General features: G+C 56.1%; 48 protein-coding genes and 2 tRNA genes (1 of these 50 cut by a window edge). 16 read left to right on the forward strand and 34 right to left on the reverse strand.

What is annotated here, in order from left to right:
* Positions 1-75: 75 nt before the first annotated feature.
* The 8 genes from ACOTZC_RS09835 to syd all read right to left on the reverse strand — a co-directional run bounded on the left by ACOTZC_RS09835 (position 76) and on the right by syd (position 8,389).
* Positions 76-1,215, reverse strand: a complete 1,140-nt coding sequence (locus ACOTZC_RS09835; protein ID WP_248184866.1) for a glycerate kinase — start codon at positions 1,213-1,215, stop codon at positions 76-78.
* A 77-nt stretch (positions 1,216-1,292) separates the two neighbouring features.
* Positions 1,293-2,630: a glucarate dehydratase gene (gudD, locus tag ACOTZC_RS09840; RefSeq protein WP_248162745.1), complete on the reverse strand. Its 1,338-nt coding sequence runs from the start codon at positions 2,628-2,630 to the stop codon at positions 1,293-1,295.
* A 15-nt stretch (positions 2,631-2,645) separates the two neighbouring features.
* A complete protein-coding gene (locus ACOTZC_RS09845) occupies positions 2,646-3,986 on the reverse strand; it encodes a glucarate dehydratase family protein (protein WP_239633114.1) in 1,341 nt (446 codons plus the stop codon).
* Positions 3,986-5,341, reverse strand: a complete 1,356-nt coding sequence (gene gudP, locus ACOTZC_RS09850; RefSeq protein WP_045404164.1) for a galactarate/glucarate/glycerate transporter GudP — start codon at positions 5,339-5,341, stop codon at positions 3,986-3,988. Before gudP ends, ACOTZC_RS09845 begins: the two co-directional genes overlap by 1 nt.
* A 295-nt stretch (positions 5,342-5,636) precedes the next feature.
* The gene (locus ACOTZC_RS09855) at positions 5,637-6,086 is read right to left on the reverse strand and encodes a flavodoxin (protein ID WP_029741558.1); all 450 of its coding nucleotides are present in this window, start codon (positions 6,084-6,086) and stop codon (positions 5,637-5,639) included.
* A 24-nt stretch (positions 6,087-6,110) separates the two neighbouring features.
* The gene (gene truC / locus ACOTZC_RS09860) at positions 6,111-6,887 is read right to left on the reverse strand and encodes a tRNA pseudouridine(65) synthase TruC (RefSeq protein ID WP_045404163.1); all 777 of its coding nucleotides are present in this window, start codon (positions 6,885-6,887) and stop codon (positions 6,111-6,113) included.
* Positions 6,884-7,213 (reverse strand): YqcC family protein, encoded by a 330-nt coding sequence (locus tag ACOTZC_RS09865; RefSeq protein ID WP_033146428.1) that lies wholly within the window; start codon positions 7,211-7,213, stop codon positions 6,884-6,886. Before ACOTZC_RS09865 ends, truC begins: the two co-directional genes overlap by 4 nt.
* A gap of 630 nt (positions 7,214-7,843) precedes the next feature.
* On the reverse strand, positions 7,844-8,389 hold the full coding sequence (gene syd, locus ACOTZC_RS09870) for a SecY-interacting protein (RefSeq protein ID WP_023309025.1): 546 nt from the start codon (positions 8,387-8,389) through the stop codon (positions 7,844-7,846).
* Positions 8,390-8,458: 69 nt separating this feature from the next.
* Between syd and queF the strand changes: the two genes are divergently transcribed.
* From queF to xni, 5 genes are all read left to right on the forward strand, one after another.
* Positions 8,459-9,301 (forward strand): NADPH-dependent 7-cyano-7-deazaguanine reductase QueF, encoded by an 843-nt coding sequence (gene queF / locus ACOTZC_RS09875; protein ID WP_023309026.1) that lies wholly within the window; start codon positions 8,459-8,461, stop codon positions 9,299-9,301.
* A gap of 116 nt (positions 9,302-9,417) precedes the next feature.
* A complete protein-coding gene (ppnN, locus tag ACOTZC_RS09880) occupies positions 9,418-10,782 on the forward strand; it encodes a nucleotide 5'-monophosphate nucleosidase PpnN (protein ID WP_023309027.1) in 1,365 nt (454 codons plus the stop codon).
* Between the two features lie 516 nt (positions 10,783-11,298).
* Entirely contained in the window at positions 11,299-12,594 is a 1,296-nt protein-coding gene (locus ACOTZC_RS09885; RefSeq protein WP_023309028.1) for an HAAAP family serine/threonine permease, read from the forward strand.
* 65 nt (positions 12,595-12,659) lie between these two features.
* A complete protein-coding gene (locus tag ACOTZC_RS09890) occupies positions 12,660-14,027 on the forward strand; it encodes an L-serine ammonia-lyase (RefSeq protein ID WP_033146431.1) in 1,368 nt (455 codons plus the stop codon).
* A gap of 112 nt (positions 14,028-14,139) precedes the next feature.
* Positions 14,140-14,895 carry a flap endonuclease Xni gene (gene xni, locus ACOTZC_RS09895; protein WP_021241892.1) on the forward strand — a complete coding sequence of 252 codons (756 nt, stop codon included), beginning with the start codon at positions 14,140-14,142 and terminating at the stop codon, positions 14,893-14,895.
* 107 nt (positions 14,896-15,002) lie between these two features.
* Here xni and rlmM read toward each other — a convergent pair whose 3' ends face one another.
* From rlmM to ACOTZC_RS09915, 4 genes are all read right to left on the reverse strand, one after another.
* Entirely contained in the window at positions 15,003-16,103 is a 1,101-nt protein-coding gene (rlmM, locus tag ACOTZC_RS09900) for a 23S rRNA (cytidine(2498)-2'-O)-methyltransferase RlmM (RefSeq protein ID WP_023309030.1), read from the reverse strand.
* On the reverse strand, positions 16,096-16,491 hold the full coding sequence (locus ACOTZC_RS09905; RefSeq protein WP_023309031.1) for a DUF423 domain-containing protein: 396 nt from the start codon (positions 16,489-16,491) through the stop codon (positions 16,096-16,098). The genes rlmM and ACOTZC_RS09905 overlap by 8 nt, the downstream gene beginning before the upstream one ends.
* Before the next feature lie 39 nt (positions 16,492-16,530).
* Positions 16,531-17,448, reverse strand: a complete 918-nt coding sequence (gene gcvA / locus ACOTZC_RS09910; protein WP_023309032.1) for a glycine cleavage system transcriptional regulator GcvA — start codon at positions 17,446-17,448, stop codon at positions 16,531-16,533.
* Positions 17,449-17,797: 349 nt separating this feature from the next.
* A complete protein-coding gene (locus tag ACOTZC_RS09915; protein ID WP_008499648.1) occupies positions 17,798-18,025 on the reverse strand; it encodes a YgdI/YgdR family lipoprotein in 228 nt (75 codons plus the stop codon).
* 192 nt (positions 18,026-18,217) lie between these two features.
* On the opposite strand from ACOTZC_RS09915, the gene csdA reads away from it, so the two are divergent.
* Both csdA and csdE read left to right on the forward strand, forming a co-directional pair.
* Entirely contained in the window at positions 18,218-19,423 is a 1,206-nt protein-coding gene (gene csdA, locus ACOTZC_RS09920; protein ID WP_134867198.1) for a cysteine desulfurase CsdA, read from the forward strand.
* Complete coding sequence (gene csdE, locus ACOTZC_RS09925; RefSeq protein ID WP_023333259.1) at positions 19,423-19,869, forward strand: cysteine desulfurase sulfur acceptor subunit CsdE; 447 nt, start codon at positions 19,423-19,425, stop codon at positions 19,867-19,869. Before csdA ends, csdE begins: the two co-directional genes overlap by 1 nt.
* Here the strand turns inward: csdE and tcdA are convergent.
* Together tcdA and mltA are read right to left on the reverse strand one after the other, a co-directional pair.
* On the reverse strand, positions 19,860-20,666 hold the full coding sequence (gene tcdA / locus ACOTZC_RS09930; protein WP_008499651.1) for a tRNA cyclic N6-threonylcarbamoyladenosine(37) synthase TcdA: 807 nt from the start codon (positions 20,664-20,666) through the stop codon (positions 19,860-19,862). The two genes, csdE and tcdA, sit on opposite strands and share 10 nt — an antisense overlap.
* Before the next feature lie 75 nt (positions 20,667-20,741).
* Entirely contained in the window at positions 20,742-21,839 is a 1,098-nt protein-coding gene (mltA, locus tag ACOTZC_RS09935; RefSeq protein WP_023309035.1) for a murein transglycosylase A, read from the reverse strand.
* A 208-nt stretch (positions 21,840-22,047) separates the two neighbouring features.
* Between mltA and ACOTZC_RS09940 the strand changes: the two genes are divergently transcribed.
* Together ACOTZC_RS09940 and ACOTZC_RS09945 are read left to right on the forward strand one after the other, a co-directional pair.
* Positions 22,048-22,124, forward strand: a tRNA-Met gene (locus tag ACOTZC_RS09940).
* Between the two features lie 44 nt (positions 22,125-22,168).
* Positions 22,169-22,245: transfer RNA gene (locus tag ACOTZC_RS09945), tRNA-Met, on the forward strand.
* A gap of 88 nt (positions 22,246-22,333) precedes the next feature.
* Here ACOTZC_RS09945 and amiC read toward each other — a convergent pair.
* Positions 22,334-23,587: an N-acetylmuramoyl-L-alanine amidase AmiC gene (amiC, locus tag ACOTZC_RS09950; RefSeq protein WP_047173529.1), complete on the reverse strand. Its 1,254-nt coding sequence runs from the start codon at positions 23,585-23,587 to the stop codon at positions 22,334-22,336.
* 227 nt (positions 23,588-23,814) lie between these two features.
* On the opposite strand from amiC, the gene argA reads away from it, so the two are divergent.
* Positions 23,815-25,146, forward strand: coding sequence for an amino-acid N-acetyltransferase (gene argA / locus ACOTZC_RS09955; protein ID WP_023309037.1), 1,332 nt, complete (start codon positions 23,815-23,817; stop codon positions 25,144-25,146).
* 54 nt (positions 25,147-25,200) lie between these two features.
* Here the strand turns inward: argA and recD are convergent, their stop codons facing one another.
* From recD to rppH, 12 genes are all read right to left on the reverse strand, one after another.
* Positions 25,201-27,021 carry an exodeoxyribonuclease V subunit alpha gene (gene recD / locus ACOTZC_RS09960; RefSeq protein WP_045404592.1) on the reverse strand — a complete coding sequence of 607 codons (1,821 nt, stop codon included), beginning with the start codon at positions 27,019-27,021 and terminating at the stop codon, positions 25,201-25,203.
* A complete protein-coding gene (gene recB / locus ACOTZC_RS09965; protein WP_421635749.1) occupies positions 27,018-30,560 on the reverse strand; it encodes an exodeoxyribonuclease V subunit beta in 3,543 nt (1,180 codons plus the stop codon). Before recB ends, recD begins: the two co-directional genes overlap by 4 nt.
* Positions 30,557-33,424 (reverse strand): pitrilysin, encoded by a 2,868-nt coding sequence (ptrA, locus tag ACOTZC_RS09970; RefSeq protein ID WP_045404597.1) that lies wholly within the window; start codon positions 33,422-33,424, stop codon positions 30,557-30,559. The genes recB and ptrA overlap by 4 nt, the downstream gene beginning before the upstream one ends.
* A gap of 140 nt (positions 33,425-33,564) precedes the next feature.
* Positions 33,565-36,939, reverse strand: a complete 3,375-nt coding sequence (gene recC, locus ACOTZC_RS09975; RefSeq protein ID WP_126303064.1) for an exodeoxyribonuclease V subunit gamma — start codon at positions 36,937-36,939, stop codon at positions 33,565-33,567.
* A 12-nt stretch (positions 36,940-36,951) separates the two neighbouring features.
* Entirely contained in the window at positions 36,952-37,275 is a 324-nt protein-coding gene (locus tag ACOTZC_RS09980; protein WP_023309042.1) for a prepilin-type N-terminal cleavage/methylation domain-containing protein, read from the reverse strand.
* The gene (locus ACOTZC_RS09985; protein ID WP_045404600.1) at positions 37,260-37,661 is read right to left on the reverse strand and encodes a DUF2509 family protein; all 402 of its coding nucleotides are present in this window, start codon (positions 37,659-37,661) and stop codon (positions 37,260-37,262) included. The genes ACOTZC_RS09980 and ACOTZC_RS09985 overlap by 16 nt, the downstream gene beginning before the upstream one ends.
* On the reverse strand, positions 37,658-38,218 hold the full coding sequence (locus tag ACOTZC_RS09990) for a prepilin peptidase-dependent protein (RefSeq protein WP_126303065.1): 561 nt from the start codon (positions 38,216-38,218) through the stop codon (positions 37,658-37,660). Before ACOTZC_RS09990 ends, ACOTZC_RS09985 begins: the two co-directional genes overlap by 4 nt.
* Positions 38,209-38,673, reverse strand: a complete 465-nt coding sequence (locus ACOTZC_RS09995) for a prepilin peptidase-dependent protein (RefSeq protein ID WP_045355583.1) — start codon at positions 38,671-38,673, stop codon at positions 38,209-38,211. The genes ACOTZC_RS09990 and ACOTZC_RS09995 overlap by 10 nt, the downstream gene beginning before the upstream one ends.
* Positions 38,674-38,857: 184 nt before the next feature.
* Positions 38,858-39,652, reverse strand: coding sequence for a thymidylate synthase (gene thyA / locus ACOTZC_RS10000; RefSeq protein ID WP_014885081.1), 795 nt, complete (start codon positions 39,650-39,652; stop codon positions 38,858-38,860).
* Between the two features lie 6 nt (positions 39,653-39,658).
* Positions 39,659-40,534: a prolipoprotein diacylglyceryl transferase gene (gene lgt, locus ACOTZC_RS10005; RefSeq protein WP_023309046.1), complete on the reverse strand. Its 876-nt coding sequence runs from the start codon at positions 40,532-40,534 to the stop codon at positions 39,659-39,661.
* A gap of 193 nt (positions 40,535-40,727) precedes the next feature.
* The gene (ptsP, locus tag ACOTZC_RS10010) at positions 40,728-42,974 is read right to left on the reverse strand and encodes a phosphoenolpyruvate--protein phosphotransferase (RefSeq protein ID WP_023309047.1); all 2,247 of its coding nucleotides are present in this window, start codon (positions 42,972-42,974) and stop codon (positions 40,728-40,730) included.
* A 12-nt stretch (positions 42,975-42,986) separates the two neighbouring features.
* Positions 42,987-43,517: an RNA pyrophosphohydrolase gene (gene rppH / locus ACOTZC_RS10015; protein WP_013098553.1), complete on the reverse strand. Its 531-nt coding sequence runs from the start codon at positions 43,515-43,517 to the stop codon at positions 42,987-42,989.
* A gap of 683 nt (positions 43,518-44,200) precedes the next feature.
* On the opposite strand from rppH, the gene mutH reads away from it, so the two are divergent.
* The 3 genes from mutH (at position 44,201) to ACOTZC_RS10030 (ending at position 46,412) form a co-directional block, all read left to right on the forward strand.
* On the forward strand, positions 44,201-44,893 hold the full coding sequence (mutH, locus tag ACOTZC_RS10020; protein WP_047173537.1) for a DNA mismatch repair endonuclease MutH: 693 nt from the start codon (positions 44,201-44,203) through the stop codon (positions 44,891-44,893).
* A 128-nt stretch (positions 44,894-45,021) separates the two neighbouring features.
* The gene (locus ACOTZC_RS10025; RefSeq protein WP_008499668.1) at positions 45,022-45,240 is read left to right on the forward strand and encodes a YgdI/YgdR family lipoprotein; all 219 of its coding nucleotides are present in this window, start codon (positions 45,022-45,024) and stop codon (positions 45,238-45,240) included.
* A 131-nt stretch (positions 45,241-45,371) separates the two neighbouring features.
* Positions 45,372-46,412, forward strand: coding sequence for an NADP(H)-dependent aldo-keto reductase (locus tag ACOTZC_RS10030; RefSeq protein ID WP_023309049.1), 1,041 nt, complete (start codon positions 45,372-45,374; stop codon positions 46,410-46,412).
* 93 nt (positions 46,413-46,505) lie between these two features.
* Here the strand turns inward: ACOTZC_RS10030 and lplT are convergent, their stop codons facing one another.
* Positions 46,506-47,699 carry a lysophospholipid transporter LplT gene (gene lplT, locus ACOTZC_RS10035; RefSeq protein ID WP_047060028.1) on the reverse strand — a complete coding sequence of 398 codons (1,194 nt, stop codon included), beginning with the start codon at positions 47,697-47,699 and terminating at the stop codon, positions 46,506-46,508.
* Complete coding sequence (gene aas / locus ACOTZC_RS10040) at positions 47,692-49,851, reverse strand: bifunctional acyl-ACP--phospholipid O-acyltransferase/long-chain-fatty-acid--ACP ligase (RefSeq protein WP_421635750.1); 2,160 nt, start codon at positions 49,849-49,851, stop codon at positions 47,692-47,694. The genes lplT and aas overlap by 8 nt, the downstream gene beginning before the upstream one ends.
* 623 nt (positions 49,852-50,474) lie before the next feature.
* Here aas and galR point away from each other — a divergent pair.
* Complete coding sequence (gene galR, locus ACOTZC_RS10045) at positions 50,475-51,491, forward strand: HTH-type transcriptional regulator GalR (RefSeq protein ID WP_023309052.1); 1,017 nt, start codon at positions 50,475-50,477, stop codon at positions 51,489-51,491.
* Here galR and ACOTZC_RS10050 read toward each other — a convergent pair.
* Positions 51,452-51,928, reverse strand: coding sequence for a GNAT family N-acetyltransferase (locus ACOTZC_RS10050; RefSeq protein WP_032668263.1), 477 nt, complete (start codon positions 51,926-51,928; stop codon positions 51,452-51,454). The two genes, galR and ACOTZC_RS10050, sit on opposite strands and share 40 nt — an antisense overlap.
* A gap of 229 nt (positions 51,929-52,157) precedes the next feature.
* Here ACOTZC_RS10050 and ACOTZC_RS10055 point away from each other — a divergent pair, with 229 nt between their 5' ends.
* Positions 52,158-53,195 carry a LacI family DNA-binding transcriptional regulator gene (locus tag ACOTZC_RS10055; protein WP_045404611.1) on the forward strand — a complete coding sequence of 346 codons (1,038 nt, stop codon included), beginning with the start codon at positions 52,158-52,160 and terminating at the stop codon, positions 53,193-53,195.
* On the opposite strand, the gene lysA is transcribed toward ACOTZC_RS10055, so the two are convergent.
* On the reverse strand, positions 53,165-54,427 hold the full coding sequence (gene lysA / locus ACOTZC_RS10060) for a diaminopimelate decarboxylase (RefSeq protein ID WP_248169578.1): 1,263 nt from the start codon (positions 54,425-54,427) through the stop codon (positions 53,165-53,167). The two genes, ACOTZC_RS10055 and lysA, sit on opposite strands and share 31 nt — an antisense overlap.
* A 121-nt stretch (positions 54,428-54,548) precedes the next feature.
* Between lysA and ACOTZC_RS10065 the strand changes: the two genes are divergently transcribed.
* Entirely contained in the window at positions 54,549-55,475 is a 927-nt protein-coding gene (locus tag ACOTZC_RS10065) for a LysR family transcriptional regulator (RefSeq protein WP_163354190.1), read from the forward strand.
* Here ACOTZC_RS10065 and ACOTZC_RS10070 read toward each other — a convergent pair.
* The 3 genes from ACOTZC_RS10070 to ACOTZC_RS10080 form a co-directional block, all read right to left on the reverse strand.
* A complete protein-coding gene (locus ACOTZC_RS10070) occupies positions 55,470-56,162 on the reverse strand; it encodes an aspartate/glutamate racemase (protein WP_047173540.1) in 693 nt (230 codons plus the stop codon). The two genes, ACOTZC_RS10065 and ACOTZC_RS10070, sit on opposite strands and share 6 nt — an antisense overlap.
* A gap of 88 nt (positions 56,163-56,250) precedes the next feature.
* Positions 56,251-57,375, reverse strand: a complete 1,125-nt coding sequence (wzz(fepE), locus tag ACOTZC_RS10075; RefSeq protein WP_045404620.1) for an LPS O-antigen length regulator Wzz(fepE) — start codon at positions 57,373-57,375, stop codon at positions 56,251-56,253.
* A 203-nt stretch (positions 57,376-57,578) separates the two neighbouring features.
* A protein-coding gene (locus tag ACOTZC_RS10080; RefSeq protein WP_023309060.1) for a sugar porter family MFS transporter crosses the window boundary here: on the reverse strand, positions 57,579-57,671 show its 3' portion. Its footprint extends 1,329 nt past the window's final position; 93 of the gene's 1,422 nt are visible here — the last part of the coding sequence; its start codon lies beyond the right edge, outside the window — the gene reads right to left on this strand; the stop codon is at positions 57,579-57,581.

The following is a 57,671-nucleotide window of genomic DNA, read 5'->3' on the forward strand; positions in this document are numbered from 1 at the left end:
TCGCTTACCGGGCCTGCAATTGCGGGTGCGGCCTGATGCCCTCACTCCGATCCTCTCCCACAGGGAGAGGGAGAACTACATTCCCTGCCCCACTTTCAGCACCGCCGCGATATTCCTGGCGGCCATCCTGACGTTCTCGCTGGCATTTTCCAGCGCATCTTCCAGCGAGCAGATGGTGTAGATCACGCTAAACACCGCATCAATGCCGTGATCGTGTACTACGCCAACGTCCGCCGTCAGGCTGCCTGCAATGCCGATGACGGGTTTGTTAAAGCGTTTCGCCACTTTCGCTACGCCCACCGGAACTTTGCCGTGGATCGTCTGGCTGTCGATGCGGCCTTCTCCCGTGATCACCAGATCAGCATCGGCCACCTGGTCGGCCAGGTGTAGCGCATCGGTCACGATCTCAATACCCTGGCGAAGCTGCGCGCCGCAAAAAGCGTACAGCGCGGCCCCCATGCCACCCGCCGCGCCGCCGCCAGCAAGGTTTAGCACGTCGATATCCAGATCCCGGGCAATGACTCTCGCGTACTGCGCCAGCGCGTTGTCCAGGGTGACGATCATCTCGGGAGTGGCCCCCTTTTGCGGGCCAAATACGGCTGACGCGCCATCCTTACCGGTGAGCGGATTCGTCACATCACAGGCGACCTCTATCCGGCACTCCGCCAGACGTCTGTCCAGCCCGCTCAGGTCGATACGCGCGAGTTTTCCCAGCTCGCCCCCGCCCTGCCCAAGGGGCTGCCCGCTGTCGTCCAGCAGCTTTGCCCCCAACGCCTGCACCATCCCTGCTCCGCCGTCATTGGTGGCGCTGCCGCCAATGCCGATGATGATATGCTTAACGCCCGCATCCAGCGCGTGACGAATAAGTTCGCCCGTGCCCCAGGAGGTGGTTTTCAGGGGGTTGCGCTGCGAAGGGACGACCAGCTCCAGGCCGCTTGCCGCCGCCATTTCAATAAAGGCACTCTGCTCGTCACCGGATAAGCCATAAAACCCTTCAACGCGCTTACCCAGCGGGCCGGTCACCGGAACATGCACAATGCGTCCCCGCGTTGCCGCGATCATCGCCTCAACCGTCCCTTCGCCACCGTCCGCGACCGGCAGTTTGACGTAAACCGCCTCGGGAAAGATCTCGCGAAAACCACGCTCTATCGCTGTCGCAACCTCAAGCGCACTCAAACTTTCCTTATACGAGTCCGGTGCGATAACAATTTTCATAAGCCATCCTTACGCATAGTCATTACGTTAAGCATACACCACGTAAAAGACCGCTAATGGGAGCGGTCCCAATGCGTTTATCGTACCATGCACGGGCGTTTATTGTCGAATGTCCAGTCGGGGCTCAGATACTGCATCGCCATCGCATCGTCGCGCGCGCCCAGACCGTGTTTTTGATACAGCTCATGGGCTTTCATAACCTGGTCCATATCCAGCTCAACCCCTAGCCCCGGCGTGGAAGGCACCTGCACCATGCCACCTATGATCTCAAACGGCCGCTTAGTCAGACGCTGATTACCTTCCTGCCAGATCCAGTGCGTGTCGATAGCGGTAATCGTGCCCGGCGCGGCGGCGGCAACGTGCGTGAACATCGCCAGCGACACGTCGAAGTGGTTATTAGAGTGCGAGCCCCAGGTCAGGCCAAACTCGTGGCACATTTGCGCCACGCGCACCGACCCCTGCATCGTCCAGAAGTGCGGGTCAGCCAGCGGAATATCGACGGACTGCAATGACAGGGTGTGTCCCATCTGACGCCAGTCGGTGGCAATCATATTAGTCGCGGTCGGCAGCCCCGTGGCGCGACGGAATTCCGCCATGACTTCACGGCCAGAGAAGCCCTGTTCAGCCCCACACGGATCTTCCGCATACGCCAGCACGCCTTTCAGCTGCTTACCAATTTTGATCGCTTCATCAAGCGACCACGCGCCGTTCGGATCCAGCGTCACGCGCGCCTGCGGGAAACGTTTTGCCAGCGCGGTGACGGCTTCCGCCTCTTCCTCACCGGCCAGCACGCCGCCCTTCAGTTTGAAATCATTAAAGCCATATTTTTCGTACGCGGCTTCCGCCAGGCGCACCACCGCATCCGGGGTCATCGCCTCGTCGTGGCGAAGTCGATACCAGTCGCATTGTTCATCCGGCTGGCTCTGATAAGGCAATGGCGTCAGCCTGCGGTCGCCGACAAAGAAAAGATAGCCCAGCATTTCCACTTCGCTGCGCTGCTGCCCCTCGCCCAACAGCGAGGCAACGTTAACGCCCAGATGCTGACCCAGCAGATCCAGCATCGCGGATTCAATCCCGGTCACCACGTGAATGGTGGTGCGCAGATCGAAGGTCTGCAGGCCACGCCCTCCGGCATCGCGATCGGCAAAGGTATTGCGCACGGTGTTGAGGACATTTTTGTACTCGCCCAGCGTTTTGCCCACCACCAGCGGAATGGCATCTTCCAGCGTCTGGCGGATCTTCTCCCCGCCCGGAATTTCGCCCACGCCCGTATGGCCGGAATTGTCTTTGATAATGACAATATTGCGGGTGAAGAATGGCGCATGCGCGCCGCTCAGGTTCATCAGCATGCTGTCATGGCCCGCAACCGGAACGATCTGCATGGCGGTGACTACAGGGGTAGAAAAAGTACTCATCGTGTAATCCTTTTATCAGTGACGTCCAAAAACAGGGCGCTTACGGTCAAATGTCCAGCCGGGGATCAGGTACTGCATCGGGCCCGCGTCGTTACGCGCGCCGCCCGGTAGCTTTTTATACGCCTCATGGGCTTTATGGATCTGATCCCAGTCAATCTCCACGCCCAACCCCGGCGCATCCGGTACGGCAATCTTGCCGTTGATGATTTCCAGCGGATTTTTCGTCAGGCGGGCTTCCCCTTCCTGCCAAATCCAGTGGGTGTCGATGGCGGTCGGGTTACCCGGCGCCGCCGCGCCAACGTGGGTAAACATCGCCAGCGAAATATCAAAGTGGTTGTTCGAGTGACAGCCCCAGGTCAGCCCCCAGTCATCGCACAGCTGCGCCACGCGCACTGCACCTGAAAGCGTCCAGAAGTGAGGGTCCGCCAGCGGTATGTCGACGGCGTTCAGCATCACCGCATGGCCCATTTCACGCCAGTTGGTGGCGATCATATTGGTCGCGACAGGCAGCCCGGTGGCGCGACGGAACTCAGCCATGACTTCACGGCCCGAGAAGCCCTGCTCCGCACCGCAGGGATCTTCCGCATAGGTCAGGACATCCCCCAGCCCTTTGCACAGGCTAATTGCTTCATCCAGCAGCCAGGCGCCGTTCGGGTCAACGGTGATCCGCGCATCCATAAAGCGTTTTTTCAGCGCCCGGACCGTTTCAATCTCCTGCTCGCCGGGCAGCACGCCGCCCTTCAGCTTGAAATCCTTGAAGCCGTAGCGATCCTGCGCCGCCTCGGCCAGCCGCACCACCGCGTCGCTGGAGAGCGCTTCCTGGTGGCGCAGGCGATACCAGTCGTGATCGCCCGTGGATCGAGCCAGATAAGGGAGATCGGTCTTATTGCGATCGCCAACGTAGAACAGATAGCCCAGCACCGTTACCGCATCGCGCTGTTTGCCTGGCCCCAGCAGCTCGCAAACCGGAACATTGAGCGCCTTACCCAGCAAGTCGAGCAGGGCGGCCTCCAGCGCGGCGACCGCATTGACGCGCAGTTCAAACGTCCAGGCACCTTTACCGAACGTCTCAAAGTCCGCCGACTGATTGCCCTTATGCACCCGCTGAACGACCTTGTTCAGACGGGCGACCTCCTGGCCCACCACCTGCGGAATGGCATCGACCAGCGTCTGGTAGATCACCTCTCCGCCCGGGGCTTCGCCCACGCCGGTATTCCCTGCGCTGTCTTTCAGCACGACGATATTACGGGTAAACCAGGCGCTATGCGCACCGCCAATGTTGAGCAGCATGCTGTCCTGTCCGGCTACCGGAATGACCTTCATCTCCGTAACGGTTGGGCTCGATTGCGTTGTCATCATCCACGCTCCGCAACAGGTTTAAGTTCGACGCGTTTGATATCCCCAACCAGCACCAGGTAACTCAGCACCGCCACCAGCGCATGCACACCCACGTAGATCAGCGCACCGTTGAAAGAGCCGGTGGTGCCGACGATGTAGCCGATAGCGATAGGCGTAACAATCCCGGAGATATTGCCGAACATGTTGAACAGTCCGCCGCTCAGGCCGCTGATCTCCTTCGGCGCCGTATCCGCCATCACCGCCCAGCCCAGCGCGCCAATGCCTTTGCCGAAGAAGGCCATCGCCATAAAGCCGATAATCATCCATTCGGCGTTGACGTAGTTACAGAACACCATGGTCATGGAGAGCAGCATGCCGAGCACAATCGGGGTTTTACGCGCGATGTTCAGCGAGCCGGTCCGGCGCATCAGCCAGTCGGAAATCACTCCGCCGAGCACGCCGCCGACGAAGCCGCAGATTGCCGGGACCGACGCGACAAATCCCGCTTTCAGAATCGACATGCCGCGAGCCTGCACCAGGTACACCGGGAACCAGGTGATGAAGAAGTAGGTTAAGGCGTTAATACAGTACTGGCCCAGATAGATGCCGATCATCATGCGCGAGCCGACGAGCTGCTTGATCTGCGCCCATTTCTGGCTGAACGGGACTTTTGCTTTTGCGGATTTCTGATCCATGTTGATCAGCGCGCCGCCTTCAGCAATGTACTCCAGCTCTTTTTTGTTCACGCCTGGATGCTGGTTGGGTTCGTGGATCACTTTCAGCCAGATAAAGCTGATGACGATCCCAAGCCCGCCCATAAAGAAGAAAACGTGTGACCAGCCCACCTCATGGGTCAGCCAGCCCATAATGGGCGCAAAGATCACCGTCGCGAAGTACTGTGCGGAGTTAAAAATCGCCACCGCCGTTCCCCTCTCCTGCGCCGGGAACCAGGCCGCCACAATGCGGCTGTTACCCGGGAAGGAAGGTGCTTCCGCTAAGCCTACCAGGAAGCGCAGCGTGAAGAGCGCCACGATAATGCCGAAGCCGCTGAAGATATCGACGAAACCCTGCAACAGGGTAAACATCGACCAGATAAAAATGGACCAGAAATAGACGCGTTTAGATCCAAAACGGTCCAGCAGCCAGCCGCCAGGAATTTGCCCGATGACGTAGGCCCATGAGAATGCGGAGAAAACGTAACCCATGCCCACCGGATCAAGGCCGATATCTTTTGCCATTTCCGAACCGGCAATCGACAGCGTGGCGCGGTCACCATAGTTAAAGGATGTGACGATAAACAGCATCACCACTATCCAGTAGCGGGCGTTGGTGCGCTTTTCAGCGCTGCTCGCTGCGTGGCTTAATGTACTCATTGTTGCACTCCTGAAACATAGCTTTCGCCTGGTTCATTCTGTACAGCACCGGTAGGGTAATCAGAATGAGATTGGTGTTTTGTCGTTTTGGTACGGCCTGACGCCGTTTTATAGTGACCGGAAAAGTATATGAAGGAGTGCCTCATCACCTCACCGTGCAGAAACACAGTATTAAAGGGTGTATGAGAGGTTGTTTATGGCATAAGCCCAGGGGAATGGAAGGTGGTTCACGGAATTGGCGTTTGGAGCGGGATGTATCGCCGGGCGGCGGCTACGCCTGACCCGGCCTACACAACTATTTAAGGAGAGTTGCCCAGTGCTCGACCCACGGGTTCGATTCGCTTTCGGGTTCAGGATGCTCCCCGGCATCAATCAGCAGCATCTCGCCGACGCGCTGGGCGCTCTGTTCCTGCAGGAGCGCATCGAACTGCTTGCCGCCGCCGCAGAAGTTAGCGTAAGAGCTGTCGCCCAGAGCAATGATGCCGTAGTGCACGTCCGGCTGATAGCCAAGCTGGTCTTTAATTCCCTGGAAAAGCGGCACGATGCTGTCCGGCAGATCGCCCTGCCCGGTGGTGGAGGTCACCACCAGAATGTATTTATCTTTATACTTTTCCCAGTCTGCCAGTTCCGGATCTTCATAGACCGTGGCTTTATGGCCCTGGCTGGCGAGTATTGCCTCAGCCTCTTCCGCTACCAGCAGCGAGTTGCCGTACATTGTCCCGACAAAAATGCCTACTTCAGCCATGCTATTTTCCCATAATGAATGCGTTTACCGTTCATCCTGAACGTTGCCCGATACAAACTCAACCCTTTCATTTTCGGGGAGTTGTCCCAGCCAGCCAAACTGTGACAGCGCCTGCATCCAGACGTCGTCCAGCCCAGCACGGATAGTCAGCGGCTCGCCGGTAAACGGGTGCGTCAGGCTCAGCTCGCTGGCGTGCAGCATCAGACGATGGCAGCCAAAGTGTTCGGCCGCACTGCGGTTCTGGCGCAAATCACCGTGTTTGCTGTCGCCAATAATCGGATGGCGCAGGTGCGCAAGATGGCGTCGCAGCTGGTGCTTACGCCCGGTTTTAGGCAGAAGCTCAACCAGGCTGTAGCGTGTGGTCGGAAATTTGCTGGTGGCCACCGGCATTTCGGTCGTCGCCATGCCGCGATAATCCGTCACTGCGGGCTGCGGACCTTTGTCATCGCGGGCAAATTTATCGGCGATTTTGTCCAGTTCCTCCACCAGCGGATAGTCCAGCGTGGCGGCTTCCGTCAGCCAGCCGCGCACGATCGCGTGATAGCGCTTTTGCATCTGATGCTGTTCAAACTGCTGTGACAGCAGGCGTCCCGACTCACTGGAAAGCCCCATCAGCAGCACGCCGGAGGTCGGCCTGTCGAGACGATGGGCGGTAAAAACATGCTGACCAATCTGATCGCGAACGGTCTGCATCACCACCACCTTCTCATCGCGATCGAGCCAGCTGCGGTGTACCAGCCAGCCTGACGGTTTATTCACCGCCACCAGCCACTCGTCCTGATAGAGGATCTCAAGCGTCATGCATCTTCACCGGCAAACAGGGCATCCAGTTTTTCCAGTTCGACCAGCATCACGTCGCGCGCAGGGTGCGTCGTCTCGAGCGCCATTTCATAGTAGGGAGAGACAGCAAACGCCTGCGGAAGCGGGTGACCGCCCTCAAGCAGGGCGTGCATGCGCGGAATTAACACCCACTGCAGCCATTCAAACGGGGCCAGCGTATCCAGGCAGAAGGGCTGAGTGCTCGCGAACGCTTCTGGCTGCGGCGCGGTCTCCTGCCACAGCTGATGTTGGCGCAAAAGGGCTTCGATGGCGTGCAACTGAGCACGAACGCTATCGTGTTGCGTCATAGTAACCTCAACTGAAAAAGTGAACGGCGCGCAGCATAGCATTGCGGAAGGCAGAAATAAAAAAGGGAGCACTGTAAAAACAGTGCTCCCGGTTCGTTTCGCAGCATTCCAGCTACAATTCGTGCTCCCTGCTCATCCGTGACAACTTTTCCTGAAGCCCGAAGGCCTGGTCATCCGTAAGCCAATGCATCCTGCACACATCTTCCTGACGCGTTTGTTTCATCCCGAAACGTCCTGGCCTTCCTGACCCACCGACCATCCTGACCGGCTCTCGTTCTCCTTCCTGGAGGTGTCCCTTACGCATCCTGCGTTATCCACTTCGCTTCATCCTGAAGCCTTCCTGCAGTGCCATCCTGACGAGTCCTGTGTGAGAAACGCCATCATCCTGATGTTCGTTTCTCGTGTCGGCGTCCTGTCGACGGAGATAGAATCCGCTATTCCGCTTCGTCTTACAACCCACTCAGCCGGAGTTGTAAGACGCACAGGCTCCCTAAAAATAATAGGATGAACAACTAATCTGTTGAAAAATAGAGTGATATTAATCTGAATTTAATGAGGTAATACTGAATGTTCCAGCGATCTCTCACAAACCTTGTAAGAGATCTCTCACACGCGCTGTAGCAGCATGGATTACAGAAGGGGCTCAAGTCGGGTGAGGAAATCCGCAAGAGAGGGGGCGAGAGTCTCGCGATTGCGGGTGCCGATAGTCTCTTTAACCACTTCACCTGACAGGTTACAGACGGATAACACATCCAGTTCGCTGTCCAGCGTGGCAATAAAAAGCGTCGGAGAAAGCTTAAGGCGTTTTTGCGTGACCAGATGACCAATCAGGTTTTCCTGAACACGCTGCAGATCGTCTTCGCTCCAGGTCTGCAACAGCGTCAGCGTGATATCAGCAAAGCGCGCGGGCATATCCCCTGCGAACTGCGTGGTATAAAACGCGTGAACCGCTGGTTGTACCACAATGTCCATTGCACGCTCAACCGCATTTACATTTTGCTCGCCGTCGAAAGGTTTTGGCTGCCAGATAACGTAATCGTCGACTGAAGAGATAATGCATGGCGAGGGTACGCCATACAAATCAGTGCTTTGTGGCCATGTTCCGTGCTTTTCATGCCATGCATCGCAGTAGCGGGCCGTGAAGGTAGTGAGGGCATTTGCAGTTTCGATGTCCACCGATTTCTCTCTTCTTGTCAGACAGGATAAACTCAGGCCATAAGTGTACCTGTAAAGTGGCTATGAAACATGTCTTACGAAAATCATCAGGCGTTAACCGGCTTAACGCTGGGTAAATCGACCGATTACCGCGATACCTACGATGCAAGCCTGCTGCAGGGCGTGCCGCGCAGCCTGAACCGCGATCCTCTGGGCCTGCATGCGGATGCCTTGCCGTTTGTCGGCGGTGACATCTGGACGCTGTACGAACTCTCGTGGCTTAACGCGCGCGGTCTGCCGCAGGTGGCAGTGGGCCACGTTGAGCTGGATTACGCCAGCGTTAATCTCGTGGAATCCAAAAGCTTTAAGCTCTATCTCAACAGCTTTAACCAGACTAAATTCAACAGCTGGGACGACGTTCAGCACACCCTGGAACGCGATTTAAGCGCCTGCGCGCAGGGAAAGGTGAGCGTTTCACTGTATCGCCTGCACGAGCTGGAAGGGCAGCCAGTCGCCCGCTTCAACGGGACCTGCATCGACGATCAGGATATCGAGGTGGAGAATTATGAATTCAGCGCGGACTACCTCGAAAACGCGGCGAGCGGCAAAGTGGTTGAAGAGACGCTGGTCAGCCATCTGCTGAAATCTAACTGCCTGATCACGCATCAGCCGGACTGGGGCTCGGTGCAGATCCAGTACCGCGGCCCGAAAATTGACCGGGAAAAATTGCTGCGCTACCTGGTGTCTTTCCGCCATCACAACGAATTCCACGAGCAGTGCGTGGAGCGCATCTTTAGCGATATTCAGCGTTTCTGCCAGCCAGAAAAACTGAGCGTTTACGCGCGCTATACCCGCCGGGGCGGTCTGGACATTAACCCGTGGCGCACCAACACCGATTTTGTGCCAGCAACGGGACGGCTGGTGCGTCAGTAATATAAATATTTTCACAATATGCGCGGTATCTTCCGCGCTTTAGGTTGTGAAACGTCACGCGCCAGGGCTATTGTAATCAACAGGGAAAGACGATAATCGTCCCGTAAGGAGCTCACTTGATTACACATATTAGCCCGCTTGGCTCAATGGATATGTTGTCGCAGCTGGAAGTGGACATGCTTAAGCGCACAGCCAGCAGCGATCTTTATCAACTGTTTCGTAACTGTTCACTTGCCGTTCTGAACTCCGGAAGCCTGACAGATAACAGTAAAGAACTGCTGTCCCGCTTCGAAAGCTTTGATATCAACGTGCTGCGCCGCGAGCGTGGCGTGAAGCTTGAAGTCATCAACCCGCCGGAAGAGGCCTTTGTCGACGGGCGCATCATCCGTTCACTTCAGGCTAACCTGTTTGCCGTGCTGCGTGACATTCTGTTTGTTAACGGGCAGATCCACAACGCAGGCCGTTTCCAGCATCTCGACCTGGAAAGCTCGGTCCATATCACCAACCTGGTGTTCTCCATTTTGCGTAACGCCCGTGCCCTGCACGTTGGCGAAGCGCCGAACATGGTCGTCTGCTGGGGCGGCCACTCTATTAACGAAACCGAATACCTTTATGCGCGTCGAGTGGGCACCCAGCTCGGCCTGCGCGAGCTGAATATCTGTACCGGCTGCGGTCCGGGTGCGATGGAAGCACCAATGAAAGGAGCGGCGGTTGGGCATGCGCAACAGCGTTATAAAGAGGGACGCTTTATCGGCATGACCGAACCGTCCATCATCGCCGCTGAGCCACCTAACCCGCTGGTTAATGAGCTGATTATCATGCCGGATATTGAGAAGCGTCTTGAAGCGTTTGTCCGTATCGCCCACGGCATTATCATCTTCCCGGGCGGCGTGGGGACAGCGGAAGAGCTGCTCTACCTGCTGGGTATTCTGATGAACCCGGCCAACAAAGATCAGGTTCTGCCGCTGATCCTGACCGGGCCAAAAGAGAGCGCAGACTACTTCCGCGTGCTGGACGAGTTTATCGTGCACACGCTGGGCGAAGCCGCGCGTCGTCACTATCGCATCATCATTGACGATGCCGCGGAAGTGGCGCGCCAGATGAAAAAAGCGATGCCGCTGGTAAAAGAAAACCGTCGCGATACCGGCGATGCGTACAGCTTTAACTGGTCAATCCGTATCGCGCCGGACCTGCAGATCCCGTTCGAGCCTACGCATGAAAATATGGCGAACCTGAAACTCTACCCGGACCAGCCGGTGGAAGTTCTGGCGGCCGATCTGCGTCGTGCTTTCTCCGGGATTGTGGCGGGCAACGTCAAAGAGATGGGCATCCGCGCCATTGAACAGTACGGTCCGTACAAGATCCACGGCGATCCGGAGATGATGCGCCGCATGGACGACATGCTGCAGGGCTTTGTCGCTCAGCACCGCATGAAGCTGCCGGGCTCAGCCTATATTCCTTGCTACGAAATCTGCACATAACGCTTAGCGATATCTCATCAAAGCCGGGTCGCCCTGTTGCGCGTCCCGGCTTTTTTTTATTCCCGATGTAATTCATACGAATCACTTATGTCTTTAACAAACTATGCACAAACGCAAACGATTACCTTGTTTTCTCAACCGTAAATTATCAGCCTTAATCTAAATTACCCGTCAGAAAATACTAAAAACCCCTTTCTTTACAGCTAAAGACACCTATATCACGGGTCAGTCTTTCAGCTCACATGTCGTTGGTGGTAGCCTTCGCGCCCGTAAATTCTCTTTGACGTTTTTTTAACAGATAAATGGTCTAAAGATGCCCACATCATAAGTGGATTATTGCATTTGGGATCAGGATCACTGATAGATTCATAACTAGAATGTATCTTTCCGCCCGCCAATAGTTACGGGCAAAAATTATTAAAAAACCGTCACTGAACGAATTTCATATTACCGTCAGGCACTTTTTCATCGGATTTGACTAAAAACCTGACAATTCGCTTCCTCCAGGAGATACAGATGGAAACCACTCAAACCAGCACCGTTGCTTCGATTGAATCCCGAAGTGGTTGGCGCAAAACGGATACCATGTGGATGCTTGGCCTTTACGGCACGGCAATCGGCGCTGGTGTACTGTTCCTTCCTATCAACGCAGGCGTCGGCGGTCTGATTCCGCTGATCATTATGGCTATCATTGCTTTCCCGATGACCTTCTTTGCACACCGCGGTCTGACCCGCTTCGTGCTGTCCGGTAAAAACCCGGGTGAAGACATCACTGAAGTGGTTGAAGAGCATTTCGGCGTGGGCGCAGGTAAACTGATTACCCTGCTCTACTTCTTCGCGATTTACCCTATCCTGTTGGTTTACAGCGTGGCGATCACCAACACCGTTGAAAGCTTCATGCTGCACCAGCTGCACATGACGCCGCCACCGCGTGCCATCCTGTCTCTGATCCTGATTGTCGGCATGATGACCATCGTGCGCTTCGGTGAGCAGATGATTGTGAAAGCGATGAGCGTACTGGTGTTCCCGTTTGTGGCCGCACTGATGCTGCTGGCCTGCTACCTGATCCCACAGTGGAACGGTGCAGCGCTGGAAACCCTGTCCCTGAGCAGCGCATCGGCAACCGGTAACGGCCTGCTGATGACCCTCTGGCTGGCGATTCCGGTGATGGTGTTCTCCTTCAACCACTCCCCAATCATCTCCTCTTTCGCCGTGGCGAAACGTGAAGAGTACGGTAATGGCGCAGAGAAGAAGTGCTCAAGCATCCTGGCGCGCGCTCACATCATGATGGTACTGACCGTTATGTTCTTCGTCTTCAGCTGCGTACTGAGCCTCTCCCCGGCGGATCTGGCGGCAGCGAAAGAGCAGAACATCTCTATTCTGTCTTACCTGGCGAACCACTTTAACGCACCGGTCATTGCGTGGATGGCACCAATCATCGCGATTATCGCCATCACAAAATCCTTCCTGGGCCACTACCTCGGCGCGCGTGAAGGCTTCAACGGTATGGTGATTAAATCTCTGCGCGGTAAAGGCAAGAGCATTGAAATCAACAAGCTGAACAAAATCACTGCACTGTTCATGCTGCTCACCACCTGGGCGGTAGCAACGCTGAACCCAAGCATCCTGGGCATGATTGAAACCCTGGGCGGCCCGGTCATCGCGATGATTCTGTTCCTGATGCCGATGTACGCGATTCAGAAAGTCCCTGCTATGCGCAAGTACAGCGGTCATGTGAGCAACGTCTTTGTGGTTATCATGGGTCTTATCGCAATCTCTGCGATCTTCTACTCCCTGTACACCATGTTCTGATTATCACCCGCGCCGTCTTAGGACGGCGCACTCCTCCCTCTCTGACTGAAAGCAATGGACGCATCATGATTAGCGTATTCGATATCTTCAAAATCGGTATTGGTCCTTCCAGCTCTCACACCGTCGGACCAATGAAAGCCGGTAAGCAGTTCACGGATGACTTGATTGCACGCGGCATCTTGCATGACATTACCCGCGTGGTTGTCGATGTATACGGCTCGCTTTCCCTGACCGGGAAAGGCCACCATACCGATATCGCCATTATCATGGGCCTGGCGGGAAACCTGCCGGATACCGTTGATATTGATGCGATCCCTGGCTTCATCCAGGATGTGAACACCCACGGTCGCCTGCTGCTGGCGAACGGTGAGCATGAGGTTGAATTCCCGGTTGACCACTGCATGAATTTCCATGCGGACAACCTGTCGCTGCACGAAAACGGCATGCGCATTACCGCGCTGGCCGGCGACAAAGCGGTATACAGCCAGACGTATTACTCTATAGGCGGCGGCTTTATCGTCGACGAAGACCACTTTGGTCAAACCAATACCTCTTCTGTCGAAGTGCCGTATCCGTACAAAACGGCGGCGGATCTTCAGCGTCACTGCCAGGAGACGGGCCTTTCCCTCTCCGGCCTGATGATGAAAAACGAGCTGGCACTTCACAGTAAAGAAGAGCTCGAACAGCACTTCACTAACGTCTGGGAAGTGATGCGCGGCGGTATTGAGCGCGGGATCACCACCGAAGGCGTTCTGCCGGGCAAGCTTCGCGTGCCGCGTCGCGCTGCTGCGCTGCGCCGTATGCTGGTGAGCACCGACAAAACGACGACGGACCCGATGGCCGTTGTAGACTGGATCAACATGTTCGCCCTGGCGGTAAACGAAGAGAACGCCGCAGGGGGCCGCGTGGTCACCGCCCCGACTAACGGCGCCTGCGGTATCGTTCCGGCGGTGCTGGCGTACTACGACAAGTTTATCCGTGAAGTGAACGCGAACTCGCTGGCGCGCTACCTGCTGGTCGCCAGTGCGATTGGTTCGCTGTATAAGATGAACGCGTCTATTTCCGGTGCGGAAGTGGGCTGTCAGGGTGAAGTCGGCGTGGCGTGCTCCATGGCGGCGGCGGGTCTGGCCGAACTGCTGGGTGCAAGCCCGACACAGGTGTGCATTGCTGCGGAAATCGGCATGGAACATAACCTGGGACTGACCTGTGACCCGGTTGCCGGACAGGTACAGGTGCCGTGCATCGAACGTAACGCGATTGCCTCAGTGAAGGCGGTGAACGCGGCACGTATGGCGCTGCGCCGCACCAGCGAGCCGCGCGTCTGTCTCGATAAGGTTATCGAAACCATGTACGAAACAGGTAAAGATATGAACGCCAAATACCGCGAAACCTCTCGCGGCGGCCTGGCGATGAAGATCGTGACCTGCGATTAAGCCCCTCAGGAAGCCTCGTTTTGCGAGGCTTCTTCCTGTTTTCCCCACCATTCATAGTTTCACGCTGCTGACAGTGTTACCCTTTACGCATGAGATAGAAGGGAGATTATCTGTGGCCGTTCATTTACTTATCGTCGATGCTCTTAACCTGATCCGCCGTATCCATGCGGTGCAGGGGACGCCTTGTAAAGACACCTGTCTGCACGCGCTGGAACAGCTTATCCGCCACAGTGAGCCCACCCATGCGGTCGCGGTATTTGATGACGAAGCCCGCAACACTGGCTGGCGACACCAGCGTCTGCCCGACTACAAAGCCGGACGCGCCCCGATGCCGGACGATCTTCACGCTGAATTGCCCATGCTGCGCGCTGCATTTGAACAGCGGGGCGTTCCCTGCTGGGGTGCACAGGGAAATGAAGCCGACGATCTCGCGGCCACCCTGGCCGTAAAGGTGGCAAGCGCCGGGCATCAGGCCACTATCGTTTCAACTGACAAAGGCTACTGCCAGCTGCTCTCCCCGACTATCCGCATTCGCGACTATTTTCAAAAACGCTGGCTGGACGCGCCGTTTATTGCCAGCGAGTTCGGCGTCTCGCCTGAGCAACTGCCGGATTACTGGGGGCTGGCAGGCATCAGCAGTTCTAAGGTTCCGGGTGTCGCCGGTATTGGGCCGAAGAGCGCCGCGCAGCTGCTGACCGATTTTCAGAGTCTGGAAGGGATTTACGCCCGTCTGGATGAGGTACCGGAAAAGTGGCGCAAGAAGCTGGAGGCGCATAAAGAGATGGCGTTTATCTGCCGGGAAATCGCAACGCTACAGACGGATTTACAGCTGGACGGGAATTTACAGCAGCTGCGGTTAGAACGTTAATATCCCCTCACCCTAACCCTCTCCCCATGGGGGAGAGGGAATTTCTCGGTGCGGTCTTTTCCTCCTCGCCTCTTTGGGAGAGGGCCGGGGTGAGGGCAATCAGCGGACTATCGCTCGTCGCGACGTCCGCCGACCGCAGCCCACCAGCGACGAATATGCACCGTCACCTCTTCACGGTCGTGATACAGCTGACGCGCCTGGATCTCCACGTTAATACCGTGTTCGTCCATCTGTTCTTGAATGTACGCCAGGTTCTGCGACACTTCTTCATAGCGCTTTTTCATCGGCAGCTTGAGGTTAAAAATGGTCTCACGGCACCAGCCATTCACCAGCCAGGAGGCCATCAGCGCGGCGACTTTTGCCGGCTTCTCAACCATATCGCACACCATCCACGAGATGTTGTTACGGTTCGGGCGATAGCGGAATCCGTCTTCACGCAGCCATGTGACCTGCCCCGTGTCCATCAGGCTTTGCGCCATTGGGCCGTTATCAACGGACGATACCCACATATTGCGTTTCACCAGCTGATAGGTCCAGCCGCCCGGGCACGCGCCAAGGTCGACGGCGTACATGCCGTTTGCCAGACGCTCATCCCACTCATCTGCCGGGATAAAAACGTGGAACGCCTCTTCCAGCTTAAGCGTGGAACGGCTTGGCGCATCGGACGGGAAGCGCAAACGCGGAATACCCATAAAGAAGGGAGAGTTGTTGGTGGTGTACGAATAGCCTGTATAGCAGCAGCCCGGTGCGATAAAGAAGATATGCACCACCGGACGCTTCGGCGTTTCGTAGTTCGTCAGCACGCCCGCATCACGCAGCGCCGCACGCAGCGGCACGGTGAACTTACGGCAGAACTTCATCAGCTCTTTACTTTCGTTGGTATCCGCCACTTCAACGCGCAGATCGCCGCCCTTCTCCACCACGCCCTGCAGCATGCCGACAATAGGCGTGATGCGGTCTTCCGGCGGAAGATCCTTCAGCAGCTCACCCGCGACAAACATCTGGCGAGCAAAGATCAGCGAGCTGAACGGCAGCTCGCGCGCCAGCTTGTCCGCGTCTTCAGGCTGATAGCACTCGAATACCACATAGCCCGCGTTTTCTTTTACGCGGGCAAAGCCGAAGACTTCGCGCTTCGCCGCTTTATCGGTAATTTCCGCGGCGCACTCTTTCTCAAACCCCGGGCGACAATATAAAACAACCTTATTCATGAACAACGCCCTTGCGTTTCAGACGGATAGCTCCGATAAACATTAATACCCAACCCGCCAGGAAGCTGAAGCCGCCGACAGGTGTAACAAACGCCCACAGGCGCAAATGTGAGAGCGCAAGGCAGTACAGGCTACCGCTGAACAACACGGTACCCAGCGCCATAAACACGCTGCTCCAGTAAAACCAGATACTGATACGACGCTGCATCGCCACCGCCAGCCCAAAAATAGCCAGCGTGTGGAACGCCTGATATTCAAGGCCGGTCTGGATCCAGCCCATCTCTACTGCGCCTAAAGACTTGCTTAATACATGTGCGCCAAAGGCGCCCAGTGCAACAAAAATAAAGCCACTCACCGCGGCAAAAATCAGCATGAATCGGCTGGTCATGTTTAAGTCCTGAGTTAATGCGTGCCCGGCACACAAACGTTATTGCTCATACCTGAAGCGGAATTTTTCTTGCTCGGTTGCCGCTTTCGCCAGTATCCACTGCCGGAAGGCGGCTATTTTACCCAGTTCTGCCTGACTGTCATGACAAACCAGATAAAACGCATTCTTGCTGACCAGTACATCATTAAAAGGGCAAACCAGGCGGCCTGCCTCAATTTCGGACTGCGCCATGACGTTGTTTGCCAACGCCACGCCCTGCCCGTGAATGGCAGCCTGTAACACCATCGCACTGTGGCTAAAAATGGGTCCCTGCTGCACGTTAATATGTGTAAGACCTAATTGACGGGTATAAGTTTGCCAGTCGCGGCGAGAGGCATCATGCAAAAGCGTATGCTGAGCCAGATCAGCGGGTGACTTCAGCGCCTTCTCACCTGTTAACAGCAGAGGAGAACAGACCGGCAGGAGATATTCTGCGTATAATTTTTCAACGCGCAAGCCCGGCCAGTTACCGCGACCATAAAAAATGGCGACATCTACGTCATCGGCCAGCTTGTCCTCCTGACGATCTACAGCCTGGATTCGAACGTCGATCCCCGGATAAGCTGAGTTAAAGCTTGAGAGTCTTGGCACCAGCCAATGAATGGCAAAACTGGGCAATAAACTGACGGTCAGAGCACCTTTTGCACTCCGAGCCTGCAGCTTACGAGTGGCTTCCGTAAGCTGGGAAAAAATCTCTTTAATATCCTGAAAATAGCTCTGCCCCTCTTCAGTCAACAGCAACGAACGGTTGCGTCGACGAAACAGCTTAAGGCCCAGAAAATCCTCCAGAGACTTGATTTGGTGACTTACTGCGGCCTGTGTCACAAAAAGCTCATCTGCCGCGCGGGTGAAGCTCAGGTGACGTGCTGCTGCATCAAAAACACGTAATGCATTAAGGGGTGGCAATCGCTTTGACATGGTTATCTGGCTTAGATGTTAACGGATTTTAACAAACAGGAAACAACGTTTAACCTATTAGTTTTTTTTATCTGAGCCATTATAATTTGTCCGTTGAGGAACTACCAGCAAATACCTATAGTGGCGGCACTTCCTGAGCCGGAACGAAGAGCTTTTTTCGGAATGCGTGTTCTGAAGGGCTTTTGGCTTACGGTTGTGATGTTGTGTTGTTGTGTTTGCAATTGGTCTGCGATTCAGACCACGGTAGCAACGCTACCAATTTTTCACTTCCTGTACATTTACCCTGTCTGTCCATAGTGATTAATGTAGCACCGCCAATTTGCGGTGCTTTTTTTTCGCCTGCGATCTGTTAATGCTCGATCTCTTTCATCTCTTTCACGTCCGTGCGGTTGATCTGCTGCTTGTTCCCGTTAGCATCTTTGTACGAAATCATCCCGGTATCATTATCGGTAGTCGGTTTCCCTTCCGAAACGATAGAACGACCATCGTTGGTGTGCATCACGTAGTTGTTACCAGAACACGCGCTCAGGGCAAAAGTAAACGCACAGGCAGAAATGATTGCAGCTGTCTTATTCATGATTATTCTCCTTTAGCAATTAATGCTATTCAAACCTCGATTTATAACAGGCTAAAACATCCGCCTAACACTATTTAGCATAACCTGCTTTTTTGAAGTCGTAAGGATAAGCAGACAATTCTGATAGATATCAACCTCCTTGCCCTGCCGCTGAAATTGCGCGACGATCGCTATATTGAAATGAGGAATCCCATGAACGCTTTCAGTCCTGCGCAGTTCCGCGCACAGTTTCCGGCTCTGGCCGATGCCGGTATTTACCTGGATAGCGCCGCCACCGCCCTTAAGCCACAGGCGGTGATTGAGGCCACGCAGCAGTTCTACAGCCTGAGCGCCGGGAACGTGCATCGCAGCCAGTTTGCCGAAGCCCAGCGATTAACCGCGCGCTACGAAGCCGCACGCGATCAGGTCGCGCGCCTGATCAATGCCGAAAGCGGGAAAAACATCGTCTGGACGCGCGGCACCACCGAAGCCATCAATATGGTGGCCCAGTGCTACGCGCGCCCGCTGCTTCAGCCGGGCGATGAGATCGTCGTCAGCGAGGCGGAACATCACGCCAACCTTGTGCCATGGCTGATGGTGGCCGAGCAAACGGGTGCGCGCGTGGTGAAACTCCCACTGGGTGCAGACCTTCTGCCCGACGTGGCACGTCTCCCCGAACTGATTACCCCTCGCAGCCGCATTCTGGCGCTCGGACAGATGTCGAACGTCACGGGAGGTTGCCCGGACCTGGCTCAGGCTATTTGCATTGCCCATGCAAGCGGGATGGTGGTGATGGTCGACGGCGCTCAGGGCGTAGTGCACTTCCCCGCTGATGTGCAGGCGCTTGATATCGATTTCTATGCCTTCTCAGGGCATAAGCTCTACGGGCCAACCGGTATTGGGGCGTTGTACGGCAAGCCTGAACTGCTGGCAAAAATGACGCCGTGGCTGGGTGGCGGCAAAATGATCACCGAAGTGTCGTTCGATGGCTTCAAAACTCAGGATGTTCCCTATCGCCTGGAGGCCGGTACGCCGAACGTGGCGGGGGTGATTGGCTTAAGCGCGGCGCTGGAGTGGCTGGCAGAAACAGACATCGTTCAGGCTGAAAGCTGGAGCCGGGGGCTGGCGACGCTGGCAGAGGAAGAACTCAAAAAGCGCCCGGGTTTCCGCTCGTTCCGCGTTCAGGATTCAAGCCTGCTCGCCTTTGATTTTGCGGGCGTACATCACAGCGACATGGTGACGCTGCTGGCCGGGTACGGCATTGCCCTGCGTGCCGGACAGCACTGCGCCCAGCCGCTGCTGGCGGCGCTTGGCGTTAACGGTACGCTGCGCGCCTCGTTTGCGCCGTATAATACCCAAAGCGATGTCGACGCGCTGGTTGCCGCCGTTGACCGCGCCCTTGAAATACTGGTGGATTAATGACTAGCGCTGCTTTAGCCGGACATCCGTTTGGCACCGTCATCACAGAAGAGACCTTAAAACAGACCTTCGCCCCGCTCCAGCAGTGGGAAGATAAATATCGACAGCTGATCCTGCTGGGTAAACAGCTGCCTGCCCTTTCAGACGATCTTAAAGCGCAGGCGAAAGAGATCGCAGGCTGTGAAAACCGCGTCTGGCTGGGCGTGAGCGTCTCCGGCGAGAAGCTGCACTTCTTCGGCGACAGCGAAGGCCGCATCGTCCGGGGCCTGCTGGCCGTATTGCTGACCGCTGTGGAAGGGAAAAGCGCGGCGGAACTGCTGGCACATTCGCCGCTGGCGCTATTTGATGAGCTTGGGCTGCGCGCGCAGCTCAGCGCCTCGCGCGGTCAGGGGTTGATCGCGCTCAGCGACGCGGTACTGGATGCCGCACGCCAGGCTCAGGCCTGACGTTCCGCCTTCGCCATCATTTTCTTGAGGGCGTGAGACACCGCCACAAAGCCGAAGGAGGCGGTCACCATGGTGGCCGCACCAAAACCTGAGGCGCAATCCATTCGTTTTGGCCCTTCCGCCGTGCTTTTCATCGCGCAGACTGAGCCATCCGCCTGCGGGTAGACCAGCGCTTCCGTCGAGAACACGCAGTCGACGCCGAGCTTGCCTTTGCTGTTCTTCACCACGTTAAAATCGCTCTTCAGGCGCTCACGCAGCTTGGCCGCCAGCGGATCCTGGATCGTTTTCGCCAGATCGGCCACCTGGATCTGCGTCGGATCGATTTGCCCGCCCGCACCGCCCGTCGTGACCAGCGGCACCTTGTAGCGACGGCAGTAGGCGATCAGCGCCGCTTTTGGCCGCACGCTGTCGATGGCGTCAATCACATAGCTGTAGCCTTTGCTCATGTATTCGGCGACGTTATCGGCCGTCACAAAGTCGTCGATTACCGTCACGCGGCACTCCGGGTTGATCAAACGGATACGCTCCGCCATCACCTCGGATTTTGCCAGGCCGACGCTATCACGCAGCGCATGGATTTGACGGTTAGTGTTGGTGACGCAAACGTCATCCATGTCAATCAGGGTAATTGCGCCAATACCGGTTCTCGCCAGCGCTTCTGCCGCCCACGACCCCACACCACCAATGCCCACGACGCAGACGTGCGCATCCGCAAACAGCTGCAGGGCTTTTTCACCATATAAACGTGCCGTACCGCCAAAACGCTGGCGCCAGGCGTCGCTGATTACCACAGACATAAGACCTCAGATGTAAAAAGGGTGAGGTTTTCCTCACCCTGAACAGTAATCCGTATTGTGCTCAGAATATCACAATCAGCCGCTGAATACGTTTCCAGCACCCGGCGCCGCCTTCAGTACCCACACGCGTCCGTAGTGGTTATACCAGCCCGCGCGATGGCCTGCGTCAGGGCCAATACCCTGATAGATGTCGAAGTGCTGGCCTTTAATTGCCCCGCCGACGTCCAGCGCCACCATCAGACGCAGCTCATACTGACCGTTGAACTTGCCGTTATTGTCCAGCAGAGGGACTTCAGCCAGCAGCGTGGTGCCTGCAGGAATAATCGAACGATCCGATGCTACCGACGCGCGGCCAATCAGCGGAACCGCGCTGGCCCCTTTCACCGGCGCGAAGTTTTGCGGTTTGAAGAAGACGAACGACGGGTTCTGCTCCAGCAGCTCGCGCACCTCGGCTTCGCTGTGTTTCTCGCCCCACTCGCGGATCGCCTGCATCGACATATCTTCTTTCTTCACTTCGCCGCGGTCGATCAGCACCTTACCGATACTGCGATAGGCGTGGCCGTTTTTACCGGAATAGCTGAAGAAGTTAAGCGGCGACCCGTCGCCAAAATCAATGTAGCCGCTGCCCTGAACGTCCATGATGAAGTTATCCATCAGGGAGTTGCTGTAGGCCAGAACGTAGTTTTCGCTTAGCGCACCGGCGTAGATCTCAGCGCGAGACGGCAGACGACCGCGTTTTGGCGGCATACGGTAGATCGGGTACTGGAACTCGCCCTGACGCGAGTGCCGTGCCTGGATAACCGGGGTGTAGTAGCCGGTAAACTGGACGTTGCCGTAGTTATCGGCCCCTTCCATCTGCCAGGCGTCGATACCAAACTGGCGCATGTTGCGCGTATCGCCGCCTGCTTTCAGCCAGTCCTGGACCGCGTTATACACGCTACTCTGGGTACCATACAGACGCGGTGACGCGTTGCGGATCTGGTAGACCTGTTCGGAGAAATCACCGGCATTAATCGGTGCGCCGACGGCATCAGGCTGATTAACTAAAGAGAAAGGCTGGGATAACTTCCCGTCTTTATACTGTTGACCGCGATCGGTCGGTTTGGAAGAACAGGCCGCAAGAATCGCTACCATTGCGCCCGCCATCAGATACTTCGCCCAACGTCCTTTCATTATATCTCGTCTTTAAGTTGCCCATTTCCGCGTGATGAAGATAACAAACCGCCAGGGCTAATGAAATGCGATCGCATGCCCTTTGGCAAATTTTGCGCAAAAAATAGTCCAAACAGAGCCATGTCGTTCAATTTGCATACAAAATCATGATTTATGTGAAAAAGGGGTTGCATCACAAACCTATCCGAGTATAGTGCGCATCCACGGACGCGGGGTGGAGCAGCCTGGTAGCTCGTCGGGCTCATAACCCGAAGGTCGTCGGTTCAAATCCGGCCCCCGCAACCAATTAAAATTTGATGAAGTATCTTCTACGACTGTAGAAAGACGGACGCGGGGTGGAGCAGCCTGGTAGCTCGTCGGGCTCATAACCCGAAGGTCGTCGGTTCAAATCCGGCCCCCGCAACCAACACTTCTGAAAACAATAAACACCCTCAAGGGTGTTTTTTTGTATCTGTCGTTTGTGAATTTGCCGGGCGTTTACCCGGCTGAAAGCGTTATCCGCGTCGCGCCAGCGTCGCCCCGTCAGAGAAATACGCCCGTATCCCCGCCAGAATCGACTCCGCAACCTCCTGCTGGAATTTTGCCGTCTTGAGCTTACGCTCCTCTTCGACGTTACTGATAAACGCGGTTTCGACCAGAATGGACGGGATATCCGGTGCTTTGAGTACCGCAAACCCGGCCTGTTCAACGCTGTTTTTATGCAGCTTATTGATGTTGCCCAGCTTGCCCAGCACCGCTTTACCAAACTTCAGGCTGTCGTTAATGGTCAGCGACTGCACCATATCGAACATAGTGTGGTCGACGTAGCGGTCACCGCTTTTGCTCACGCCGCCAATCAGGTCAGAGGCGTTCTGGGTGTCAGCCAGATATCTTGCTGCGGTACTGGTCGCGCCTTTGGTTGAGAGCGCGAACACCGACGAGCCGCTTGGCTGGCGGCTGGTAAAGGCATCCGCATGGATCGACACGAACAAATCGGCGCGCTGCTTCTGCGCTTTCGCCACCCGGACCTTCAGCGGAATAAAGATATCTTCATTGCGCGTCATATAGGCGCGCATATTACCTTCTTTATCAATCAACGCCTTCAGGCGGCGGGCAATTTGCAGCACAACGTCTTTTTCACGCGTGCGGTATTTCCCCACCGCGCCGGAGTCTTCACCGCCGTGTCCGGGATCGAGCATGATCACAATCGGACGATCGCGCCCTGCTTTCCCCGGCTGCGGACCGCTTTGCGCAGGTGGAACCTGACGCTGCAAGTCGCCCTTGTTGTAATCCTCCAGCAGGGCAAGAAGCGGATCCTGAATATCCGTTGCGTTGGCCGGGTAGAGATCCATCACCAGGCGCTCTTTAAACGTCGCGACGGGCGCCAGGGAGAACAGCTGCGGCTTAACGTTCTGTTTAAGCTCAAACACCATGCGCACGGTTTGTGGATCAAACTGCCCGACGCGAGCCGATTTAATAAACGGATCGTCACCGCGGATCTGCGCCGCCATCCCTTTCAGCACGGAGTTGAGGTTAACGCCTTCGAGATCCACCACCACGCGTTCCGGGTTGCTGAGGGCAAATTGCTTATATTTCAGCACGCGATTGGATTCGACCGTCACGCGCGTATAGGTCGACGACGGCCAGACGCGCACCGCCACCACCTGACTGGTGGCGGCAAGTCCGACCTGACTGACGCTAAGCAACCACATTGCCCCGGCCCCTTTTAACAAACGGCGGCGGCTTATTGCTGAATTGGATCCCGACATGCTTCTCCCGAGCAAGAACACTGACTGATATACAAAATGTCCAGATTGACCGAAAACTTTAACGAATGACGCATAAACTGTCATCTATAAAAGGGTAAACAATCATACGCTAACGCACGGATTACTTACCAATTTCTGTGGGTCGCGGAAAATTTGCACTTGCACACGTGGCTATAATCGAATAAAAATACAGAAATTACGAATAAACATTCATTAAGGGTTGTGCCATGGTGAAGGAACGTAGAACCGAACTGGTCCAGGGATTCCGCCATTCTGTTCCCTATATCAACGCCCATCGGGGAAAAACGTTTGTCATCATGCTTGGCGGCGAAGCCATTGAGCATGAAAATTTTTCCAGCATCGTCAATGACATTGGCCTGCTGCACAGCCTCGGGATCCGCCTGGTGGTGGTTTATGGCGCGCGTCCGCAGATCGACGCCAACCTGGCCGCTCACCACCACGAGCCGATTTACCACAAACACACCCGCGTCACCGATGCCAAAACCCTGGAGCTGGTGAAACAGGCGGCGGGTCTGCTGCAGCTGGATATTACCGCGCGTCTCTCCATGAGCCTGAACAATACGCCGCTGCAGGGGGCGCATATCAACGTCGTGAGCGGCAACTTTATCATTGCCCAGCCGCTCGGCGTGGACGATGGCGTGGATTACTGCCACAGCGGCCGTATCCGTCGTATTGATGAGGAAGCTATTCACCGCCAGCTGGACAGCGGCGCCATCGTGCTGATGGGCCCGGTCGCCGTTTCCGTGACCGGCGAAAGCTTTAACCTGACGTCCGAAGAGATCGCCACGCAGCTGGCGATCAAGCTGAAGGCGGAAAAAATGATTGGGTTCTGCTCCTCCCAGGGCGTCGTGGACGCTGAAGGAACAATCGTACCGGAACTCTTCCCGAATGAAGCCCAGGCCCGCGTGGAAGCGCTGGAAGCCGAAGGTGATTACCACTCCGGCACCGTCCGCTTCCTGCGTGGCGCCGTGAAGGCCTGCCGCAGCGGCGTGCGCCGCAGCCACCTGATCAGCTATCAGGAAGACGGGGCCCTGCTCCAGGAGCTGTTCTCCCGCGACGGTATTGGTACGCAGATTGTGATGGAGAGTGCGGAGCAGATCCGCCGCGCCACCATCAATGACATCGGCGGCATTCTGGAGCTGATCCGCCCGCTGGAACAGCAGGGTATTCTGGTGCGTCGCTCACGCGAACAGCTGGAGATGGAGATCGACAAATTCACCATTATTCAGCGCGATAACCTGACCATTGCCTGCGCCGCGCTCTATCCGTTCCCGGAAGAGAAGATCGGTGAAATGGCCTGCGTGGCGGTGCATCCTGATTACCGTAGCTCTTCACGCGGCGAAATGCTGCTTGAACGCGTGGCGGCACAGGCGCGCCAGATGGGGCTAAGCAAGCTGTTCGTCCTGACGACGCGCAGCATTCACTGGTTCCAGGAGCGCGGATTCACGCCGGTGGATATCGATTCTCTGCCGGAAACGAAGAAAGAGATGTACAACTATCAGCGTCGTTCAAAGGTGCTGATGGCTGACCTGGGATAATACAACGCTTGCCGGGTAGCGCTGCGCGTACCCGGCCTGGATGTCTGGCGTTGTTCAGAGTGACTCAAATATCGCGCCCAGCCCGCTTCGGCGTTCCGTTCGGGTGGCGATCGCCTGCACCAGCACCCGTTCATCGGTATAGAGCGACAGGCGCTGACGCGCGCGCGTAATGGCGGTATAGATCAGCTCGCGGGTAACGACGGGTGAAAGCTGCGTGGGCAGGATCAGCGCCGCATGGTTAAACTCGGAGCCCTGGGATTTATGCACCGTCATCGCCCAGGCGGTTTCATGCTCGGGTAAACGGCTGGGCTGGAAGGACTTCACGCTCCCGTCCGGCATCTGGAACCAGACGCGCAGGCCCTGACCGCAGTCGAGCGCAATCCCGATATCCCCGTTAAACAACCCCAGCGCGCTGTCGTTGCGGGAGATCATCACCGGTCGCCCTTCATACCAGCGCGAGTGCGGGGTACGGTTAATTTTGCGTTTTTGCGCCAGCAGCTGTTCCAGCCTGTCGTTGAGACCCCGGACGCCAAAGGGGCCTTCCCTCAGCGCACAGAGCAGCTGATACTCGCCAAACGCGGCAATGACCTGCTCCGGCGTACTTTGCTGTTGTACGCCCGTCAGAAAGTGCTGGTACCCCTGCAGGGCGTCGTCCAGCATCGCCTGATACTCTTCCCCGCTTTGCAGCGATTTTTTCTCTATATCCGTAAAGGTACCGTCAAACACCGCAGTGGTGGTGCGCCGGTCGCCCCGGTTCACCGCTGCCGCAAGCTGGCCGATGCCGGAGTCGCTGCCGAAACGGTAGCTTTTTTGCAGCAGACACAGGCTGTCGCGCAGCGCCCCTGCCAGCGAATGGTTTTCAGAGGTGAGCGAACATCCGGTGAGACGGGCTAACTCCTGCGCGCGTTCAGCGGTATATCCCAGGCTGGCATAGGTGCAGATATCCCCCAATACGGCTCCCGCCTCAACGGAGGCAAGCTGGTCGCGATCGCCGAGGAAAATGACACGCGCGTGCGGCGGTAGCGCATCGATCAAACGCGACATCATAGTCAGGTCAATCATCGACGCTTCATCCACCACCAGCACGTCAAGGTGCAATGGATTACCGGCATGATAGCGCAGACGCTGGCTACCCGGCTGTGCGCCAAGCAAACGGTGCAGCGTGCTGGCTTCATTGGGGAAAAGCGCAAGCTGCTCCCCGGTTAGCGGCAGCTTTTGCAGCGCGCCGCCTAACGACTCCGTCAGACGCGCCGCCGCTTTACCGGTGGGAGCCGCCAGGCGAATACGGCACTTTTGCTCACCCGAGAGCTGAATCAGCGCAGCAAGCAGTTTTGCCACGGTGGTCGTTTTACCGGTGCCCGGACCGCCAGAAATCACCGAGATCCGTCGCGTTAAGGCCACGGCTGCCGCCACTTTCTGCCAGTCTGTCGCGTCGTCAGCGGTAAACAGCGTATCCAGCGTTTGCCGGAGCTGCGCTTCATCGCAGGGAAGCGGGGCGTTGGTCTCGCTGAAGAAGCGCGCTACCGTCAGTTCGTTACACCACAGCCGGTTAAGATACAAACGCTCGCCGACAAGGATCATTGGCGTCCCGGTATCGGCTCCGCTCACGGCAGGCGAACCGAGTAATATCTCCTGCCAGTCCACTGCGTCCCCCAGCAGCGCGAAACACGCCTGTAAAGCCGGAGGCATTTTCTCATCCACCGCCAGACGCGACAGCGGCAGACATACGTGCCCTTCCCCCGCGTCTTTACTCAGAATGGCGGCGGCCAGCATGACGGCCGGCTCCTCGCCTGCCACCATCATGGCGAACTGCACATCCAGGTGACGCAATAATCGTTGTTCAACCGCGTCCAGCAGTAGCGCCTGCATCGTCATGCCACCTCCTCCGTGCCTGCAGCAAACAGGTTATCCATTTTTTCAATCAGTTCCGCAGCCGGACGCGTGCTAAAGACGCCGGAATGCGGGTCGTTAGCATCCACTCCGCGCAGGAACAGGTAAATTACGCCGCCAAAATGCGCTTCGTAGCGGTAATCGGCCATGCGATGGCGCAGGTAACGGTGCAGCGCAAGGGTGTAAAGCTGGTACTGCAGATCGTAGCGATGCATTTGCATTGCCGAGGCCATCGCGTCCTGGGTGTAGGCTTCGCTGCTTTCACCCAGCCAGTTTGATTTGTAATCCAGCAGGTAGTAGCGCCCTTCGTGGCGGAAAACCAGGTCGATAAAGCCTTTGAGCATCCCCTGCACCTGACGGAAGTTCAGCGGCGGACATCCGGCGGATAACGGATCGTACTCGCGGATCAGCGCATCAAGCGCTTCGGCCCTGAGCGGGCTGGCGATGGGGAGATAAAACTCCATCTCCACCTGCTTATCTTTGGCGGTCAACTGGTTCAGCGAGATCCCCTGCGTCGTGAGCGGCGCGTGCAGTACCGCGCGGATCCAGTCGGTGAGAACCGGCTGCCACTGTGCCTCGTAGCCGCCACTCTGTAACATCTTCAGCACCCACTCTTCCGATACCGGCTGGGTAAAATCCAGCTCTTCAAACAGGCTGTGCAAAAACGTGCCCGGCGAGGCGCCGCGCGGGAACTGGTGCGGCGTGAGCACTGGCTCAACAGGTACGCTACCGGCTCCTGCGGCATCTACGTCCAGTTTTGGCATCAGATCCTGCGCAATACTCTGCCCGTGCTGCTGCAAACCGGAGTAGCTGGTGACGCGCCAGTCGTCGGCAATGGTACGTACAACCTGGCGGGCATGGAGCTCTGACTCACCCAGCTCCGGCATCTGCCAGCGGCTGTTGTCGGGCTGCGACGGAATATGCAGGGCAACATGCTCTGTGCAAAGAGATTCGATGCACTGGCGCAGGCCCGCCGCGTCTTTGGGTTCACCATGCTGAATAAGCCGCCCCAGCGCGCTCAGATGAAAATCGCTCTCCCCGGTCTTTTCGCCACGGCGACGGAACAGAGGCGCAATGCCCAGGCTGCAGTGCCAGACCGAACGGGTCAGCGCCACGTAAAGCAGGCGCAGGTCTTCCGCCAGACGCTCGGCTTCGGCCAGCTCAACGCTGGACTCCGCGTTGCTGAGATCGAGCACCGCCTCAAAAGATTCGCGATCGTGGTAAAAGGCCTGATCCTGCACGCGATAATTGGCGATAAACGGCAGCCAGACCAGCGGATATTCCAGGCCTTTCGACTTGTGAATGGTGACGATCTGCACCAGATGTTTATCACTCTCAAGGCGCATCTGCTGGCTGGACGAATTACTGTTCGGATCGGCAATCTGCTGCGCCAGCCAGCGCACGAGGGCGTGTTCGCTCTCCAGCTGCGTACCGGCTTCCTGCAGCAGTTCGCTGATATGTAAAATATCGGTCAAACGGCGCTCGCCGCCTGCTGTCGCCAGCATATTCTCGGCAATGTGGCGCTGTGCCATGAGCTCGCGCACCATCGCCATGACTCCACGCTTCTGCCATTTTTCGCGGTAGCGAACAAACTCTTCCACCACGGCATCCCACGCGGCTTCGTCATTGTTGAGCGCATCGATATCCCGCGCGTTCAGCCCGAGCATCGCGCTCGCCAGTGCGCTACGCAGCGTGCTTTCCCGCTCCGGAGCCAGCACGGCCTGCAGCAGCCATAGCATCTCCTGCGCTTCCAGCGTTTCAAAGACGCTGTCGCGGTTTGAGAGGTAGACGGAGGGGATATTTAGTAACGTCAGGGCGTCGCGGATGAGCGCGGCTTCCTGACGGCTGCGAACCAGCACCGTGATATCGGATGCCTTTACCGGGTTTGGTTTATCCCCCTTCCACAGCAGCGCTTTACCGTGCGCGCCCGCACTGAGCCAGTCGCGGATTTGTGCGGCACAGTGCTGGGCCATGGCATTTTGATAGTCGGCAACGCCGCAGCCTTCCCCGTCCAGCAGCCAGAAGTTCATGGCAGGCTGCGTCTCGCCGTTGAACTCGAAGCGCAACGAGGCATTTTTCTCGGCAAACTTTACCGGCTGAAACGGGATCTCCCGGAACATAAACGCCGTATCCATGCGGCTGAAGAGCGCGTTGACGCTTTCCACCATGCCGGGAGAGGAGCGCCAGTTAGTATCGAGAGTGTAGTGCGCGTCAACTTCGCTACGGGCTTTCATGTAAGTGAAAATATCCGCACCGCGGAAGGCGTAGATGGCCTGTTTCGGATCGCCGATTAACAACAGCGCGGTACCGGGCTGCTGGCGCCAGATACGGCGGAAAATGCGGTATTGTTGAGGGTCGGTATCCTGAAATTCGTCAATCATCGCCACCGGGAAGCGGGTCCGGATCGCGGCGGCAAGCGCTTCGCCATTTTCACTGCACAGCGCCGCATCGAGGCGGCTCAGCATGTCGTCAAACCCCAGCTCACCCCGGCGGCGTTTTTCACGCGCGACGGCTTCGCGAATTTCCGTCATGGCGCGAGTGATCATCAGATCGTTGAGCGTTAAGGGCTCAGCCAGCAGGGTTTCAATCGCCACAAACAGGGGATGCTCAGGCACAATGCCGTCGGATTTGGTCCGCTCAACCAGGAAACGCCGGGAGAATTTCTCCAGCGCGTCCGGGAGCTGGTAGCCTCGCGTCTCCTCCTGCGCCCAGGCGCTGATCTTGTCGATCCATTTTCCCTGGTTGCCACGGTTAAACTTGCGTCGGTCAATCCCGGAATTTTCGATGATTGCGTCAATCTCGCCAACGGACTCCATCCATTTTTGCTTGATGTCGGCAATTTGCGCGATGATTTTTTCATGCCGTGAGGCCAGGGTTTCATCCGCTGGCGGCGGGGATTTGATGACCGGCGCTTCGCCCTGCAGGTAACGATCGATAGCGCGCAGCAGCGCCTCCGGGCCCTTCCACAGCGCATGTACCGCTTCGGCGATATCGCGCTCTAAAGGATAACAGTGGCGACGCCAGAAATCCGCGCACGCCTGATAGCGAAGAACGGATTCATCTTCAATGAGCTGCTGTTCGAACAGCATGCCGGACTCGAACGCATTCAGGCTCAGCATGCGCTGGCAAAAACCGTGAATAGTAAAGACGGACGCTTCGTCCATTTGCCGTTCAGCGAGCAGCAGCCACTGGGCGGCCTGTTGCTTATCGGCAATCTCTTCCAGAAGGCTCGCGTAGAGGGGGTTATCCGTGCTCTGACGCAGACAGGCGATGCGCAGCTCGTGGATATTGTTGCGAATACGACCCCGCAGCTCAGCGGTGGCAGCCTCGGTGAAGGTCACCACCAGCAGCTCTTCCACGCTCAAAGGGCGTGGATAAGCGGCGTTGCCGCCAAGCCCCAGCAGCAGACGCAGGTACAGAGCGGCAATGGTGAAGGTTTTTCCCGTTCCCGCTGAGGCTTCAATCAATCGTTCACCCTGCATAGGTAAACGTAAGGGATCAAGGGACTCAGCGGTATCGGTCATTCTTTCTTACTCCAGGGCATAGATTGCTGCAGCGCGCTGACGCTCTTCCAGACTTTCCAGCCTTTCGGGTTCACGTACTCCGTTTTCCCGTTCTGGCTACCGGAAACCTGGGACAGAATGGTCATACCCTGCGGCTTAATGACCGCCTGATGGAAGAAGTCGGCAACCTTCTGCGGCGTCAGCTGTTTTATCTCGGCCACTACTTTATCACGCGAATCAAATTTCAGATTACCGCGATCGAAATCTTTGCTCAGCTGCGAGGCTTCTTCACCCAGCGTCTGCGGCGGCTGCATCACCTGTGCGATGACGGCCTGCTGGATCTGCGCAAACTCTTCCGGCTTCATGGCGCGGAGTTTCGCTTCCACCTGCGGGAAGAAGGCCTGGTAACGCTTCCAGAGATACGCCGGCTGTTTATCGCTGCTTTGCAGCAGGAAACCCAGCCCCCACTGTCGGCCTACGTTCATGGAGAAGGCAAACACCGCGTAGCCAAGCTGCTCCTCAGTGCGTAACTGGTTGTAGAACCACGGCTGAATAATTTGCCCCAGCACGGCACTCTGCGCTGAGCTGGCGAATTCATCATAGCCCGTTGGCACAAATACCGCGGCCAGCGCGGAGTCCGTGCTGTTACCCGCCTTTTCAAAAATCACATTCTGTTTTTTCTCAACCAGCACGTCCTGGTTTCGGCACCACTCGTCGCCTTTCGAACCGAGCTGAGCGCGTACATTCTCTGCCAGGGTTTTGGCCTGATCCTCACTCATGTTGCCGACGATCAGGAACTCCGGGCGCGTGTTGGTTTTCAGCGCGTCACGGTAAGCCAGCACGTCTTTTAAGGTGATCGAAGGCAACAGCGCGCGGCGGTCCTCTCGCTGGAAATAAGGAACTTGCGACAGCATTTGCGCCGGCATAAGCGCCAGATCGTAAGCTTTGCCCTTCTCCGCAGAATCCATCATCTGCGCATACCACGATTTGGCCTGCTCAAGCTGCTCTTCCGTCGGCGTATAGCTGAAATAACCCTCCAGCAGTGCCTGGAACAGCTGAGGCAAACGCTGGGTATAGCCGTTTGCATTGAGCATCAAACCGTTGTTGGCGTTGGTGGAGAAGCTGATCCCACCCACGGCCGCCTGGTTGCTGAGCTGATCGAGCGCAATCCCGGCGAGATAGTCATTGAGCGCGAACATCACCTGATTTTTAGCGCTGTTCATCGCTTTCGGGTTACGCAGCACCACGCTGACATCGGCCTTTGGCTCGCTTGCGAAATAGCGGCTAGGGGTATACACCACGCGCAGGGTAGGCTCATCAACGATTAGCGCCGGGTGCGGGTAATCTTGAGTCGTTTTGGTCAGCGAGAAGTCATCCGGAATATAGGGGTTCAGCTCCGGCAGCTTCAACGCAATCTCCCCGGCCTTCTTCTGCCAGTCGGCGAAGGTCTGTGCGCTGATTTTGTCCACCTGATAAGGAGCATCGACAAAATACGCCGTCTTGTTATGCGGTTCGTTCGGGCTGATGTACCAGATGCGGGCATTCTCCGGCGTCATCATCGCCAGGCGGGCTTTCACCGCATCGGCATCATACCGGTCGGCAATATTGACCGCATCGAGGGTGTGTTCCACCGGCACGCGGATCATGGTATCCGCCAGCCACTCAACGTAATCCATGTCGCGGGTAATGGACGGATAGCGGAAATCGAGATCCAGCACGTGCGCGAGCTCATCAAAGTAGCGCTTATCGACGCCTTTCTCACGCAGTAAAGAGAGGTAGCTGAAGATCGCAGCCACCACTTCGTCACGGTTTGCCAGGCCCTTGTCGGTCAGGGTGGCGGAGATCGCCAGCACGCCGCTATTGCCGTTCACAACCGGATCGGAGTCGGCGCGAATACCTTCCACGAGCCCCTGTTTTTGCAGCCAGTCAGAAAGCGTACCCGGACTACGGTTACCTATCAGGTAGGTCACCAGCTCATCGGTTTTACTGCGAAACTTTGCGGTGTTGTTATCGATGCGGAATTCCACGCGCAGCACTTTGCGCGGCAGCGCAGGCACGTAGTGGATCACAATGCCCTTTTGCGCGTCCGTGACCACCGGTACGTCTATCTGCGGCAGGTCGATATTTTTATTCGGCACCCGACCAAACGTTTTAGCCGCCATGCCTGCCAGTTCTGGCAACGGTTTATTGCTGTAGATGACCGCTTTCATCAGGTTGGCGGAGTAGTATTTATCGCGAAACGCGTGCAGGGCATCAAGCACCGGGCTGTTCGGTTTGTCGCTTAACGTCTCCAGGTTACCGCCGGAGAAGCGCGAACCCGGGTGCGCAGGGTTGATGGTTTCGGCGCTGACCTGGGCCATGCGCATACCATCTCGCGTGCGGGCAAGGGTCAACTCAGCATTGACGGCATTACGTTCACGGTCGGCATATTTTTTATCCAGCAGGGGGGCTGCGATGGAATCAGCAAGGCGGTCGACCGCGCCTTCCAGCGCATCATTTTCGACTTCAAGATAAAAGGCCGTGCGGTACGGTGCCGTACTGGCATTGTGGCTGCCGCCATGCATTTTCAAAAATTCGGACAGGCTATCTGGCTGCGGGTATTTTTTTGACCCCATCAGCGTCATATGTTCCAGATAGTGTGCAAGCCCAGGATGCGCGTCAGGATCTTCCAGCGATCCAACCGGCACCACTAATGCCGAGAGGGACTTCACCGCCTGCGGATCGGAAACCAGCAGCACGGTCATGCCGTTATCAAGACGAATAGCCTGATATTGACGAGTATCTTTTTCGCTTTTACGAATAGTTTCCTGAACGGGTTGCCAACCGGAGTCTGCCTGAGTGACAGGTACCCAGAGGGCGAAAAACAAAACAAACGCTTTAAACAAGGTGCTACCTCTTTATCACGGCTACATCATTAACGCATTGCGTGCTGGACACGCCAACATCTCTTTATGGGGTACATCAGTCCGTGATAAGAAGTGCATCATAAATGAACCCCCCATGCTGCGCAATTTTTATACAGCGCTCAGGACTGATTAAATTTAAACAACGGCAGCAGGTAGCGCTGCGCCTCTTCCGTGATGGCCTCAAAGTACTCTGGCTCAAGCGTTCGCCATAAGCGCTGATACCAGACATCTTCACCTTCGCCCCGCACCATCATGTTACCTTCGTAGGCCTGCATAAATTTACTGCGCGCTTTCTGCAGTGACGCCTCATCCGTTAACATCGCATCATTCTGTGCGTCATAACAGGCTTTTATCCAGGCGCCGCCACTTTCCGGCAGTACCAGGAGCGGTTTGTTCATTCCCTGACGGTAGCCCTCAATGTACAAAGACAGATACCGTAACGCCTGCTCAGACTCCATCGGCGGGAAGCGCCATTCGCCCTCTTTGCGCACGAAAATCCGACTTTCACCTTTATGACCATCCGCACTGTAGACAAGATGTTCCAGCCAGAGTTGCAAACCCTGTGAAACGCTAAGCATAGAGGGCCGCCAGCGCAGCAGCCCGTCCGGCTGAACCTGGGTTAACCAGCCCGTGAGCTGTACACCATTGCAGTTGAGATCGATTTCAATGCTTTTTCCTGGCTGTCGGCACGCTCTTACGCGTTCTGCCAGGGCGGTCATCTCCTGACACTGCGCCTCCCACACAATTTCCCCGAACGCCCCATAGGGCAGCTGCCCTGCAGCACGGTAGCGGCGATAAAGTTTGTCAGCATCTTCCTCTTCAACCAGCGCATTCAACAGCTGCAGGTTTAACTGGTAGCGCTCCAGCCCTTCCAGCGTAAAGGGTTCTGCATCAGGAATTTCACTCTCTTCAGAACGGAAGTTGACCTGCAATCGCTGCTGGAAGAAAGCGCGCACCGGATGCGCCCAAAACCGCTGAAGCTGTTCGAAGGTCAGGGTATCGACAGGGCGCGGATCAAGTTCCTGTATGAAATCGGTATGCGCACTCCCCTCCTTTTTCGCTGCCGGTAACCACTCCTGCGCATAGCTCTGGCGCTCGCTGGGCGTGTAGTTCACCGGGTCAAATGGCATGCGGCTGTGGAAACAGGTGATATGAGATTTCACCCTCTTCTCGCTTTCATCGCAGTTGCGCTCTTCATCCCCCGGCAGATAGTGACTCTGGCCGATATAGTCCACCAGCTCCTGCACCAGAACGGAGGGAAAACGCTCGCTGTTGTCCTGAATGGAACGGCCGATATAGCTGATATATAGCTTACTCTGGGCGGAAATGAGCGCCTCAAGGAAGAGGTAGCGGTCATCATCGCGGCGGCTACGGTCGCCCCGCTTTGGATCTGCGCTCATCAAATCGAACCCCAGCGGCGCCAGCGCGCGCGGATAAACGCCGTCGTTCATGCCAAGTAAACAGACCACTTTAAACGGGATAGAACGCATTGGCATCAGGGTGCAAATATTGATGGGGCCTGCCAGGAAACGCTGGCTGATTCGCTCCTGGTCAAGCCGCTGCGTCAACTCATCCCTCAACAGCGACAGCGGAATGGCCTCCTGATAGTGGGAATTGACGCCTTCGTCGATGATCGCCTGCCACTGCGTTTCAATCAGTGCCATTGCCGCTTCGGTGTCACTGTCTGGCAGGAAAAAATCATTAAGCAATGCCCTGCAAACCGGAAGCCACGCTTCAAGCGGACGCGGCTGCATCAGCTCGTGTCGCCAGCGGTTAAGCTGCATCAGGAGTGACGCTAAATGCCCCACCAGTTCAGCAATTAACCCGCTGGACTCATCGTAAGGCAGCACCTCATTCCACTCGCCCTGACTGCTCTCCATGGCGTAGCCCAGCAGCATACGCGTCAGGCCAAAACGCCACGTGTGCTGCCCGGTTGGAGGAAGTTCGAACTCCTGAACGTTATCGTCATCGATCCCCCAGCGTACGCCAGATTCGTTCACCCACTGGCGAAGGTAGCGCAGCCCCTCTTCAGTGATGTTAAAGCGTGCAGCCAGCACGGGAACATCCAGTAACGCCAGGACATCTTCGGAGATAAAGCGGCTATCCGGCAGTGAAAGCAGAGTGATAAAGGCCTGCAGTGCCGGATGCGACTGGCGGGCACGACGGTCAGAGATAGCGTAAGGCAGATATCGCTCGCCCGTCGCACTGCCAAAAACGGCCTGAATGAAGGGACTGTAGCTGTCGATATCCGCCACCATCACCACAATATCGCGTGGCGTCAGTTCGGGATCGTCCTGCAGCATCGCCAGCAGCTGGTCGTGAAGCACTTCGACCTCACGCTGAGGGCTATGGCAAACGTGGATCGTGATGCTGCGATCGTCAGCATCCAGCTTGCGCTTGCTGTCGCTACGTTCGAATTCGTTCGCCGTCACGCCCATCACGGCACTGTTTTCCAGATCGAGGATATCCAGCTGAATATGATGCAGCAGGCTATCAGGGGCAATATCGACAAAGGCATCCACGTCGCCTTCGCCTGATGAAGTGATGTCTGAAAGCATGTGAATGTAGTCACGCCCCAGCTTCCCCCACGAGGCAAGCAGTGGATTGGGCAGGTTCTGGATACCGTCTTCATCAAAAAGTTGCCCGGCAGTCGAGCCGTCTTTAAACAGCGGGACGGAACGTTCTTCAAAAAGGCGCTTTCGTTGGCGAGTTACCAGCCGCGCAAGCCAACGTTCGTCGAGGATATCCCCCCAATACTGTCGGCAAGGGTTGGTGAACAAAATATGGATATCAATATGTTTACCCAGCGCGTTCAACGCCTTCAGATAAACAGGCGGTAAGGCGGATATCCCGCAGATAAAAACGCGTGACGGCAGTCGGGCCGGGCGCTCCGGGGCATTCTCGAGTATTGAGATAAACCGCTCGTACAGGTTGGCACGATGCCACTTAGGCTGCCCAAGTTTCTCCGTATGCTCTACCAGTGCTTTCCACAGAGGTGCCTGCCATATTTGCGCCTCCGGTAGCCCTTCAACCAGCTCGCCCGCTTCCCAACGAATTAACCAGTCAGAACGGTAAACAAGGTATTGGTCGTAGAGATCGGCGGTACGCGACGCCAGCTGGAACAGCTTGCGCTTATCGGTATCGTCATTGAGGTAGTGGCGCAGCATGGCGAATTCATCGTGCTGCAGCATTTCCGGCAGCAGCGCCATGAGCTTCCAGCTCATGCCTTGTTTGTTGAAGGCGCTCTGCTCCGGGATGTCCGGCAACACGCGCACAAACATCTCCCAGATAAAACTCGCGGGCAGCGGGAAATCAATATTTGCGGCTATGCCAAATTTACGGGAAAGCGACATTTGCAGCCACTGTGCCATACCGGTGCTCTGCACCAGCACCATTTCAGGCTCAAAAGGATCGTCAAGCCGCTCGCGCTCAACGATAAATTCCATCAGCGCTTCCAGCACATCCAGACGATTTGAGTGGTAGACCCTTAACATAGACGCTCCCGACTACTGGCTAACCGGGCAATGCAGACGCGTTATCTCACCGCGCCGCCCCAGAGGAGAAATAAGTGTGACCGTGATGCTGACACATCCTGCGTGCGTTGTCTGCCCCCGACTGGCCTGCCAGCCTGCCGGGAGAACATTTGTTGAGAGCTGAGACTGATTCCAGGCATGGTGCCAGAGCTGGCGATACTGATTAAATAGGGTAAACCGCGCCGCCAGCGCCCGGTGATAACCGGACAAAGCCGTCACGACGATCACCAGCAGCATCATCGCCAGCAGTACCTCAACCATGCTAAACCCTTTTTCTCTGTTTACGGCAGCTGGCATAACGCGCTCTCCTTAAGGGGACAAAAATCACTCCAGCCGTGAGGCGAAAAGCGAACGTTCCCGTCGACAATCTCTCCTGAGCGCCAAAGCAGCAGGCCGCTGTCTCCGGCAATCAGCAGCACACGCGCTCCATTCAACTGGCGCAAACACACTCGCCACGCCGGTGTCATTTTGCACTGAACCTGTGGCTCCGATGACCAGCTCTGAACTCGTCCCCACTCAAGCGCGGACTGCACCGTCGCCTGCTGCTGAATCGAACTTTTCTCACCGCCAACGAGCGCGCTAAAGGTTGTGAGCTGCTGATTGAGACCGGTGAGGATCAGGGTACCGAGCACCAGTAAAAGCAGAACCATCGCCAGCGAAGACATGCCGCGTTGACGATTCACAGGTTGTACCCCGTGACCGTATACAACGCCTGCCAGGGTTCCCCCTGCTCGCCTTTACGAATCGCCGCCAGTTCGATATTCACCTCTGGCGCAAAATCGGCATGTTCCACTGTCCTCACCACAAAATGCGCGATCGTAAGCCTGTTCGGGTCTGTGAGCTTTTCCCATCCTTTTCCTTCACATGAGGTCGCTCCACGCTGGGTTTCAAGCGCACCAGACTCCAGTCGAAAACCGGTGCTGTCATTTTCTGATGCGCTGTTATCCCAGCTGCCGTTACTGTTGGCATCCCACCGCACAATGACGCAACTTCCTTGCCTGGCTGTCACCAGTGCCTGTCCCTGACAGTTTCCCGCGCAGTACCCCGCACGCTGAAGCTGTTTGCCCAGAGCAAACAGGTGGTGCCAGACCTCTTCCTCCAGTTGTCTCTGACCAGATTGCACTAAGATCGCACGCTGCAAGCCGGGTAAAAAACGCGATGCGCTTATCAGCAAAAGGCTGCTAATCGCCGTGGCAATCAGAACTTCAGTCAGTGAGAAACCTCGCTGCTTCATCGACATGAACCTCCCGCAGAGACCTTACACATCCTGATGCGTCCTCCATTTGAGACAATAATCAGCCATTCTCCCGCGCGGCTTTGAACGCGTATCCGCCCTGCCCATGCCGTATCCTTTAATCCATAGAACGCGAGCGACGGCGTTACCTCGCCGATCGCGACCTCAGGCCAGAGTGGTATCAGCACAAAGGGACTGCCCTTCTCACAGCCTTGCACGGCAGAGCTCACCAGACAATCCATGCCTCCCACCCGCAGACGGGTAATTTGATGGTCGCGGTTGTAGCGGTTGGCATGGTTGCGCAGAAACAGCAGGTAATCTCGCACCTGACTGGCGGTTTGCCACAGCCGCTGCTGCCGCTGCCAGCTGTCCCAGCCGTACAGCCCTGAGGCGCTGAGGATAACGACAAGCGAAATCGCGACCAGCGTTTCGATAAGCGTAAAACCGTTCTCTTTTTTCATACCGGGAGTGTGGCGAAGCGCCGTGAACATGACGAGCGACGGTTCTTCGTTTTACGAGGCGTTATCCGAGGAATTGAGAGTGTTGCAGCGCGTTGCACGCTTTCTGGATAGCGCTTCGGGAAACGGGATAAAGGCAAAAAAAAACCGGCGCTAAAGAGCACCGGTTGTGTCACGCTTTATCGCATCAGATAGCGACAGGCGCTTTGATGCCCGGATGCGGGTCATAGCCCTCAATCTCGAAATCATCAAAGCGGTAGTCGAAGATTGATGCCGGTTTGCGCTTGATAATCAGCTTCGGCAGAGCACGCGGTTCGCGAGTCAGCTGGAGATGCGTCTGTTCCATATGGTTGCTGTAAAGATGGGTGTCCCCACCGGTCCAGACAAAATCACCCACTTCCAGATCGCACTGCTGCGCCATCATGTGGACCAACAGCGCATAGCTGGCAATGTTAAACGGCAGGCCGAGGAACACGTCACAGGAGCGCTGGTAGAGCTGACAAGAAAGCTTTCCATCCGCCACATAGAACTGGAAGAACGCATGGCACGGCGCCAGCGCCATTTTATCCAGCTCGCCGACGTTCCAGGCGGAAACGATGATTCGGCGCGAGTCCGGATCGTTTTTTAGCTGGTTCATCACGGTGGTGATCTGGTCAATATGGCGACCATCAGGCGTCGGCCAGGCGCGCCACTGCTTGCCGTAAACCGGGCCCAGGTTGCCATTTTCATCTGCCCACTCGTCCCAGATTGAGACGTTATTTTCGTGCAGATACGCAACGTTGGTATCGCCTTGCAGGAACCAGAGCAGTTCATGAATGATCGAGCGCAGGTGGCAGCGCTTTGTCGTCACCAGTGGGAAGCCTTCTTGCAGATTGAAGCGCATCTGGTGGCCAAAAATGGAGAGCGTACCGGTGCCGGTGCGGTCGTTTTTCGGCGTGCCCTCGTCGAGCACTTTTTTCATCAATTCAAGATACTGTTTCATGGTTCCTCAGGAAATTTGTTGCTGTGGACGACGACGATACGCCCAAATCATCATAATGGCACCCGCGACAATCATCGGAATGGAGAGGATCTGCCCCATGCTGATGTACTGTACCCATTCGCCGGTAAACTGTGCGTCAGGCTGACGGAAGAACTCGACGATAATACGGAATGCGCCGTAGCCAATCAGGAACAGGCCGGAGACAGCGCCCATCGGACGCGGTTTGCGGATAAACAGGTTGAGGATGATAAACAGTACCACGCCTTCCAGCGCCAGCTCGTACAGCTGAGACATATGGCGCGGCAGAACGCCGTAGGTATCAAAAATGGACTGCCACTCCGGGTGTGATGGCAGCAGCGCGATATCCTCTGCGCGGGAGCCCGGGAAGAGCATCGTGTACGGCACGCTCGGGTCGACTCGGCCCCACAGCTCACCGTTGATAAAGTTACCCAGACGGCCAGCGCCGAGACCAAACGGGATCAGCGGTGCGATAAAATCTGAAACCTGGAAGAAGTTGCGTTTGGTGCGTTTGGCAAAAATCACCATCACCAGGATCACCCCAATCAGGCCGCCGTGGAAGGACATGCCGCCGTCCCACACGCGGAACAGATAGAGAGGGTCATTCAGAAACACCGGGAAGTTATAGAACAGCACGTACCCAATGCGGCCACCGAGGAACACGCCGAGGAAGCCCGCATAGAGCAGGTTTTCAACTTCGTTTTTCGTCCAGCCGCTGCCCGGACGACTGGCGCGACGGCCAGCGAGCCACATGGCAAAAATGAAGCCCACCAGGTACATCAGACCGTACCAGTGAAGCGAAACAGGTCCTACTGAGAAAATGACCGGATCAAATTCCGGAAAATGCAGATAACCACTGTTCATCTGTCACCACAAGATGTTGTTATTCCGCTGAAAGTGGACAGCGGTAGAAATGCGATTCTGCCGTAAGCAGAGGCTCCAAAGTTGCGAATCATAGCACAAGGCGGGCGCGGAGGATGCGCCAGAGATGTAAAAGATGTGTATAGGGTTTTATGCGCGCTGGAGCACTCTCCCGGAGGGAGAGGCAGAAAGATGATTAGCGGCCGCCGCGGATCAGGCCGCCCATACCGCGTCGTTCCATAAACGCTGCGACCTGATGACGAACCTCTGCTGCCAGCTGCGCGTCAAGGCTGCGTTCAGCCAGCTCGCGGGCATCGTTGATGTCGATATGCCGCAGCAGGTACTTCACGCGGGCGACAGCGCGACCGTTCATCGACAGATGGCGGTATCCCAGACCAATCAGGATCGCAACGCACATTGAATCCCCGGCCATTTCACCGCACAGGCGTAAATCAATGCCGTACTGTTCCGCTTCGCGGGCAATCATCGCTAACGCGCGAATGATCGCCGGGTGCAGGCTGTCGTAGATACTGGCGACACGCGTATTGTTACGGTCGACGGCCAGAATATATTGCGTCAGGTCGTTCGTGCCGACAGAGATAAAATCAACACGGTTTGCCAGCTGCGGCAGCATAAAGACCATAGACGGCACTTCAAGCATCACCCCGATCCGCGGTTTCGGGATCGCATAGCCGATCATCTCTTCCACTTCACGGCCGGCACGTTCGATCAGTCGCCGGGACTCGTCGATCTCATCAATGCTGGTGACCATCGGGAGTAAGATGCTGAGATTGCCCGTCGCCGCGTTGGCGCGCAGCATTGCACGCACCTGGATCAGGAAGATCTCCGGCTGATCGAGCGTAATGCGGATCCCACGCCAGCCCAGGCACGGGTTTTCTTCGCTGATCGGCATATAGGGCAGCTGTTTATCCGCGCCGACATCGAGGGTTCGCAGGGTGACAGGTTTGTCGTTAAACATCTGCAGCATCCCCTGATACTGCGCCACCTGCTCCTCTTCGGAGGGGAAACCGCTCTGCAGCATGAACGGGATTTCAGTACGGTACAGGCCAATACCGTCGATGCGGCTGCCAAGCTTTTCTTCATGCTCAGGGCTTAAACCGGCGTTGAGCATGACTTTGATCCGCTCTCCGCTCTTAAGCTGTGCGGGCAGGTTAACGTCATCCTCCGCCAGCTTGCTTAATTCATTCTCTTCGCTGATAAGTCGCTGGTATTCCTGGAGCAAAACCGGCTCAGGATCGACCAGCAGCTCACCGCGATAGCCGTCAACCACCAGCGTACGGCGGTGCAGTACCGACGGCTGGATATCGGCCCCCATAACGGTTGGGATACCCAGCGCGCGCACCATAATGGCGGCATGCGAGTTGGCGGCACCATCGCGCACCACCACACCGGCCAGCCTGTCCTGGGGCAGTTCAGCCAGCGTCGTTGCCGAGAGTTCATCGGCGACCAGAACAAACCGTTTTGGCCAGGCATTCGGCCCTTGAATGGTGTCATCGAGATGGAACAGCAGACGCTGTCCCAGGGCGCGGAGATCGCCAGCCCGCTCTTTCAGGTAACCGTCGGTCAGTGCCGCAAATTGGTCGGCAAATTTTTCGATGACCTTCTTAACCGCCCACTCTGCGACCGAGCCTTTATCCACTTCCGCAAAAAGCTCACGACGCAGACGCGCGTCGGAGAGCAGATGCGAATAGAGGTCGAAGATGGCCGCCGTCTCTTTCTGTGCGCCTGCGGCAAAGCGCTTGCTGTAACGACGAAATTCATTCGCCGCCTCTTCCAGCGCGGCGGTAAGACGCTCGCGCTCAAGCGCTTCATCAAGCGTAGAGGCTTCGTAAACCTGCTCCATCAGCGGCAGCGTGGCGTCCATCCAGCCTTCCGCAATCGCTACGCCTGGCGATGCCGGAAGGGCACGAATGCGCGTATGGCGATACTGACCAAAGAGCGCGGCAAGCTGGGACTGGGAGAGGATCGCCGCCATCTGCGTGGCCAGCGTGACGAGGAAAGACTCTTCGCTTTCATCGTACTGACGTAGCTCGCGCTGCTGGACAACCAGCACGCCGAGCAGCTGGCGACGCTGGATAATCGGCACGCCAAGGAAAGCGCGGAAGCGCTCTTCTTTTACGGAAGGGATGTATTTAAAGCTGGGGTGTTTTTGCGCATCAGCAAGGTTGATGGGTTCAGCCAGCCGCCCAACCAGACCCACGATACCTTCATCAAAGGCGAGCGTGACGGTGCGTCCACGTGGTTTTTTCAAACCACGGGTCGCCATCAGGTAATAGCAGCGCCGATCGTGGTCGGCCAGATACACCGAACAGACCTCGGTCTCCATCGCAAGACAGATGTCAGTGACCAGAATATTCAGCGCCTCGTTCAGACGCGGAGCACTGGCCACCTTCTCGACTATTTCTCGCAAGCGGGTGAGCATGATTTGCGTAGCTTAACCTCTTTTACGTCGCCATGCAGGTGCGCTCTGCGGCTTAGGCGGGATCTCCTGAAGCTGCATGACCACACTTGCAAACTCTTTCATCACCCTACGGTAAACATCGCGTTTAAATGACACGACCTGACGAACAGGATACCAATAGCTCACCCAGCGCCAGCCATCGAATTCCGGCGTACTGCTGGTTTGCATATTGATGTCTGAATCGTTGCCCACCAACTGCAACAGAAACCATTTCTGTTTCTGGCCGATACAAACCGGCTTTGTGTCCCAACGCACCAAACGTTTCGGTAACTTGTAACGCAACCAGTTGCGGGTCGAAGCCAGGATGCGAACATCTTTTCGGCTTAAACCGACCTCTTCAAAAAGCTCCCGGTACATCGCTTGTTCTGGGGACTCTCCCGGATTGATCCCGCCTTGCGGGAACTGCCAGGAGTGCTGACCATATCGCCGGGCCCACATTACCTGGCCCTGACGATTACAAATTACTATTCCTACGTTCGGGCGGTAGCCATCGTCATCAATCACCGGACTACCCCAAATTAAACCTTATATATGAATGATTGTTTCACACTACAGGGAGGCGGTAAACCACTCTCTTACAGGGCTGCAACCTAATAACATTTGAATAACTCACAAATAAGTACTGAGTTATAAACAGATGAGAGGCAGTGAAGGGAATTTTATTCACCTTTTCTGTGGATATAGTTGTGAAGAAGTGTCTGATTACCGATGAACAACCTCAAACCCTGTTTTGCCAACGCTTTCGCGTCATTCAAATAATTCAATATTTTTCATAAAGTTAAATGTATTTTTATGAACAAAAAACAGAATAGCGTGACGATCGTCACATCAGGGATCGTCGTACTGATGAAAGATCGAACAGCGTCGGTTTTATCCACAGATTGTGCCAATAAGTTAGTCACAATTTGTTTGAAAATTCGATTTTCATCGCACGTCAAGGCTGTAAATTGAAACAGTAGTCAGGGTTATACCCAGTTATCCCATTTTTCTGTGGATAACATGGTGTAAGATCCTGTTCATTGTCAGTGACCAGATTTGAACAACCGGTTTTCTGAGTCTGGTGAAACGATTTAAAAGCAATAAAAAAACCTATAAATCATAGACATGGAATATTGGTACAGAAATAGTTAAACTCTATCCACAGGGGACAATTTCTTCGTTTATTTTTTAATCAAAAGGTTACCTTCATGCATCCGCTTACACCCTTGCTCTCACCGCCGTCCAGCGAGGGCCAGTTGCTACAGCAGGCACAGCGTCTGGCAGGCTTTTCGCTTGGCGAGCTGGCGGCATTGGCAGGGCTTCAGATCCCGAAGGATCTAAAACGGGATAAAGGCTGGATCGGCATGCTGCTCGAGCTGTGGCTGGGCGCCAGCGCAGGGAGCAAACCCGAGCAGGATTTTGCAGCGCTTGGCGTGGAGTTAAAAACCATCCCCATAGACAGCCAGGGCAAGCCCCTTGAGACCACCTTCGTCTGCGTAGCGCCATTAACCGGCAACACCGGCGTGACGTGGGAAACCTGCCATGTTCGCCACAAGCTGAAGCGCGTATTGTGGGTGCCGGTTGAAGGTGAGCGTCAGATCCCCCTGGCTGAGCGTCGCGTTGGCGCGCCGCTGCTCTGGAGCCCGAACGACGATGAGGAGCAACAGCTGCGTCTGGACTGGGAAGAGCTGATGGACATGATCGTGCTTGGGCAGGTAGAGCGCATCACCGCCCGGCACGGAGAAGTATTACAGCTGCGCCCGAAAGCGGCCAACAGCAAAGCGCTTACCGAGGCAATCGGCTCGAAGGGTGAGCCGATACTAACGTTGCCGCGCGGTTTTTATCTCAAAAAGAACTTCACCGGCGCGCTTCTTGCTCGCCATTTTCTTCTAAAAACATAGTTTTTTACTTATTTTGCGAGCTCCCAAACATAATCGACTGCTTTTTAAGATTTTACCGCTTCCTCCTGTTGCAATATCGGGTTAAAACTAAACTATGATTTGATACGCGCCAGATGAGGACGATAACGATGAAAAAATGGGCAGTGTTAGTTTCAGCAGTCGGTTTAGCGTTTGCCGTATCGGGCTGTAGCAGCGATTACGTTATGGCGACAAAAGACGGTCGAATGATCCTGACCGACGGCAAACCCGAAGTCGACGATGATACCGGTCTGGTCAGCTACCGCGACCAGGAAGGCAATAAAATGCAGATCAATCGCGACGAAGTATCGCAAATTATCGAGCGATAAACAGAGAGAGGTCAGTCGCTTGCTGGCCTTTTTGATTTTTTTCTTCCCCTTTTGCTTCCCCTCTGCCATGTTTATATTCCTTTGTCGGGCACGCCCTGACGCGGTCTATAAGTCTACTGAGGAAGCCGGCTATGCATTATCACCGTATCCCCCACAGCGCTCTGGAAATTAGCCAACTGGGGTTGGGCACGATGACATTTGGTGAACAAAACAGCGAAGCCGATGCCCATGCACAACTCGATTACGCCGTCAGCCAGGGGATTAACCTGATTGATGTCGCGGAGATGTACCCTGTTCCGCCACGTCCGGAAACGCAGGGACTTACCGAAACCTACGTCGGTAACTGGCTGGCAAAACGCGGCAACCGTGAAAAGCTGGTGATTGCCTCAAAAGTCAGTGGTCCCGCGCGCAACAACGATACCGGGATCCGCCCGAATCAGATCCTCGATCGTAAGAATATCCGCGCTGCACTGGACGCCAGCCTGAAGCGCCTGCAAACCGACTACCTCGACCTGTATCAGGTGCACTGGCCGCAGCGTCCAACCAACTGCTTTGGTAAGCTCGGCTATAGCTGGAATGAGAGTGCCCCCGCCGTAACGCTGCTGGAAACGCTGGAAGCGCTGACCGAGTGCCAGCGCGCGGGAAAAATCCGCTACATTGGCGTCTCTAACGAAACGGCCTTTGGCGTAATGCGCTATCTGCACCTGGCGGATAAACACGATCTGCCGCGTATCGTCACCATCCAGAATCCGTACAGCCTGCTTAACCGTAGCTATGAGGTGGGTCTGGCCGAAGTGACGCAATATGAAGAAGTGGAACTGCTCGCCTATTCCTGTCTCGGCTTTGGCACGCTGACGGGGAAATACCTGAACGGCGCGAAACCGGCCGGGGCGCGAAATACCCTCTTTAGCCGTTTTACCCGCTACAGCGGCGAGCAGACGCAGAAGGCCGTTGCCGCCTATGTGGATATCGCAAAGCGTCACGGTCTTGACCCTGCCCAGATGGCGCTGGCCTTCGTGCGTCGTCAGCCGTTTGTTGCCAGCACCCTGCTGGGCGCGACCACGATGGAACAGCTGAAAACCAATATTGAGAGTTTCCATCTGAACCTGAGTGAAGAGGTGTTAGCGGAGATTGAAGCGGTGCATCAGGTTTATACGTATCCTGCGCCGTAATAAAAGCAAAACGGCAACGCACGTTGCCGTTTTTAGGGTTTGCTCCCTCTCCCTGTAGGAGAGGGCCAGAGTGAGGACATCAGGCCGCACTTATCAGCGCCGACGTTGCCAGATCCACAATCCCGCAATCGCCAGCGCAAACAGCCCGCCAAACCCGACGCCAATCCCCACCACCGGCACACCGACTTTTACCGCCAGCGAGTAGAGCCCCAGCATTAGCAGCATCGCCAGGTTTTCACCCAGGTTTTGTACCGCGATGGCATTCCCCGCCCCGACGGTCTGCTTGCCACGTTCCTGCAGCAACGCGTTCAGCGGCACCACGAAGAAACCGCCCAGAATACCAATCAGGATGAGGAGGACATACGCAGGCAATAATGCATGTTGCAGCGAGAAAATCAGCACCACGACGCCAATCAGGATCCCTGCGGGCATGCAGCGTGCTACGGTCTCTAGCGTCACCAGCTTCGCCGCCGCGCCAGCTCCCACCACAATGCCGATGGCCACCATCGCGTTAAGATAGGTCGGCGTCGCGTTGTCGGTAATTCCCAGCGCCACCGGCACCCACAGCACCAGCAGGAAGCGCAGCGTGACGCCCGCCCCCCAAAACATACTGGTTCCCATCAGGGAGAAACGCGTTTCTCCGTTACGCCACAGCACGCGACAGGCGGTAAAGAAACTGCCTGTCATCGGTTTAAAGCGCCAGGATTGCCCCGGGCGAGCCACAGGTAGCTTAGGAATAAACAGGTTCGCCACAACTGCCCCGCCATACACCACCGCGCAGATGCCCAGTGCCGCCAGGACATGCCAGTCGGCCAGTACGCCGCCCGCGACGGATCCGAGCAGGATTGCGGCGATGGTTGACGACTCCATCAGGCCGTTGGCTTTCACCAGCTTATCGCCCGTGGTCAGTTCTCCGAGAATGCCATACTTAGCCGGGGAGTAAGCGGCAGCGCCAATGCCCACCAGCGTGTAACCAATAAACGGATTGAAGCCAAAGCAAATGCTGGCGGCACCCAGCAGCTTGAGACCGTTGGCAAACATCATCACCCGGCCTTTCGGGAAACTGTCCGCCACCTGCCCGACGAACGGAGCAAAGATAATGTAAGCGCCCACAAACACCATCTGCAGGATCGGCTGGCTCCAGTCGGGGTAAAACTCGGCCTTCAGCAGCGCCAGCGTGGCAAACAGCAGCGCGTTATCACCAAACGCAGAGAGAAACTGCGCGGCGATGACCGCCATCATGCCTTTTGATCTGAGCGATGTGTTAGTGTGTACTGACTCACGCATTTTGCTGTTCCGCCTCTTCAACCATGCCTTTCAGGGTCACGAAATCGGGCTTCCCGCTACCCAGCACCGGGAGCTGCTTCAGGAAGCGAATATCGCGCGGCACCGCCAGTTCAGGAATACCGTGTTCACGCGCATAGCTCAGTAACCTGTCGCGCTTAAGCTCAGCGTCAGTCGTAAACAGCACCAGCGCCTCGCCTTTGCTGGCATCACTCTTCACCACCGTCGCATGCATCTTATCCGCGGAGACGGCCGTCGCCAGCTGCTCAACCATTTCCAGAGAGACCATTTCACCGGCGATTTTGGCGAAGCGCTTCGCGCGTCCCTGAATCTGTACAAAGCCTTGTTCATCAAAACGGACAATATCACCGGTGTCGTACCAGCCGGTTTCAACCTCGCCGTTGACGTTTTCAGCCGTCGGCACCTCAAGCACGCCTGGGTTTTCCACGCGCAGATAACCGTTCATCACGTTTGGCCCTTTCAGCTGCAGACGGCCACCGTCCTCAATGCCCGGCACGGCCAGCAGACGCGCATCCATCCCCGGCAGAATTCGACCCACCGTACCCGGCTTCGCCGCCATCGGTACGTTAATCGAGACCACGGGAGCACACTCGGTAACGCCATAGCCTTCGAGAATGCGCAGGCCAAACTTGTCCTGCCAGATCTGACGCGTGCTCTCCTGCAGTTTTTCCGCACCGGCCACCACATACCGCACGCGATAGAAGTCATACGGATTGGCGAAACGCGCATAGTTGCCGAGGAAGGTTGAGGTGCCGAACAGAACGGTGCAGTTACGGTCATACACCAGCTCCGGCACAATCCGATAATGCAGCGGGCTTGGGTAGAGGAACACTTCTGCGCCGGTCAGCAGCGGCGTAAACAGCCCCACCGTCAGGCCAAAGGAGTGGAACAGCGGCAGCGCCGACATAAAACGGTCATTCGCGGTAAAGTCGGCAATGCTTTTGATCTGTTCAACGTTCGCCAGAATGCTCTTGTGGCTGTGGACGACGCCTTTCGGGTTGCCCTCCGATCCCGACGTGAAGAGAATGATCGCGTCATCTTCCGGCTGCTGTTTGACCTGCGCCAGACGCGGCATCAGCAGGTGAGCAAAAATCCACAGCTTGTCGCCGGTGGTCACGTCCGCTTTCAGATCCTCCAGGAAGACCCAGCGCACCTGGGTGAGCTGCTCGGGAAGATGCCAGAGCTTGCCTTTGTCCAGGAACTGACGAGAGGTAAAGACGGTATTAATCTGGGCAGCGGTGATGGCGCTGGTCAGCCCTTTCACGCCCGCCGTGTAGTTCATCATTGCCGGGATGCGCCCCCGGGAAACCGCACCAAAAATCACCGCCGCGCTGATGCCTGCGTTAGGCAGCATCAGGCCAATCTTTTCGCCCTTCATGCTGTATTTCTCAAGAATGCGGCCCACAAAGAGGGTCTTAGTCAGCAGCTTGCGATAGGTATCCGGGGTAAAGTTGATGTCTTCGATGCAGTTTTTCTTCGCGCCATAGCGGTGCTGAGCGGAAAGCAGAGATTCGTACAGCGTTTCGCGCGGACGCACGGCCATGCGCGCTTCCATCATAATCTGATGCAGCATTTCCCCGGCGATTTTACGGCGATCGCGGGCACGCGGGGCGTCCGGCATCGGTAACGACGTGGGCGGCAGAATATGCAGCGTGATTTTTGGGAACAGACGCTGCTTCACCAGCCTCTTCAGTCGGCTGAAATGGGTCAACTCTGCGCCTTCAATACGCAGCGGCACCACGGTCGCTTTTGATTTCGCTGCAACAAACCCCGCGCCATCGTAGATTTTCATCAGCGAACCGGTCACGGAGATACGCCCTTCCGGGAAAATAACCACCGGACGCCCCTGCTCAACCAGACGCACCAGATGCTTAATCATCATCGGCTTTGTCGGGTCGAGCGGCACAAAATCAATCAGCGGCGTGAGCCAGCGCATGTACCACTGCTGGCTGATAGAGGTATAGACCGCAAACACCGGGCGCACGGGTAAAAATAGCGCCAGCAGAATGCCGTCTATAAAGGAAACATGATTTGGCGTGATAAGAACGCGTTCGCCGCGAAGCGCCTGGGTATCGCCAGTAACGCGGATGCGAAAAAGAATACGGAAGAGTGTACGGAAGAACCCAAATAGCATCTCAACTCCCTTTGCCAGCCAGTGTGGAGGGTTGATAGTAAATGGTGGCAGATTACACGAGAAGTGATACGGGAGCGACAGCAAAAGTGGAGGCGAAAAAAAACCTGCGCATCCGCGCAGGTTGGTGCAAGAGATGAGTACGAAACCGTACTAAGAATTCTCACCAATCAATACCTCTGGGATCTTGATTGTGGTCGTTCGACCTGCGCTTCGCCAGCAGGAAAACGCAAGGGAATGAGCCGAAGTGCAACCAGGTGTGAATATTTTCTATTGCTGTTACAGGTTGAACTTTCAGGCAAAAAAAAACCTGCGTAAAAACGCAGGCTGGTGTAAGCGTGTTAATCAACCGGAGTTGACTCCACCTATCAATACCTCTGGGATTTCGACTGTATCAACCTCTCTAACATCCTTGCCATCGGACAATCGCAACAGCCTGACGCAAAGTGTAACCAAAGGTTCAGATTGACATTCTTCAGACATGACTGCGCGTGTAACGATTACACTACCAGTGTTGTCCTGCGTCACGTTTGTAGAGAGCGAAAATCCGCTCCCCTTGAATGGGCGGCGCTTTTCCGCAACACTATTTGGTGTGTAAACGCTTACCCCCAATAAGAAGGTAATGAATGGCGACAATAAAGGATGTGGCCCGTCTGGCAGGTGTGTCGGTGGCAACCGTCTCTCGAGTGATTAACGACTCCCCAAAAGCCAGTGACGCATCGCGCCAGGCGGTACAAACCGCCATGGAATCCCTGAATTATCATCCCAATGCCAATGCCCGCGCGCTCGCCCAGCAGTCCACCGAAACTATTGGGCTGGTAGTGGGTGATGTTTCCGACCCCTTTTTCGGCGCCATGGTGAAAGCGGTTGAACAGGTCTCTTACCAGACAGGCAATTTTTTGCTGATCGGCAATGGCTATCATAATGAGCAAAAAGAACGCCAGGCCATCGAGCAGCTGATCCGCCACCGCTGCGCCGCGCTGGTGGTTCACGCCAAAATGATCCCGGATGCCGAGCTGATTCACCTGATGAAGCAGATGCCCGGAATGGTGATCATCAACCGCATTATTCCCGGGTTTGAAAAACGCTGTGTGGCCCTCGACGACCGCTACGGCGCCTGGCTTGCGACCCGTCATCTGATTCAACAGGGCCATACCCGGATTGGCTATCTCTGTTCCAATCATCCGATTTCTGATGCGGAAGACCGCCTGCAGGGCTACTACGACGCCCTGCGCGAAAACGGCCTGCCGTGTAATGACCGTCTGGTGGCCTACGGTGAACCGGATGAGAGCGGCGGTGAACAGGCCATGACCGAGCTGCTGGGTCGCGGACGAAATTTCACGGCGGTTGCCAGCTATAACGACTCCATGGCCGCGGGGGCAATGGGGGTGCTGAATGACAACGGGATTGAGGTTCCGGCAGAAATTTCGCTGATTGGCTTCGACGACGTGCTGGTCTCTCGCTACGTGCGCCCGCGGCTGACCACCGTACGCTACCCGATTATCACCATGGCGACGCAGGCCGCCGAGCTGGCGCTAGCGCTGGCTGAACAGCGCCAGCCGCCGGATATTACGCATCTGTTTAGCCCGACGCTGGTTCGCCGTCACTCCGTTGCTTCACCTGCGGAAGCGCAGAGCGAATAACGATAGAGGTGAACCCGCGTGTTGGGGTATTCCAGCCCATCACCGATATACTGCCAGCCGTAACGTTCGTAGAAGTCGCGGCAGGCAGACCAGAGGTGCAGTTCTTCATATCCCGCCTGCGCGGCCCAGGTAATAACGTGCTGCTGTAGCTTTCCTGCCAGCCCCTTGCCTCGCGACGCGTCGTCAACGTAGAGCGCCGCCAGCCACGGAAAGAGATCCTGACGCGTGATCAAATCGCAGCGCCAGAGCCCTACCGTACCAACAAGCTTTTCGTCTTCAACGGCGATAAAGGTCAGCGGTAATGCTCCCGGCGTCTGGCTGTGCTCAATAATGCTGTGGAAAAATTCCCGGGAAAGCCCTTCGCCAAAGGCCTGCCAGAGCCAGTCGGTGACCTGCTCCGCATAGTGCGGTGCCTGGTAAAGCGGGAGGATGGCTATCTTTTTCACGTTTCACCTGCGTTTTCTCGTCTATTTGCTGGCCTGTCGCCCCAGCTCGGTTCGGCGATTACTTTACCAGAGTCAGACTATTTCGTTTTACTTCACGCAGGCCAGACGAATCGTGACCAAAAAGCGTGATCGTGGCAGAAGTTTTGCGCCTCCCGCATCGCTTATACGCCGTGAGGTCTGTGTTAAACTGCAAACCATTACGTGGAAGCAGGAATGTAGAATGGCAACAATGCTGGATGTCTCACTGCGTGCGGGCGTGTCGAAGGCTACCGTCTCGCGCGTGCTGAACGGCACAGGTCAGGTTAAAGAGAGTACGCGTCAGCAGGTCTTTGCTGCGATGGAAGAGCTGGGCTATCGCCCGAACTTTCTCGCGCGTTCGCTGGCTAACCAGACCAGCAACAGCATTGGCCTGGTCGTCTCGACCTTCGACGGCTTTTACTTTGGTCGTCTTCTCCAGCAGGCGTCGCGGCAGACGGAAACTCACGGGAAACAGCTGATCGTCACCGACGGTCACGACGCGCCGGAACAGGAAGAACAGGCCGTGCAGATGCTGGCCGATCGCCAGTGCGATGCCATCGTGCTTTACACGCGCTACATGAGCGAAAAAGCGATCGTCAAACTGATGAACACCGTGAAAACGCCGCTGGTGGTCATTAACCGCGAAGTGAGCCAGGCGCCAGATCGCTGCGTATTTTTTGAACAGCAGGATGCCGCGTTTAAGGCCGTGGATTACCTGATCGCCCAGGGCCATCGGGAGATCGCCTGTATCACCGTTCCGATCCACACCCCAACCGGGAAAGCGCGGCTGATGGGCTACCGTAAGGCGCTGGAAAAGCACGGCATTCGCCTGGACGAGCGTCGGATAAAGTACGGCGATGCGGGAATGACGCGGGGATACGAGCTGTGCAAGGAGTTGATTGCCGACGGTGTGTCGTTTAGCGCCCTGTTTGCCTGTAACGACGATATGGCCCTGGGGGCGTCCAAAGCGTTACACCAGGCAGGGCTTAAAATTCCGCAGGATATTTCACTGTTCGGCTTTGACGATGCCCCAAGCGCGAAATGGCTGGAGCCTGCGCTCTCATCGGTTTATCTGCCCATCGACAATATGATTGTCACGGCCATCGATCAGGCGATCCGGCTGGCAAAAAACCAGCCGGTCGATGCCATCCCGCCGTTTACCGGCACGCTGGTGTTACGCGATTCGGTTACAACGGGGCCCTACTTTCATCAGATGAGTTCTAAAGCCAGCAGTTCCTGAATGGTCTGACGACGACGGATCAGCCGTGCCTTGCCGTTATCAAACAGCACTTCCGGCAGCAGCGGGCGGCTGTTGTAGTTAGATGACATCGACGCCCCGTAGGCACCGGTATCATGCAGCACAAGATAATCACCCGGTTTGACCTCTGGCAGCGCGCGGGTCTCCACTTTGCCGCCTTCCTGCTGGGTAAACACGTCACCCGATTCGCACAGCGGTCCCGCAACGACCGTCTCAATCCGCGGCGCCTGCGTTAAATCACGGCCGTCGGCGGCCAGGGCGGTAATGTGGTGATAGCTGCCGTACATGGACGGACGCATCAGATCGTTAAAGCCTGCATCAATCAATACGAAGTGGCGAGACCCCATCTCTTTGACGCTGCGGACCTGCGAAACCAGCACGCCGGCTTCCGCCACCAGGAAACGACCCGGCTCAATTTCCAGTTTCACAGCATGGCCAAGATGCGCAGCGATCTGGTCACGCGCGGCGCTCCACAGACCGTAATAGTGATCGGTATCGATCGCCTCTTCACCTTCACGGTAAGGAATAGAAAGCCCACCACCTGCGGAGATGGCCTCCAGATCCTGACCAAAATCGACAACCTGACGCACCATCGCCCCGCAGACCTGCTCAAGATGCGCATAATCCACGCCAGAGCCAATGTGCATATGAATGCCGACCAGCTTCAGGTTATAACGCTGCAACACGTCAAGCGCGGCTGGCATATCGGCATACCAGATACCGTGTTTGCTGTTTTCGCCGCCAGTGTTGGTTTTTTGGCTATGACCATGACCAAAACCCGGGTTCACGCGCAGCCAGACGCGATGGCCGGGAGAAACCTTACCCAGCTGCTCCAGCATATCTACAGAGCCGGCATTCACCGGGATCTGCAGTTCGTGGACGCGCGCAAGCGTCGCTTCGTCGATCACATCGGCAGTAAAGACGATCGCGTCGCTGTCGGCTTTCGGATCGAATCCGGCTACCAGCGCGCGCTCGATTTCGCCAAGCGAGACGGAGTCGACCTTCACGCCCTGCTCACGCATCAGGCGCAGAATATGAATATTGGAGCAGGCCTTCTGGGCAAAACGCACCACGTCAAACTGATGCAGAGCAGCGATCTTCTCGCGAACGATCTGCGCGTCATAGACCCACACCGGACAGCCAAACTCGGCAGGCAGGCGCAGCAGGTTGTCGGCGTTCAAATCGGTATCGGTCTGGTTCAGCGGGCGTGGCATGGTCTTCTCCGGGTAAATGCGTTTTGATGATTACGCCACAGCGCGAAGAGAATAAAAAATATCGTTTTATCGCGAGTCTATGCAAAAATGATATGGACAGTAATCTGCTTTCAGGTGCCCTATGCCCGCCGTCAATTTACGCCACATCGAGATTTTTCACGCCGTGATGACTACCGGCAATCTCACCGAAGCCGCACAGATGCTGCATACCTCGCAGCCGACGGTGAGCCGCGAGCTGGCCCGCTTCGAGAAAGTGCTGGGGCTGAAGCTGTTCGAGCGCACCCGGGGCAGGCTTCACCCGACGGTGCAGGGGTTGCGCCTGTTCGAGGAAGTCCAGCGCTCCTGGTACGGACTGGACAGAATAGTGAGTGCTGCGGAAAGCCTGCGCGAGTTTCGCCAGGGCGAGCTGTCGATCGTCTGCCTGCCCGTCTTTTCGCAATCCTTTTTGCCGATGCTGCTGCAGCCTTTTCTGGCCCGATACCCGGAGGTCAGCCTCACCATCGTGCCTCAGGAATCCCCCCTGCTTGAAGAGTGGCTTTCGGCCCAGCGTCATGATTTAGGCTTAACTGAAACCCTCTCCACGCCGGCGGGAACGGCGCGCACGGAGTTGATCTCGTTAGATGAAGTGTGCGTTCTGCCCGCAGGGCATCGGCTTGCCGGTAAGGCGGTGCTCACACCGGAGGATTTCCACGGGGAAAACTACATTAGCCTTTCGCAGACAGACAGCTACAGACAGCTGCTGGATTCGCTGTTTGCCGAGCATCAGGTCAAACGGCGAATGGTGGTAGAAACGCACAGCGCGGCTTCGATTTGCGCGATGGTGCGTGCAGGCGTCGGCGTCGCGGTGGTGAATCCGCTCACGGCGCTGGACTATGCCGGAAGCGGGATCGTCATCCGCCGCTTTAGCGTCTCCGTCCCGTTCACCGTGAGCCTGATCCGCCCGCTGCACCGTCCGGCTTCCGCGCTGGTGGACGCGTTCACCGAACACTTAAAGGAGCACGCGCGCCAGGTGGCGCTTCGCTTACCTGACCTGCAAAACCCGTTATGACAGCATAAACGCCACGGCATCCGCGGCATGGATGGCGGTGGTATCGAATACCGGGACGGGGCTTCGCTCGGCTGGCACCAGCAGGCCAATCTCGGTGCAGCCGAAGATCGCGCCTTCAGCCCCCTGCTGCGCGAGTTTATCGATGACGCTGACGTAATACGCGCGGGAAGATTCGGTGAAGGTACCGAGGCAGAGCTCGTCAAAGATAATCTGATTGATGCGCGCCCGATCTTCTTCATCCGGGATCAGGCTCTCTATCCCAAATTCACTGTTCAAACGTCCACGATAAAAATCCTGTTCCATGGTGTAGCGTGTACCCAAAAGCGCTACGCGGCACATCCCGGATGCCGTAATCGCACGCCCGGTTGCGTCCGCGATATGCAGAAACGGCAGCGAACAGCGCTCCTCAATATGCGACGCCACTTTGTGCATGGTATTGGTACAAAGCACAATACCCTCGGCGCCGGCGCGCTCCAGCCCCAGCGCCGCCTGAGCCAGAATCTCGCCGGCTTTATCCCACTCACCGCTCGACTGACAGGCTTCAATTTCATGGAAATCAACGCTGTGCAGCAGCAGGCTTGCGGAGTGCAGACCACCCAGACGCTGCTTTACCCCTTCATTAATCAGGCGGTAATAAGGGATTGTCGATTCCCAGCTCATTCCGCCTAACAGGCCGATCGTTTTCATCATCCCTCCTTATCTTTGGTCTCTTTTTTAACACAACCGATGCACATAAAAAAAGGCGCTGTATTCAGCGCCTTTTAAACTGCAGAGCTTATTCCGCTACCGGCTCCGGCGGCGAAGTACGTGCGAGCATCGCCTCGCGCAGTAAAACGCTACCGCAGGCAAACAGGCCCCCCAGAAGCGCCGCCAGGACGACCATCAGAGCCTTGCCCGGGCCATCCTTTTTCACCGGCATGGAAGGAGAGAGCTGGTACCGGAATGGCTCAAGTTTAACATCGGCAAAGGAGAGCTTTTTCAGCTGTGCGAGGTGGTATTCCCGGTTCTGGAAATCCGCATTCAGCTCGGTCACGTCCTTCAGATTTTTTTCGATCTGCAGCTTTTGCGCGATACCGTCAGCGCCGAGCGCAACGGAGTAATCCGGGTCATCTTTTACGGCCTGCCCGTTGCTGTAAACTGGTTTCTTAATGCCTGCGGCATTTGCCACTTCCAGCGAATAATTCAGTCGCTGCAGGTTGGTATTGTGAATATTAGTCAGACGGACACGATCCAGTTCCAGCTGCTGCTCAACGACATTCTTTTTCAGGGCGATCTGGTTGCGGATATTCTGCACCGTCTCTTTTTCAACAATAGCCGCGATATAATCGATGTATCCATTTAGTACGGCTTGAGCATCGTCAGCTGTCGGCGCAGTGAAGCTCAATGTCCAGGAGACAAAAGGCGCTTTATCCGCGTCTTTTCCCTGAGCGTCATTCACCGCTTTCATTCTGTCTGAAATGTTAACTATCGCCCGATGCAGCTCAAGCGGATCCACCTCGGCATCTTTAAGTTGTGACATCACGTAAGGAGAGGATTTCAGATACTCTTCAAGCAATGACTGCGACTGAAACTTTTTAATAAACATGTCAAAGACTTCCGGACGGGAAATTTTCGCGTCCACGTCAAGTACCTGCAACGCTACCATCATCTGGCGCAGCGGGTTCCACTGCGACGATTCTGCCTGAGTGATCACTGCTTTACTGGTCCACTTCTGCGGCAGTAAAAATGAAATGGCCAGCCCCGCCAGTGCAAAAGCAAGGGTAATGGTGACAATGCGTTTTTTGGCCGCCAAAAGGACCGCTAATAAACCGAAAAGATCAATTTCTTTAGCGTGTATTGCCGGGGAGGTATAACGGGGAAAATCAAGATCGGTGCTTTTTTTGATATCCATCTCAGACATAGACATTCTTCTTTTTAGGATGCGTTTCATGTTGCGCAAATAACAGCGGTGTTCCGATGATACATTATCCTAAGAATTATCCTAAGTTCAAATCCCTCTATTCATCCTTCCCTGCCAGAGTTGGTAGTGAATTTCATTACGTTATTATTGTAATGACTAACCATTTTACCAACTCTGACTTGTGTTGAACGCTTAAACAGGCATTACGATCGCACGCCGATATTCCGCAGTTTCTCCCCTGCCATCAGCTTGCGCTCGATATGTTCCAGCGTCACGCCTTTGGTTTCCGGGATCAG

The organism is Enterobacter cloacae complex sp. SHL009 (genome assembly GCF_049237205.1).
Taxonomy (GTDB): domain Bacteria; phylum Pseudomonadota; class Gammaproteobacteria; order Enterobacterales; family Enterobacteriaceae; genus Enterobacter; species Enterobacter cloacae_M.

Coding starts and splice junctions, on each gene's coding strand:
- queF (WP_023309026.1), top strand. CDS start 8,459: ATGTCTTACGAAAATCATCAGGCGTTAACCGGCTTAACGCTGGGTAAA.
- gudD (WP_248162745.1), bottom strand. CDS start 2,630: ATGAGTACTTTTTCTACCCCTGTAGTCACCGCCATGCAGATCGTTCCG.
- ACOTZC_RS09855 (WP_029741558.1), bottom strand. CDS start 6,086: ATGGCTGAAGTAGGCATTTTTGTCGGGACAATGTACGGCAACTCGCTG.
- mutH (WP_047173537.1), top strand. CDS start 44,201: ATGCATCCGCTTACACCCTTGCTCTCACCGCCGTCCAGCGAGGGCCAG.
- rlmM (WP_023309030.1), bottom strand. CDS start 16,103: ATGAATAAGGTTGTTTTATATTGTCGCCCGGGGTTTGAGAAAGAGTGC.
- argA (WP_023309037.1), top strand. CDS start 23,815: ATGGTGAAGGAACGTAGAACCGAACTGGTCCAGGGATTCCGCCATTCT.
- ACOTZC_RS09995 (WP_045355583.1), bottom strand. CDS start 38,673: ATGAAAAAAGAGAACGGTTTTACGCTTATCGAAACGCTGGTCGCGATT.
- aas (WP_421635750.1), bottom strand. CDS start 49,851: ATGCTATTTGGGTTCTTCCGTACACTCTTCCGTATTCTTTTTCGCATC.
- galR (WP_023309052.1), top strand. CDS start 50,475: ATGGCGACAATAAAGGATGTGGCCCGTCTGGCAGGTGTGTCGGTGGCA.
- ACOTZC_RS09990 (WP_126303065.1), bottom strand. CDS start 38,218: ATGTCGATGAAGCAGCGAGGTTTCTCACTGACTGAAGTTCTGATTGCC.
- recC (WP_126303064.1), bottom strand. CDS start 36,939: ATGTTAAGGGTCTACCACTCAAATCGTCTGGATGTGCTGGAAGCGCTG.
- tcdA (WP_008499651.1), bottom strand. CDS start 20,666: ATGTCTGTGGTAATCAGCGACGCCTGGCGCCAGCGTTTTGGCGGTACG.
- recD (WP_045404592.1), bottom strand. CDS start 27,021: ATGACGATGCAGGCGCTACTGCTGGACGCGGTTGAACAACGATTATTG.
- ACOTZC_RS10055 (WP_045404611.1), top strand. CDS start 52,158: ATGGCAACAATGCTGGATGTCTCACTGCGTGCGGGCGTGTCGAAGGCT.
- mltA (WP_023309035.1), bottom strand. CDS start 21,839: ATGAAAGGACGTTGGGCGAAGTATCTGATGGCGGGCGCAATGGTAGCG.
- ACOTZC_RS09865 (WP_033146428.1), bottom strand. CDS start 7,213: ATGACGCAACACGATAGCGTTCGTGCTCAGTTGCACGCCATCGAAGCC.
- gudP (WP_045404164.1), bottom strand. CDS start 5,341: ATGAGTACATTAAGCCACGCAGCGAGCAGCGCTGAAAAGCGCACCAAC.
- amiC (WP_047173529.1), bottom strand. CDS start 23,587: ATGTCGGGATCCAATTCAGCAATAAGCCGCCGCCGTTTGTTAAAAGGG.
- thyA (WP_014885081.1), bottom strand. CDS start 39,652: ATGAAACAGTATCTTGAATTGATGAAAAAAGTGCTCGACGAGGGCACG.
- ACOTZC_RS10065 (WP_163354190.1), top strand. CDS start 54,549: ATGCCCGCCGTCAATTTACGCCACATCGAGATTTTTCACGCCGTGATG.
- ACOTZC_RS09845 (WP_239633114.1), bottom strand. CDS start 3,986: ATGACAACGCAATCGAGCCCAACCGTTACGGAGATGAAGGTCATTCCG.
- ACOTZC_RS10025 (WP_008499668.1), top strand. CDS start 45,022: ATGAAAAAATGGGCAGTGTTAGTTTCAGCAGTCGGTTTAGCGTTTGCC.
- lplT (WP_047060028.1), bottom strand. CDS start 47,699: ATGCGTGAGTCAGTACACACTAACACATCGCTCAGATCAAAAGGCATG.
- csdE (WP_023333259.1), top strand. CDS start 19,423: ATGACTAGCGCTGCTTTAGCCGGACATCCGTTTGGCACCGTCATCACA.
- ptsP (WP_023309047.1), bottom strand. CDS start 42,974: ATGCTCACCCGCTTGCGAGAAATAGTCGAGAAGGTGGCCAGTGCTCCG.
- ACOTZC_RS09890 (WP_033146431.1), top strand. CDS start 12,660: ATGATTAGCGTATTCGATATCTTCAAAATCGGTATTGGTCCTTCCAGC.
- ACOTZC_RS10030 (WP_023309049.1), top strand. CDS start 45,372: ATGCATTATCACCGTATCCCCCACAGCGCTCTGGAAATTAGCCAACTG.
- lgt (WP_023309046.1), bottom strand. CDS start 40,534: ATGAACAGTGGTTATCTGCATTTTCCGGAATTTGATCCGGTCATTTTC.
- ACOTZC_RS09885 (WP_023309028.1), top strand. CDS start 11,299: ATGGAAACCACTCAAACCAGCACCGTTGCTTCGATTGAATCCCGAAGT.
- ACOTZC_RS09980 (WP_023309042.1), bottom strand. CDS start 37,275: ATGCCAGCTGCCGTAAACAGAGAAAAAGGGTTTAGCATGGTTGAGGTA.
- csdA (WP_134867198.1), top strand. CDS start 18,218: ATGAACGCTTTCAGTCCTGCGCAGTTCCGCGCACAGTTTCCGGCTCTG.
- ACOTZC_RS09915 (WP_008499648.1), bottom strand. CDS start 18,025: ATGAATAAGACAGCTGCAATCATTTCTGCCTGTGCGTTTACTTTTGCC.
- recB (WP_421635749.1), bottom strand. CDS start 30,560: ATGACCGATACCGCTGAGTCCCTTGATCCCTTACGTTTACCTATGCAG.
- lysA (WP_248169578.1), bottom strand. CDS start 54,427: ATGCCACGCCCGCTGAACCAGACCGATACCGATTTGAACGCCGACAAC.
- truC (WP_045404163.1), bottom strand. CDS start 6,887: ATGACGCTTGAGATCCTCTATCAGGACGAGTGGCTGGTGGCGGTGAAT.
- ACOTZC_RS10070 (WP_047173540.1), bottom strand. CDS start 56,162: ATGAAAACGATCGGCCTGTTAGGCGGAATGAGCTGGGAATCGACAATC.
- ACOTZC_RS09835 (WP_248184866.1), bottom strand. CDS start 1,215: ATGAAAATTGTTATCGCACCGGACTCGTATAAGGAAAGTTTGAGTGCG.
- gcvA (WP_023309032.1), bottom strand. CDS start 17,448: ATGTCAAAGCGATTGCCACCCCTTAATGCATTACGTGTTTTTGATGCA.
- ACOTZC_RS09905 (WP_023309031.1), bottom strand. CDS start 16,491: ATGACCAGCCGATTCATGCTGATTTTTGCCGCGGTGAGTGGCTTTATT.